At 70.8% G+C, this 42,147-nt stretch carries 34 protein-coding genes; 29 read left to right on the top strand and 5 right to left on the bottom strand.

The window, feature by feature from the left end:
• From OOK07_RS43100 to tpg, 25 genes are all read left to right on the top strand, one after another.
• The coding region (locus tag OOK07_RS43100; protein ID WP_266802751.1) for an amidohydrolase family protein at positions 1-240 on the top strand (240 nt) is incomplete at its 5' end.
• Position 241: 1 nt separating this feature from the next.
• Positions 242-1,270 (top strand): Gfo/Idh/MocA family protein, encoded by a 1,029-nt coding sequence (locus OOK07_RS43095; protein WP_266794556.1) that lies wholly within the window; start codon positions 242-244, stop codon positions 1,268-1,270.
• A gap of 53 nt (positions 1,271-1,323) precedes the next feature.
• Positions 1,324-2,040, top strand: a complete 717-nt coding sequence (locus OOK07_RS43090; RefSeq protein ID WP_266794555.1) for an IolE/MocC family protein — start codon at positions 1,324-1,326, stop codon at positions 2,038-2,040.
• A gap of 119 nt (positions 2,041-2,159) precedes the next feature.
• Entirely contained in the window at positions 2,160-3,032 is an 873-nt protein-coding gene (locus OOK07_RS43085) for a sugar phosphate isomerase/epimerase family protein (RefSeq protein ID WP_266794554.1), read from the top strand.
• Positions 3,029-3,841 carry a sulfotransferase gene (locus tag OOK07_RS43080; RefSeq protein ID WP_266794553.1) on the top strand — a complete coding sequence of 271 codons (813 nt, stop codon included), beginning with the start codon at positions 3,029-3,031 and terminating at the stop codon, positions 3,839-3,841. Before OOK07_RS43085 ends, OOK07_RS43080 begins: the two co-directional genes overlap by 4 nt.
• Positions 3,838-5,154 (top strand): MFS transporter, encoded by a 1,317-nt coding sequence (locus OOK07_RS43075; protein ID WP_266794552.1) that lies wholly within the window; start codon positions 3,838-3,840, stop codon positions 5,152-5,154. Before OOK07_RS43080 ends, OOK07_RS43075 begins: the two co-directional genes overlap by 4 nt.
• A gap of 55 nt (positions 5,155-5,209) precedes the next feature.
• Entirely contained in the window at positions 5,210-6,760 is a 1,551-nt protein-coding gene (locus OOK07_RS43070) for a condensation domain-containing protein (protein ID WP_266794551.1), read from the top strand.
• Positions 6,757-10,332: a non-ribosomal peptide synthetase gene (locus OOK07_RS43065; protein ID WP_266802749.1), complete on the top strand. Its 3,576-nt coding sequence runs from the start codon at positions 6,757-6,759 to the stop codon at positions 10,330-10,332. Before OOK07_RS43070 ends, OOK07_RS43065 begins: the two co-directional genes overlap by 4 nt.
• Positions 10,329-11,108 carry a thioesterase II family protein gene (locus OOK07_RS43060; protein WP_266794548.1) on the top strand — a complete coding sequence of 260 codons (780 nt, stop codon included), beginning with the start codon at positions 10,329-10,331 and terminating at the stop codon, positions 11,106-11,108. The genes OOK07_RS43065 and OOK07_RS43060 overlap by 4 nt, the downstream gene beginning before the upstream one ends.
• Positions 11,101-12,597, top strand: a complete 1,497-nt coding sequence (locus OOK07_RS43055; protein WP_266802747.1) for an Ldh family oxidoreductase — start codon at positions 11,101-11,103, stop codon at positions 12,595-12,597. Before OOK07_RS43060 ends, OOK07_RS43055 begins: the two co-directional genes overlap by 8 nt.
• Positions 12,594-13,340, top strand: coding sequence for a polysaccharide deacetylase family protein (locus OOK07_RS43050; protein ID WP_266802745.1), 747 nt, complete (start codon positions 12,594-12,596; stop codon positions 13,338-13,340). The genes OOK07_RS43055 and OOK07_RS43050 overlap by 4 nt, the downstream gene beginning before the upstream one ends.
• Positions 13,322-14,260, top strand: a complete 939-nt coding sequence (locus tag OOK07_RS43045) for a glycosyltransferase family 2 protein (protein WP_266802743.1) — start codon at positions 13,322-13,324, stop codon at positions 14,258-14,260. Before OOK07_RS43050 ends, OOK07_RS43045 begins: the two co-directional genes overlap by 19 nt.
• Positions 14,257-15,528, top strand: coding sequence for a nucleotide sugar dehydrogenase (locus tag OOK07_RS43040; RefSeq protein ID WP_266802741.1), 1,272 nt, complete (start codon positions 14,257-14,259; stop codon positions 15,526-15,528). The genes OOK07_RS43045 and OOK07_RS43040 overlap by 4 nt, the downstream gene beginning before the upstream one ends.
• Positions 15,525-16,463 carry an LLM class F420-dependent oxidoreductase gene (locus OOK07_RS43035; RefSeq protein WP_266802739.1) on the top strand — a complete coding sequence of 313 codons (939 nt, stop codon included), beginning with the start codon at positions 15,525-15,527 and terminating at the stop codon, positions 16,461-16,463. The genes OOK07_RS43040 and OOK07_RS43035 overlap by 4 nt, the downstream gene beginning before the upstream one ends.
• A gap of 657 nt (positions 16,464-17,120) precedes the next feature.
• Positions 17,121-21,251 (top strand): hypothetical protein, encoded by a 4,131-nt coding sequence (locus tag OOK07_RS43030; protein WP_266802737.1) that lies wholly within the window; start codon positions 17,121-17,123, stop codon positions 21,249-21,251.
• Positions 21,252-21,523: 272 nt separating this feature from the next.
• On the top strand, positions 21,524-22,270 hold the full coding sequence (locus OOK07_RS43025) for an HNH endonuclease (protein ID WP_266802735.1): 747 nt from the start codon (positions 21,524-21,526) through the stop codon (positions 22,268-22,270).
• Positions 22,271-23,768: 1,498 nt separating this feature from the next.
• A complete protein-coding gene (locus tag OOK07_RS43020) occupies positions 23,769-25,334 on the top strand; it encodes a Mu transposase C-terminal domain-containing protein (protein ID WP_266802733.1) in 1,566 nt (521 codons plus the stop codon).
• Entirely contained in the window at positions 25,331-26,158 is an 828-nt protein-coding gene (locus tag OOK07_RS43015; RefSeq protein ID WP_266593260.1) for an AAA family ATPase, read from the top strand. Before OOK07_RS43020 ends, OOK07_RS43015 begins: the two co-directional genes overlap by 4 nt.
• A complete protein-coding gene (locus OOK07_RS43010) occupies positions 26,152-26,970 on the top strand; it encodes an AAA family ATPase (RefSeq protein ID WP_266802731.1) in 819 nt (272 codons plus the stop codon). Before OOK07_RS43015 ends, OOK07_RS43010 begins: the two co-directional genes overlap by 7 nt.
• Entirely contained in the window at positions 26,967-28,397 is a 1,431-nt protein-coding gene (locus tag OOK07_RS43005) for a hypothetical protein (RefSeq protein ID WP_266802729.1), read from the top strand. Before OOK07_RS43010 ends, OOK07_RS43005 begins: the two co-directional genes overlap by 4 nt.
• On the top strand, positions 28,394-29,179 hold the full coding sequence (locus OOK07_RS43000; protein ID WP_266802727.1) for a hypothetical protein: 786 nt from the start codon (positions 28,394-28,396) through the stop codon (positions 29,177-29,179). The genes OOK07_RS43005 and OOK07_RS43000 overlap by 4 nt, the downstream gene beginning before the upstream one ends.
• A 513-nt stretch (positions 29,180-29,692) precedes the next feature.
• A complete protein-coding gene (locus OOK07_RS42995) occupies positions 29,693-30,265 on the top strand; it encodes a hypothetical protein (RefSeq protein WP_266801846.1) in 573 nt (190 codons plus the stop codon).
• Between the two features lie 65 nt (positions 30,266-30,330).
• Positions 30,331-30,717 carry a hypothetical protein gene (locus OOK07_RS42990; RefSeq protein ID WP_266593270.1) on the top strand — a complete coding sequence of 129 codons (387 nt, stop codon included), beginning with the start codon at positions 30,331-30,333 and terminating at the stop codon, positions 30,715-30,717.
• 16 nt (positions 30,718-30,733) lie between these two features.
• A complete protein-coding gene (tap, locus tag OOK07_RS42985) occupies positions 30,734-32,782 on the top strand; it encodes a telomere-associated protein Tap (RefSeq protein ID WP_266801845.1) in 2,049 nt (682 codons plus the stop codon).
• A 6-nt stretch (positions 32,783-32,788) separates the two neighbouring features.
• Positions 32,789-33,343, top strand: coding sequence for a telomere-protecting terminal protein Tpg (gene tpg, locus OOK07_RS42980; RefSeq protein WP_266801844.1), 555 nt, complete (start codon positions 32,789-32,791; stop codon positions 33,341-33,343).
• Between the two features lie 76 nt (positions 33,344-33,419).
• Here tpg and OOK07_RS42975 read toward each other — a convergent pair whose 3' ends face one another.
• The 4 genes from OOK07_RS42975 to OOK07_RS42960 all read right to left on the bottom strand — a co-directional run bounded on the left by OOK07_RS42975 (position 33,420) and on the right by OOK07_RS42960 (position 36,756).
• Positions 33,420-33,809 (bottom strand): hypothetical protein, encoded by a 390-nt coding sequence (locus OOK07_RS42975; protein WP_266801843.1) that lies wholly within the window; start codon positions 33,807-33,809, stop codon positions 33,420-33,422.
• Between the two features lie 205 nt (positions 33,810-34,014).
• The gene (locus OOK07_RS42970; RefSeq protein WP_266802321.1) at positions 34,015-34,875 is read right to left on the bottom strand and encodes a helicase associated domain-containing protein; all 861 of its coding nucleotides are present in this window, start codon (positions 34,873-34,875) and stop codon (positions 34,015-34,017) included.
• 37 nt (positions 34,876-34,912) lie between these two features.
• Positions 34,913-35,569, bottom strand: a complete 657-nt coding sequence (locus tag OOK07_RS42965; protein ID WP_266802319.1) for a zinc-ribbon domain-containing protein — start codon at positions 35,567-35,569, stop codon at positions 34,913-34,915.
• A gap of 122 nt (positions 35,570-35,691) precedes the next feature.
• Positions 35,692-36,756, bottom strand: a complete 1,065-nt coding sequence (locus tag OOK07_RS42960; RefSeq protein WP_266801842.1) for a hypothetical protein — start codon at positions 36,754-36,756, stop codon at positions 35,692-35,694.
• A gap of 179 nt (positions 36,757-36,935) precedes the next feature.
• Between OOK07_RS42960 and OOK07_RS42955 the strand changes: the two genes are divergently transcribed.
• The 4 genes from OOK07_RS42955 to OOK07_RS42940 all read left to right on the top strand — a co-directional run bounded on the left by OOK07_RS42955 (position 36,936) and on the right by OOK07_RS42940 (position 40,168).
• The gene (locus OOK07_RS42955) at positions 36,936-37,199 is read left to right on the top strand and encodes a helix-turn-helix transcriptional regulator (RefSeq protein WP_266801841.1); all 264 of its coding nucleotides are present in this window, start codon (positions 36,936-36,938) and stop codon (positions 37,197-37,199) included.
• 169 nt (positions 37,200-37,368) lie between these two features.
• Positions 37,369-38,232, top strand: coding sequence for a DUF6083 domain-containing protein (locus OOK07_RS42950; protein ID WP_266801840.1), 864 nt, complete (start codon positions 37,369-37,371; stop codon positions 38,230-38,232).
• Positions 38,229-38,711, top strand: a complete 483-nt coding sequence (locus OOK07_RS42945; protein WP_266801839.1) for a hypothetical protein — start codon at positions 38,229-38,231, stop codon at positions 38,709-38,711. Before OOK07_RS42950 ends, OOK07_RS42945 begins: the two co-directional genes overlap by 4 nt.
• Positions 38,708-40,168 carry a UvrD-helicase domain-containing protein gene (locus OOK07_RS42940; RefSeq protein ID WP_266801838.1) on the top strand — a complete coding sequence of 487 codons (1,461 nt, stop codon included), beginning with the start codon at positions 38,708-38,710 and terminating at the stop codon, positions 40,166-40,168. The genes OOK07_RS42945 and OOK07_RS42940 overlap by 4 nt, the downstream gene beginning before the upstream one ends.
• Before the next feature lie 177 nt (positions 40,169-40,345).
• Here OOK07_RS42940 and OOK07_RS42935 read toward each other — a convergent pair whose 3' ends face one another.
• Positions 40,346-41,683 carry a glycosyltransferase family 4 protein gene (locus OOK07_RS42935; RefSeq protein ID WP_266801837.1) on the bottom strand — a complete coding sequence of 446 codons (1,338 nt, stop codon included), beginning with the start codon at positions 41,681-41,683 and terminating at the stop codon, positions 40,346-40,348.
• Positions 41,684-42,147 lie beyond the last annotated feature (464 nt).

Below are 42,147 nucleotides of genomic sequence, written 5' to 3'. Positions count from 1 at the left end.
GCCCTTCGCGAGGCCGGCGTCCCCGGCGCCCTCCTCTCCGAGCTGGGCCGCTGCTTCGGTACGGATCACCTGGTCTGGGGCTCCGACTTCCCCCACACCCACGACCGCGGCTACGCCCAACTCGTCGACTACGCCCGCGATGTGGCCCGGGTGTTCCCGGACGACGGCGCGGCGGACTACCTCGGCCGGACCGCCGCGCGGCTATGGTGTCCCTCCGACGTGATCCCGGCCGGCCGCTGACATGGGCACGAGGCCCGGTGGACCGGACGCGCCGCACCAGGGCGCGCGGCCCCCCGTACAGCCGCGCCGCGCCCAGATCGCCGTCGTCGGCTTCGGCAACGCCGGCCGACAGCACGCCGCCGCCATCGGTGTCCTGGTCGCCCTACGGCCGGCCGCCGTGGTGGAGACCGACCCGGAGGCCGCCCGACGGGCTGTCGAGGCGGGCCTGACCGTGCGCCCGCTGCCGGAGGTGCTGGCCGACCCGGCCGTCGCGGCGCTGGCCGTGTGCCTGCCGCCGGGGCACCGCCCACCGGTCCTCGCGGCGGCCATCGCGGCGGGCAAGCACCTGGTGGTGGAGAAGCTGCCGGCCCGGTCGCCCGCGGAACTACGGGAGATCCTCGACGCCGCCGCCGGCGCGGGGCTGTTCAGCACCGTGATGTTCCAGCACCGTTTCGCGCTGCCCGGGCAGCTGCGGGTCAAGGCACCGGAGCGGTTCGCGGACGGGATCGGCCACCTGCTCATCTCCCGCCCCCGCTCCGACAGCCACTACCGGGAGGGCTGGCGCGCCGAACCGGAGGCGGCCGTCGGCGGGGTGAGCGTCCACCTCGGCGCCCACTACATCGACCTGGCCTGCCAGTTGCTCGGCGAACCCGTCGAGGTGACCGCGCTGTCCAGGACCGAAGCCGTCGCGGGCATCGACACCGAACTGCTCGGCCATGTCACGTTCCGCTCGGGCGCCCGGCTCACCGTCACCGTGACCTGCCGGGCCGCCGCCCGCTTCGAACAGCTCACCGTGCTCGGTCGCCGGGACTGGGTGGAGGTGCGGGCCGGCGCCACCGTCGGCGAACTCGACGGCAGGCCACTCGCCTCGGCCGCCCGCCCGGCGGGCGAGCTGCGCCAGGACGTCTACCGCGAACTCACGGAGGCGCTTCGCGGCGGTCCTGCTCCCGACCTGTCCGCTCTGGCCCGCAGCACCGGTGTCGTCGCGATCCTCGACGGCCTGCTCGGCACCCCCGTGGGCACCACCGCCCCCGTGGCCGCCCCGTGCTGAGGCCGAGTCACCCCGAACGAGCCCGGGGGGAACCAGGAGGAGAGCAGAGCCGCATGACCGCACCCCGCTCCGTACCCGCCCCGCCGCTCGGCTACTCCTCCGGCACACTGCCGCAGGCCGGTCCCGAGGAGCTCGCCCGGGCCGTGCTGCACGCCGGTGGCACAGGCGTCGACCTGCGCATCGGCAAGGGGCACGGCTGGGAACGGGACGGCGCGGGAGCCGGCATCGACCGGATACGGCGCACCGGCGCCGAGGTCTTCTTCGTCGGCGTCGGCTGGCGCCTGGGCGACCCCGCGCACTGGCCCGTCGCCACCGAACCGGTGCCGGAGCCGTACCCCGTCAAGGTGTTCTGCGCGGAACGCCCGGACCCCGCCGTGGTGACCGACCAGCTCGCCGCCGCCGCCGAGGCCGGCGTCGAACCCTGGGTCGAGACCCACGCCGGCGGCCCCGACACGGCCGGACTGATCGACCTCGCCGAACGCGCCGGCGTCGGCGTCCTGGTCGACCTGCTCGGGCTGGCCGAGATCGGCGGCGCCGACCGGGCCCAACTGCGCGCACTGGCCCCGTTCGTACGCGCCGCGCAGGTCAAGGGCGTCCACCGCACCGCGCAGGGCACCCGGCACCGCCCGCTCTCCCCGCACGACCTAGCCGACCTGTCGTACCTCCTGGAGCTCGGCCGGCTGAGAGCGGTGACCGTCGAATCACGCGCCGGCACACCCGACGCCGATCTGGCCGTGCTCGCCACGGCACTGGCCTCACCCGCCCCCTGAGGGGCGGCCGGCACCCCGACCGGCAGCACGGACCTGCGCGCCGTCCGGGCCGGGACACCCACGATGCCGTCTCCTCCGTCTCCATCCCGCCGCATCCGCCAAGCCAGGAGCAGCAATCCATGAAACTCGCCGTCATCGGTGACGAGCTCTCGCAGGACCCCGAACTGGTCGCCGACACCGCAGCCCAGCTCGGATTCGCCGGGGTCGAAGTGCGGTCGTACGACGAAACACCCCCGCACGAGCTGACGGACAACCAGATCTCCCGCATGCGCGGCCTCCTGGACGAGCGCGGACTGGCCGTCGCCGGCTTCGCACCGCCCGTCTTCAAGGGGCCGGTGTCCACCACCGACGAGCAGCTCGCCGAGGCCCGCGAGGTGCTCGTGGAGTCCTGCCGGCGTGCGGTGCGCCTCGGCACGCCCCACGCGCGAATCTTCAGCTTCTTCGCCGAAACCGATCACGCCCCCGAACCGCTGCGCGCGGCACGGGTCGTCGCCGCCCTGCTGGAGGGCGTGGTCCCCGGGGTGCCGCTGATCCTGGAGACCGAGTCGCGCAGCAACACCCCTCACATGCGGGACGTCCTCGATTTCCTCGACGCACTGGGCCGCGACGACGTCGGCGTGCTCTGGGACCCCGCCAACGCCGTACGCGGCGGCTGGGGACAGGTGCGCTACCCCTCCGACTACCTGATGGGCCGCCATCTCATCCAACACGTACACGTCAAGGACCCGGACGGTACCAACGGGTACGTCAGGCTGGGCGACGGGGACCTGGACTGGCCGACGATGCTCACCCGGCTGGCCGAGGACGGCTACACCGGCTACCTGAGCCTGGAGACCCACTGGCGTCACGGGCGGGTCCTGTCGCCCGCCAACCGCGACCGGCCCTGGGGCGAGGACTTCTCCCGGGACGGCTTCGCGGCCAGCGTCGAGTGCATGCAACGGCTACGCGACTGGTGCGACAGGCTTCCCGCGCTCGTGCGGGAGACCTCGTGACTGCCTCGCCCGCACCGGTCGTACTGCTCGGCGCGCAGCGCTCGGGCACCACCGCGCTCGCCGACGTGCTCGACCAGGCCTTCGCCGCCGCCGGCGGCGTCTTCACCGTCAACGGCAAGCTGCCCTACCTCCTGCACCGCTGGTGCACCCAGGCGGACGTGCAGGGTCGGCATCTGCGCACGGATGAGATCCTGCACGCCCTGCACCGCAGGCCGCCCTACGGCCGGCACAGCGAACAGTGGCTGGGGACCGTCGAGAAGGTCCTGCGCGCCGCCGCCGCCGAGGTGGCCGCGGGACGCGTCACCGACGCGTCCGCGCTGCGCGGACGGCTGGTGCGACAGGCGTACGCGGGGACCACCCGCTACGGCGACAAGTACAACGAGTACCTGCTGGAACTCGACCAGCTCGCCGACACCCTGCCAGAAGCCCACTGGGTGCTGCTCATCCGCCACCCGGCCGCCGTCGCCCGCTCCATGCTGCGCTGGACCGGCGACCGCCCCTGGCGGCCCGGCACCCGGCGGGACGCCCTGGAGAAGTGGGCCGCCTGGCACCGGCCGTGGCTCGCGCATCCCACCACGCGCGATCCCGCCCGGCGCACCGTCCTGGAGTACACCCGGGTGTGCGCCGGCGAGGACCTGCACCGGCTGTCCGAGGCGATCGGCCTGGACCTGCTCCCGCACGCCGGGCAGCTCGCCGAACGCACCGGCGCACTGGACGACGAACCGCTGCCCGCACACATCGACCGGCTGTGGCGGACGCTGCTGGACCTGCGCACCCCCCAACCCATGCCGCAGGGGAGGACTCGATGAGCAGAAGTCCGGCTCTGCGCCGTACCGCCCTGCGCCGCCTGGGCGTGCCCGAGGCACCCGCGGCAGGGCGCTGGGCCCTGGTCGCGGTCGTCGACGCCATCGGTACGGGCATGTTCCTGCCGATCTCCGTTCTCTACTTCACCGTCGTGGTCGGCCTGAGCGCCGGCGCCGTCGGCGCGGGCCTCGGCATCGCCGGTCTCGTCGGAAGCGTCGCCACCCCGCTGTCCGGCACACTCATCGACCGGTTCGGCGCCCGCAAGGTGGTGGTCTGCTGCTGGGCGGCCGGTGCCGTGGCCTACGTCGGCTATCTCGGTGTGCGCGACTGGGGCGGTCTCGTCGCCGTGGCGAGCGTCGCGCACGTGGCCGACCGTATGGTCAATCCGGCCCGCAAGGTGTTCCTCACCAGCATCGCCGACGCCGAGGATCGGGTGTCCCTGATGGCCTTCCAACGGGCCGTCCTCAACGTCGGCTTCGGGCTCGGCGGCCTGATCACCGCGGCAGTCCTGGCCATCGGTTCGGACACCGGCTACCACGCGGTGCTCGTCGCCAACGCCGTCTCCTACGCCGGGGCCATCGCCCTCGTGCTCACCGTCCCCGTCATCCGCCCGCTCCGGCCGGACCGGCCCCCGGAGGAGGGCCGCCCCCGGGCCGGCTACCGGCAGGTGCTGGCCGACCGGCGTTACGTGAGCCTCGCCGTGCTCAACATCCTCGTGCTGGTGTACTCGACCGCCTTCACCATCGGCATGCCGCTGTGGGTGTACGAGTACACCAGTGCTCCGGCGGGCCTCGTCGGCCTGCTGTTCACCTTCAACACCGTGCTGGTCGTGCTCCTCCAGATACGCGCGGCCAAGAGCTGCACCTCCCTCGCCCAGGCACCGCGCGTCTACCGCGTCGCCGCCGCGCTGTTCGTCCTGGCCGCGCTGGGCTACTGGGCGGCCCACCGCTCCGGCGGCGCCACCGCCGTGGCGATCGGCCTGCTGGTGCTGGCGGTCCTCGCCCACACCCTGACCGAACTCCTCGGCGCGGTCGGCGAATGGACGGTGTCCATGACGCTCGCGCCGGAGCGGCTGCGCGGCCGCTATCTCTCACTGTTCGGGCTGAGCCTGTCCGCCCAGGAGGCGATCGGCCCGGCCCTGGTCACCGCCCTGATCGCCGCCGACGCGGACCTGGCCTGGTTCGCCCTGGCCGCGCTGCTCGCGCTCGGCTGCCTGCTGTCGGCATGGCTGGTGCGCACGGCTGTCGGGCCGGACGCACCGGACGACCCCGCCGAAGCACCCACCGACGCCAAGAGCGCAGCTCCGTCCACGAGTTGAGTACACCGCCGATTCCGGGCAGGAACCGAGACCGTGATGAAAGGACCCAGTCAACGTGACGGAATCCATCGACCTCGGCCAGGGCGCCCTCGCCGCACTGCTCGCCGACGTGTGGGAAGCGGCCCTGGGCAAGCCGCCCTCGGGCCGGGACGCCGACTTCTTCGCCGCCGGGGGAGACTCGCTGCTGATGGTGCGCAGCGTGACCCAGCTGCGTACAGCAGGCGTCAGCGCCGGACCGGCCGACTTCCTGCACGGCCGCACCTTCGCGGGCATCCTCGCCCGCCTGCACACCGACAACGCCGAGGTGCGGCGGCCGTCCCCCCGGCCGGCCGCCGGCCGTATACCGCTGCTGCCCTGCCAGACGCGCTGGATCTCGCAGGCCTTCACCGACCCCGACCACTTCGGGTTCGTCTGGGTGTTCGAGATACCCGAGACGACCCCGGACGGCGACAAGGTCGACGCCGCCTGGATCGAGGCGGCCCTCCGCCGGCTCACCGACCGGCACGAGGCGCTGCGCACCCGCTACCTGCCGGACGGGCCCGACGGCCCGGTCGCGGAGGTCCTTCCCCAGGCGCCGGACGGCCTGCTCACCGTCGACACCGACGCCGCCGCGCTCGCCGAGGCGTTCGAACGGGCGGTGCGCGGCCACCGGCTCACGGAGGGCCGGGTGTTCAACGCCCTCTGGCTGCCGCGCCGGCACTACCTCCAGATCGCCGTGCACCACCTCACCCTCGACGGCTACTCCCTGACCATGCTGGCCGACGAACTGGAGGACGCGCTGACCGGCCGGGCCCCCGGTGCACCCGCCGCCCAACCCCGCGACCTCGCCACCGACCTCGCCGCATGGCTGGCCTCCCCCCGGGCCGAGGAGGACGCGGCGCGCTGGAGCGCCCTCGGCCTGTCCGACGTCCCCCCGGTGCCCACCGACTCCACGGGCGCAGGCCCGCTGTCCACCGCCACCGCCGCCACGGCCGGTCTCGACGAGGAGCACACCACTGCCCTGCACACCGCCGCCGGGCGGCTCGGCCACCCCGTCGGCCTCCTGGTGCTGGCCGCCGTCGCCCGATCCGTGGCCGAGCGGTTCGGCCTGCCGGCGGTCAGCGTGGACACCTACCACCACGGCCGGGACACCGTCCCCGGCGGACACGACACCACCAGCGCGCTCGGCTACCTCCAGTCGACCTACCCCGTGGTGATCCACACCGGTGCTCCCGGTTCCTGGCCGCAGGACGCCCTCGACGACCTGGCCGCCGTGCCCCGGGCCAAGTTCGGCTTCGACGCCCTGCGGTACTCCGGGCACCCGCTGCTGGCCACCGCCGGGCCGGGCAGCGGGATCCGGCTGAACTTCCGCAGCCGTATGAACCAGGTGAACGACCGGGTGGGCCGCTGGCTGCGCCCCGCCGACGTGGCGGGCGGCAGCCGCCGGTCGGCACGGCAGCGGGAGCCGTGGGTGCTGAACGTCGAGGGCGACGTCGTCGACGACCGGCTGCTGCTGACCATCCGCTTCAGCACCGACCACTACGCCGAGGAGACGGTACGACGGTTGCTGGACCGGGCGATCACACTCCTGCCCGAACTGGCCGCCGGCGGAAGTGCTCCCCGGTGACCGCCCGGCCCGCATCCGCCGGACTCGACGTCCTGCTGCCACTCGCCGCGGACGTCCTGGGGCTGTCCGCCGCCGAGCTGCGAGAGCGCTGCGAGCGGATGTCCTTCGCCGCGCTCGGCGGCTCCTCCCTGCAGGCCGTACGGCTGGCGGGCGAGGCCGCCAGGGCGGGCTCCGACCTGCCCCTGCATCGAATACTCGGCCGGGAACCCGTCGGCACCGTGCTGCGCGCCGCCACCCCGCTGCCGCCCCCCGCGCCCCTGCCCCCGGTGACCGAACCCGCGGCCGTGCGCCCGGTGCTGCCTGGACAGAACGGCATGCTGAGCGTCGAGACCATCGCCCACGGCCCCGCCTACCACCTGCTGTTCACCGCCGAGATCGACGGCGCCCCCGCCGCCGCGGTGGCTCCGGCGCTCACCGCCCTGACCGAGCGGCACGAGGGGCTGCGCACCGCCTTCGTCCCGGCCGACGCCGACACCGGCAGGATCGGCCGCCGGGTCCTCGCACACGCCCGGCCCACCGTCCGGCACCAGACCCTGCGGGCGGCCCACGGCACGGACCCGGTCACCGTCGTGCACACCCAACTGGCCGGCGCGAGCGAGACACTCCTGCGCCCCTACGAGCGCCCTCCGGTTCACTTCACGGTCACCACCGTCACCCGGCCCGACGCCTCCGAGCGCGTCCTCGTGTCCGTCCTGGCCCACCACGTGCTGCTGGACGCCTGGTCGTTCGGCGTGCTCTTCGACGAACTGGCCACCCTCCTCGCCGGCCAGGACCTGCCGGCCCCCGCGCCCAGCCCGGAGAGCGTACTCGCGGCACACCGGGCGCGGACCACCGCCGCGGACCGGCGTGGGACCCTCCGCAGCCGGGCCGACCGGCTGCGGAGCGCCCCCCACGTGCTCGAACTGCCGACCGACGCACGGCGCCCGGCCCGGTGGGAGGCGGCCGGCGGCCGGCTGACCGCGGCGCTCGGCCCGGCCGCGACCCGGGCCTGGCGCAACCTCGGCCGCACGACCGGCACCACCGGTACCGTCGTCCTGCTCGCCGCCTACGCGCTGGCCCTGGGCCGCCGCAGCGGTGCCACCGAACTGCTCGTCGGCGTGCCCGTCGCCGGCCGCCAGGACCCCGCCGTCCGCGACGTCCTCGCCCCCTGCTCCCAACTCGTGCCCGTCCACTGCGTCCTGGACGACACCGCCACCGTCACCGAGTACGTCGTGGCCGTCTCCCGCGCGCTCGGCGAGGCGGTGGCCGCCTCCGACATCCCGGTGGAGGACCTCGTACCGGCCGTCGGTGTCCGGCACGACCGGCGGCGCAACCCGCTCGTCCAGTTCGTCCTCGCCGCCCACGACGAGCTGATACCGCACCGCGTACGACGCGGCGACATCACCCTCTACCCGCACGAAGGCCACTGCCACGGCGCGCCCTTCGACGCCACCCTGTACGTGCAGCGCACGGGCGACGAGCCGCGGCTGGCCCTGGAGTTCGCGCACGGGGCGCTGCTGCCCGAGGAGGCGTCCGACCTCCTGGCCGCCGTCGAGCGGACCGTCGAGGAACTGGCCGACCGGCCCACCGCGCCGCTGGCCGAGGTCAGGACCGTCTCCCCGGCCCACCAGGCCCGCCTGGACGCACTGCGCGAAGGACCGCGGCTGCCGCCGGAGGTCGCCGACAGCGACCTGTGGTCCCTCGTGCTGGCCACCGCCCGGGCACATCCGGGCGCCCCGGCCGTCCGTGACCAGGACACCGCCCTGACCTACGCCGAGCTGGTCCGGGCCGTGACCGCCCAGGCCGCCGCGCTGACCGACGCCGGTGTCGGGGACGGCGACGCGGTGCTGCCGGCGGTGGAGCGCGGGGTGTCCGAGGTGGTTGCCGTACTGGCCGTCCTCGCCGTCGGCGCCCACTACGTCGCCGTCGACCCCGCGACCCCCGACGAGCGGTTACGCGCGCTCCTGGAGGTGCTGCCGCCGGCCGCCGTCCTCTCCACCGCCGACCGCGTGAGCAGCGCCTTCGCCGACCGTGTCGAGACCGTGTGCCCGGGGCCGCCGCGCCGGGTCGCGGCCGTGGCCGCCGACACCGCGTCCCGGACCCCGCGACCGGCCGTCGAACCGCCCGCCCCGCGCGGCGACCGGGTCGCCTACGTCGCCTTCACCTCGGGCTCGACCGGAGTACCCAAGGCGGTGCGGGTGCCGCACCGGGCCGTGGCCCGGCTGGTCTGGCCGTCGCCCAGCCAGGTCGTCTCCTGCGGCCCCGGCCGGCGCATGCTGCGCCTCGCTCCGCTCGCCTTCGACGCCTCCACCCTGGAGCTGTTCGCCCCGCTCGTCGGCGGCGGCTGCGTCGAGGTTCACCCGCCGGGCCTGGTCGCCCCCGCCGAACTGGCCCGGTTCCTGCTGGAGCGGGAGGTCGACGTGTTGTGGCTGACGGCCGGCCTGTTCCGGCTCATGGCCGACTACGCACCGCACGGATTCGCCCGCGCCGCCCACGTCCTCGCGGGCGGGGACGTGGTGCCCCCCGAACAGGTGCGCGCCCTGCTCACCCGCTACCCCGGCCTGCGGGTGACCAACGGCTACGGGCCCACGGAGAACACCACGTTCAGCACCGTGGCGCACTTCGACGACCCCTGTGATGCGACCGGCCCGCTGCCGATCGGCACGCCGATCCCCGGCAGCGGCGCGCTGGTGCTCGACCCGTCGGGGCGGCCCGTACCACCCGGGGGGACGGGGGAGTTGTACGTCACCGGGCTCGGCCTCGCGCTGGACTACGCAGGCGACGCCGAACGTACGGCGGAGGTCTTCCGGGTGCTGGCCGACGGCGAGCGCGCCTACCGCACCGGCGACCTGGTCCGGCTGACCGGCGCCGGAGCGCTGAGCTTCCTCGGCCGCGCCGACCGGCAGGTCAAGATCCGGGGGTTCCGAGTCGAACTGGACGAGATCCGCCAGGCGTTGGCAACACTGCCCGGCGTGCGGGACGCAGCGGTCGTCGCCGTCGGCGCGGACGCCTCCGAGCGCCGGCTGGCAGCGGGGATCGTACCCGACGGCCCGCACCCCCTCCGGCTGACCGACCTGGCCACGCGCCTGACCCGCACCCTGCCCGGCCACTGTGTCCCCGCGCTGTGGTCGGTGCTGGACGAAATACCCCTGACCGCCAACGGAAAGGCGGATGCGGCCGCCGTCGCGGCGGGGGCCCGGCCGCTGGACGAGGGGGACACCGAGCAGCCCTGCGGGGAGCGGGACCCCGAGCCGGGCGCCCCCGTACCCAGCCCCGACCCGTCCGTCGTGCCGGGTCCCGCGTCCGCCCCAGACCCCGCCTCGGCCCCGGGTCCCGCCTCCGCCCCGGACCCCGCGTCCGCTCTGGCCCGCGCCGCCTGGAGCCAGGTTCTCGGCCGGGCGCCCTCCGGGCCGGACGCCGACTTCTTCCGGGCCGGCGGGGACTCCCTGGCCTTCGCCCGCCTGGTCGCCTGGCTCGGCAAGGAGCACGGGGTGCGCCTCAGCCCCCGTGAGCTGTACGCCTCGCCGAGTTTCCGCACGCTGTCCGAACTCATCCGGCCCGAACTGGCCGAGGCTGGAGGCCGCCCGTCATGACACCGCTCGCCTTGCCCGAGGAACACCCGGACCACCCGGCACGGACCGTACTCGTCGTCCCGCACGCCGGCGGCGGCTCCGGGACCGCCAAACCCCTGCGGGCCGCGCTCCCCGACGACTGCCTGGTCGCGGGCGTGGTCTTCGGCGGCCGGGAGTCCCGCTTCCCGGACGAGCCGCCGACCCGGCTCACCGACCTGGTCGAGGACACGGTCACCGCCGCGGAGGAGGCCACCGCGCTCACCGGGAGGACGCCCGTGCTGCTGGGGCAGTGCTCCGGCGCCCTGGTCGCCTGGCTGGCCTCGATCGAGCTGGCCCGGCGCGGCCGGCCCGCCCCCGGCCTCGTCGTGGTGTCCCGGTCGGCCCCCGCCTGGCCCGGTGAGCTGCCCGACGCGACCGGCTCCGACGGCGACTTCCTGCGTCAGGTGACCGACATGGGCGGCGTTCCGGAGGAGGTCGCCGCCATGCCCGAGCTTCTCGACCTGCTGCTCCCGTCGCTCCGGGCCGACTTCACGGCCCTCGCCGACTGGCGGCCCGAGCGTACGGACCCGGCGGCCGCGTCGCCGGTCCCGGCGCTGGCGCTGTACGCCCCGGACGACCCGGGCTGCCCGGTCGAGTCCGTCGAGGCGTGGCGCCCCTGCGTCGGCGGCCTCGACGTCGCACCGGTGAAGGGCGGCCACCTGCTGCTGGCCACGAACGCGGGGGGCGTCGCCGAGCGACTCACCGCCTGGTTGTCACAGACCGCTCCGGAAGGGAACCGCCGTGCTGGAAATGGCTGATGTCGTTCTGACCCTGGGACCGGACGGCGCCGAACGGGTCCTGCTGCGCGGCGCCGACCTGCGCGTCGCCGACGGTGAGACCGTGCTGATCGGCGGACTCGACCGCGAGGCTCGCCGAGGCCTCACCTCACTGCTCACCGGGCGGCTGCGCCCCACGTACGGGACAGTCCGCGCGGCCCGGGTCCGGTCGGGCGCCCTCTGCGGCCGAGGGGGCGACCGGGGCGACCTGCCCCGGGCGAGCGAGGTACTCGTGCTCGACGGCGGTGACCGCCCGGCCACGACGGGCGGCGGCACCCCCCTGCCGCAGCAGCCCGGCGGCGCGGTGCTGGTGCTCGGCGGGCTCGGCTGGACGACCGCGCCCGTCCCTGGAGCCCACCGGGCCCTCGTTCTCCAGGGCGGCCGCTTCCTGGCCGAGCCGCCACGTCTGGCACCGCCGCCGGCCGTGCGCATGACGCCGGAGGAGGTACGACGGCGCACCCGGCGGTCCCTCACCGAGGCGGGCGCCGGCCCGGCGACCGCCGATCTCGTCGCCGGTGTCCTCGTCGACGCCGACCGGCGCGGCCATGCCTCGCACGGCGTCGCCCTGCTGCCGACCTATCTGCGCCGCATGGCCGACGGAGGCATCGTCGTCGACGCCGAACCCCGGCTCACCGAGGTCACCACCACGCTCGCCTCGGTCGATGCGGGCGGCGGGTTCGGGCAGCCGGCCGCGGACCTGGCCGCCCGCTGGTGCGCCGAGACCGCCGCGCGGCACGGCTTGGCCGCGGCCGCCGTCCACACCAACAACCACGTCGGCATGCTCGCCGCCTATCGCCGGCCCTTCCAGGAGCACGGTGCGGTCGGCCTGCTGCTCAACATCTCGGCGCCCTCGGTGGCCGCACCCGGCGCCCGCCGCCCCACCCTGGGCAGCAACGCGGTCTGCCTGGTCACCCCGACGCCGGACGACGAGCCGTTCTGCGTCGACCTCGCCACGGGCGTCGTCGCCGCCGGCAAGATCAGAGCCGCCGGACACCGCGGCGAACCCGTCCCGCCGGGCTGGCTGCTGGACCGCGCCGGCGCCCCCACCACCGACCCGGCCGAACTCGACCAGGGCGGTTCCATCCCGTTGTTCGGCGACTACAAGGGGCTGTGCATCACCCTGATCGCCGAGATCCTGGCCGGCGGGCTGGGCGGCGGCCTGGTCAGCCCGGACGTGGCCCGGCAGGTCACCCACACCGGCGAGGTCATGCGCTGCGCCCAGCTGTTCGTCGGGTTCTCCGTCCGCCACTTCACCGACCCCGCCCTGCGCACCGACGCGCCCGCGCCGCCCGCCGGCCTCGCGGACCTCGTCGGCCAACTGCGCCGCGCCGTCGAGGAGGGTCACGACGAGCCCCCGCAACGCCCTTATTTTCCCGACCAGTTGGAGGAGGCGAAGGCCGAATGGGCGGAGCGGGAAGGCATGGAGCTGCCCGCGTCGATCGTCGCGGCCCTGGGCTGGGACGCCTCATGAGGCGGCAACTGGCCGATCCGGCCCTCGGCAGTGCTCCGGGCTGGCCGCTCGTGCTCTACTTCCACCACGTCAACCCTCTTGTACGGCACTACACCGCGCTCCGCCCCGACGATTTCCGGCGCGGCCTGGCAACCGTCCTGGAGCAGGTGGGCCCCGCACTTGACCCCAGTACGGTGGCACCCGGGTTCCGGCCGCCCGACGCACCGAGCGTGCTCCTCACCTTCGACGACGGCTACCGGGACACACTCACCCTGGCCGCGCCCGTGCTCGCCGAGTTCGACGTCCGTGTCCTGCTGTTCTGTACGACCGGGCGCCTCGACCGGGCGAGTACCACATCGCGGCCCGAGCGCGCGGCCCTCCCCCCCAGGGAGTCCTACCTGGACTGGACGGAGGCCGCCCGGCTGGCCGCCGCCGGACATGTCCTGTCCGCGCACACCCGCACCCACCCCAAGCTCACCGAACTGGATCCGCCCGAGGCCGAACGGGAAGTGCGCGACGCCCTGCGCGACGTGGCCGAACGGACCGGCCGGCCGGGGGCCACCTTCGCCTACCCCTATGGCCTGATCCCCGCCATGAATCCGGTACCGCCCACCGTGCTGGGCTTCGGCACCGTCAAGTCCTTCCCCGAGCCGTGGTCGGACAGTCCGCTCGACATCAGGCGCACCTACCTACCGGTCGGCGAGACGGACCGCTGGTCCACGCTGGCCACGGAATGGAGAGAACAGTGGTACGGATCTCAGTGATCATCCCGACCCGGAACAGGGCCGCCGACCTGCGCCGATGTCTGGACGGCCTGGCCGAGTGCGCCCATCGGCTGCCAGTCGGCGTGGCCCTCGCCCAGGTCGTCGTGGTGGACGACGCCTCCACCGACCCCGAGGCCACGGCACCGGCCCGGGACACCGGCCTTCCCTTGGTGCTGCTGCGCAACCCGGTCCGCCTCGGCGCGGGAGCCAGCAGGCGCCGGGCGGTGGAGGTCGCGGACGGCGACGTCCTGGCGTTCCTGGACGACGACGCCGTACCGCGCGGTGACTGGCTGGCGGTGGCGGCAGGCGTCGACGCCGACCGGCCCGGCATCACCGGCCGGGTCCTGGGCTTCGACGCCGGCCTGGTCTCCCGGGCCCGGCAGGCGCGGTACGATGCCCGCTACCGGGACCTCGGCCAGGGCACCCCGGTGAACTTCTTCGCCTGCGGCAACGGCGCCGTACTCGCCTCGGCCTTCCACCGGGTGGGCGGATTCAGCAACGAGGGCGTCGGCGGCGACAACAGCCTGGCCCGCTCCCTCGACCAGGCCGGCACTCCGGTCCGCTTCCATCCCGACCTGGTGATCGCCCACCGCAACGGCAAGGGCTGGACCGCCGCCGTGCACAACGCCTGGTCCGCGGGGACCAACCACCCCCAGCGCATGACCGTCACCGACCTGCTCGACACCGGCCGAAGCAGCGCGGTCGGTGACAACCTCGCGGTACGCGAACTGAACCGGGCACTCGGCGTCCTGCACGCCCTGGGGCGCCTGCTGCCCCGCGCCGGCGACGGGACCACGCAACCGACGGCTCCGCCGCACGACACCGAAGGCCGCGGGAAACCGGCGGCCGGCCACCACGCATCCGACGGCCGCCCGAAGTCGGCGACCGCGCCCACCTCCACCCGGAGCGGCGCGCGATGACCGAACTCCAGCTGCCGGCAAGGGACTACACCTCCATGGACACCCGCTGCCGGGTCGCCGTGATCGGCCTCGGCTACGCCGGGCTGCCCCAGGCCGTCGCCTTCGCCGAATCGGGCCACCTGGTGACCGGCCTCGACGAACGACCCGAGGTGACCGCGACGCTGCGCGCCGGCCGCAGCCCGGTCGACACCGTCCCCGACGACCGGGTGCGCCGCCTCGGTGCCGCGCTGACGGCGGTGGACGGCGCCGAGGCGCTCGGCGACTGCTCCGCCGTTGTGGTGTGCGTGCCCACCCCGCTGGACGCGGCGGGCGAACCCGATCTGACCGCCCTGCGCGCCGCCTGCGGCACGGTCGCCGCCCGGCTGCGCCCGGGCCAGCTGGTCGTGATCGAGTCGACCGTGCATCCCGGGGTGACGGACGGCGTGGTCCGGCCCCTCCTGGAGGCCTCCGGCCTCACCGCCGGACTGCACTTCAGCCTGGCGCACGCACCGGAACGCGTGGACCCGGGCAACCCCGTGTTCGACTCGGCCACCACCTCCCGCGTGATCGGCGGTCTTACTCCCGTGTGCGCCCTGCGCGCCGCCGAGCTCTACCGGGGTGTCGTCTCCTCGGTGCACATCGCCGGCAGGCTGCGCGAGGCCGAGGCCACCAAGGTCCTGGAGAACACCTACCGCCAGGTCAACCTCGGCCTGATCCACGAGTTCGCCGTGTACTGCGACGTGTTGGGCATCGACGCGACCGCGGTGATCGAGGCGGCGGCGACCAAGCCCTTCGGGTTCCAGCCCTTCTACCCGGGCGCCGGTGTCGGCGGCCACTGCATCCCGGTGGACCCGATGTATCTCGCGCACTCGGCACGCGCGGCCGGGACCCCGCTGCGCCTGGTGGAACTGGCCCAGCGCATCAACGACGAGCGCCCGGCCCGGGTGGCCGACCGCTGCGCGGCACTGCTGCGCGCAGCCGGCAAGGCGGTGGCCGACGCCGAGGTGCTGATCCTCGGTGTCAGCTACAAACCCGATGTCGCGGACGTCCGCAACACCCCGGTGGTGCCCCTGATCCGGGACCTGGCCGCGCGTGGCGTCCAGATCCGCGTGCACGACCCCGCCGTACCCGAGCTGATCGTGGACGGCGTGTGCCACAAGTCCGTACCCCGCCTCGCCGCCGCGATCACGGCGGCCGACCTGGTGCTGGTCGCCCAGCCACACACGGTCTACGACGCTCGGCTCCTCGACGGAGCGCGACTCCTGTACGAACCCCGGAGGCCCATATGAATCCGAAATTGAGAATCTACGCGGCGGCGCAACAGGGCACCGACTACGCCGGTCTGCTGCGGGTCGCCCACACGGCCGAGGACTGCGGCTATGACGCCTTCTTCACCTCCGACCACTATCTGAGACTGGGCGATGTCCCGGGTCTGCCGGGCCCGATCGACGCCTGGATCACCATGGCGGGCCTGGCCAGGGACACCCGGACGATCCGCCTGGGCACTTTGATGAGTTCGGCGACCTTCCGACTCCCGGGTCCCCTGGCGATCGCGGTGGCCCAGATCGACCGGATGAGCGGCGGCCGGGTCGAGTTCGGCCTGGGCACGGGCTGGTATGCCGAGGAGCACACCGCGTACGGGATTCCGTTCCCCTCGCTCGGCGAGCGCTTCGACCGGTTCGAGGAACAACTGGCCGTCATCACGGGCCTGTGGGACACCCCCGAGGGGAAGACCTTCTCCTACGAGGGAACGCACTACCGGCTCATCGACTCGCCCGCGCTCCCCAAACCGGTCCAGCAGCCCAGGCCGCCCCTCCTGATCGGCGGCGACGGCCCGGTCCGCACCCCCCGTCTGGTCGCCGCGTACGCCGACGAGTTCAACGTTCCCTTCCTGTCCCTGGAAACGACGGCCCCCCTCTTCGACCGGGTTCGCCAGGCCTGCCGCAGCGCCGGGCGGGATCCGGACACCCTTCACCTGTCCGCCGCCCAGGTGCTGTGCTGCGGCCGCACCCCCGAGGAACTCAGCCGCCGGACCGAGGCTCTGGGGCCCGAGGGCGGGCCCTTCGCCAAGAGCCGCGTCTCCGGCAGTCCGGCCGAGGTCGTCGACAAGATCGGCCGGTTCACCGAGGCGGGTGCCACCTGTCTCTACCTGCAGCCCTTCGACCTGGGCGACCTCGATCACCTTGAACTGGTTGCCGCGGAGGTTGTGCCTCAGCTTGTCTGAAGGCGGGCGACGCGGTCGTCATCTGGAACTCCTCGGTCAACCGAGACGAAACGGTCTTCCCCGCCCCCGACCGGTTCGACCTCTCCCGCACCGGCAACCGCCACCTCACCTTCGGTATCGGTGCACCGCTGGCCCGGGTCGAGTTGAAGATGCTGCTGCAGGTGCTGGCTGAGAAGGTGACGGAGATGAAGATCGTGGGCGAGGCGGAACGGCTGCGGTCGGGGGGATCGAGAGGTTGCCGGTGGCGCTTCGCTGGCCGTGGGCTTTCGGTCGCTGTGAGGTTCGGGGAAGCCGTCACTGAGAGGTTCGGGTTCGCGTGTCACTGGTGAGAAGCTGCCTTTGTGCTGATCAGCAGCTATCTGCCGAGCCGATCACGATGGCAGTGGTCCGAATCATGTGGTGACGTAAAGCCGTATCGGCCGGTGTCACCTTCACCGAACCTCCTTCGTGGCGAGCGTGCCATGGTCCGTCCTTTCGAGCCCACCGTTGGTGCAATGACCAATGCCTATGCGGTCCCGAGTGCCGTGTCGTCAGCACGCTTCCCGCGAGATCGGCAGGATGCCCGATACCCGACCACCAGCCTCCGGCTACACCGGAGTGCTCAAGGCTGACCGTCCGTGATCCGCTTTCGGTGCTACGGGCGGTGAGAATGGACTGATGCGATACGCGTGGCGACGGTCGTTGCGACCCCTGCAGGCCGAGAGCAGTGCCCGGGCCGATGCCTTCGATGGCGGGTGGGATGTCGGCAGTCCGGTGCGGCTGGACGAGATGCGGGATGTGCCGGTCGTTGTGGTGTTGGGGGAGCGCGGTGCGGGCAAGTCCGTGGCTCTGGAACAGGAGCACGGCCTGCTCAGGGACCAGGGTGCAGAGGCGGCGCCTTGGCTGCATCTGGGCCGGGACGTCGCCGATACGGCCTCGGCGGGCAGCACACTGCAGCAGCACCTGCATGGGCAAGGAGACGGGCCGCGGTATGTGCTACTGGACGGGCTGGATGAGGGCCTGAGCGACATCCCTGGTCTCGACAGAGTCCTCCTGCTGCAACTGCGGGCGTTGTCGGAGCCACAGCGCGAAAGGCTGCGCTTGCGGATCACCTGCCGTACCACCCGATGGCCCGAGGCGCTGGAAAGCGGGTTGCGGGGGCTGTGGCCGGATGCGGACCAGGTGACGTTGATGACGCTGGAGCCTCTGACTCGGCACGACGTGGAGAGCGCGGCCTGGCAGCGCGGCCTGGACGGGGCAGCGTTCGCCGAGGAGGTGAGCGGCCGGGGCCTTGCGGCCCTGGCAGAGCAGCCTGTCACGCTGATCCCGCTGCTGGATGCTCAGGCCGAAGGAGAAGCTCTCCCCAAGACGGTGGCCGAGGCCTACAACCAGGCCTGCCGCAGGCTGTGCACGGAGAGCTGGCCGCAGGGGTTTGTACAGCGCCAGGAACGGCCAGCGGTGGATCACCTGCTGGAAGTGGCCCGCTGGGCGGCAGCCGCTCTGCAGTTCAGCCGCATCCCGGCCCTCGCCGACCGGGAGCCGGCGCGAGAGGGCGAACTACATCTCGACAGCCTTGTCGACCCCGCCCTTCCCGGACTCGTTCCGCAACTGGAGTGCCGCCGCCATGAACTGCTGCACCTGACCGAGTCCTCCTTGCTGACACCGGTGGGGCAGCGGCGCTGGGTGTTTGCCCACCGCAGCTACCAGGAACACCTGGCGGCGCAGTACCTGCGTGAGCACATCGCCCCGGCGGTGCGAAGCGAGCTTTTGTGGGCAGGCAGCGGCTCAGCGCGCCACATCGTGCCAGAGCAGGAGGAGATCGCCGCCCGCCTCGCGGCCGACGACCTGGAGCTATTCGAGGATCTACTCGTCCACGACCCGCGGGTCCTTCTCCTGGCCGACCTGCCCTCGCTGTCGGCCGACTACCGGCAGCAGGCCGCCCAGGCACTCCTGGATGAAGCCCCCGACGAGGGCTTCGACCGCATCGACTTCGCACTCCTCAAACGGCTGACCCACCCCTCTCTGTTCGCACAGCTGACCCCGTTCCTGGTCCGCGACGCCGACCCGGATCAGACGTACTTGGCTTTGTGGATCGCTGCACAGTGCCAGCCAGCCCAACTAACGCCCGCCCTACTGTCCTTCGCGGAGGACATCACGCTGCCGACGCGGCTTCGCTCCTTCGCTCTGCACGCGATCGCCGAGGGAACCGTGCACGGCGACGAGGTCGTCGCCAGAATGCGCGCCCTGGCCGCGGACGCGAAGACCGGCGTTGCCGAAGCAGCGCTGGACCATCTGTGGCCGCAGCACCTGCCACTGACCGAGTACTTCGACCTGCTCCCTGCCCAACGGTCGTTCATCTACCGGCCGGAGCTGGAGAAGGCCATGGACCTGATTTCGGCAGAGCATGCCGACGAGGCTCTGGCCTGGTGCCGCACAGCCCTTGAGGACCAAACCCCCAAGTCCCTGATCGCCACTGCACTGCTGGCGAGGTGCATCCACATCATCAGCCACCCTGGCCTCGGCAGCCCGGTGTTCCGCGAGGAGCAGGCCGGCCGGGCGCTCGTCGCCCTGGCGGCCTACCCGGAGCTGTCCCACACCAGCGACGCACGCACCCCACTCGAATACCTGCACGACTCCTTGAATGCCGTGCCCGCTCTGCGCCGCCGTCTTGCCGACTACGTCCTGCGCCACAGCAGCCAGGAGCATGTACTGGAACTCACCTTCACCACCCCGGAAGTGGGGCTGTTCCCGGACGAAGACCTGTTGTACTGGGCCGAGCGCTGGCCGGACCTGCCACAAGAGATGCGGCGTACGGCGCAGCCGCTCTTCAGCCGCAGACAGCGGCCGGATGACGCGCGGCTGCACGAGGCCATCGAACAGGCCCAGCAGGCCGATGACGAACTTAGGAACGCCACCGCCTGGTGGGACGCTCCGCCCCCCGAGTGGCAGCTCCGTAGGCAGAAGGGCGAGCAAGAGCAGCGGCGCCGCAACACCTTCGACGAGGACCAGTTCACCGCAGCGCTGGAGGCGGTCCACACTGCCGCCCCGGACCAGGTCCGCGCTGCCTGGCGCACGGTCTTCGGCCACCTCTACCGCACCCACGACGGTCGGCCCTCCGACGGATCCTTCCACCTCACCGCAGTGGCCGCAGCACCGTCATGCCCGCCCATGGACGGCGCTCTGCACGCGAAGCTGTTCCACGCCGCCCTGCACGTCCTGGCCACCGCCCCCGCATGGAAGCCGCACGACGTCTCAGCCTGGGGCACCGAATGGACCGACGTACCAGAGTTGACCGCGGCAGGATTCGTGTCGGCCGACGCATGGCAAGCCACAGTGCCCGCAACAGACATCGAGCGGTGGACCGGGTGGGCGCTCGCGCTGGCCACGATGACACCCCCCGCGCAGGAGGCGGACCTGCACCACAGCCTCTTCAAGCGGTGCGCTCGCCACGCCGGCCACGCGTTCGAGGCCGCGCTTGCGACATGCCTGGACCGCCTCGAGTCCTACCGGCTCACCGACCTGGTCCGGTTCCTGCACACACTGGACGCGATGGACGCCCTCGCCGTCGTGCGGGCCTGGGCTGCTGCATGCGACCGCAGTGACACAGCCTGGGCTGCCGTGACGGTCACCCTGTCCGGCCTCGGTGACACCTCTGCCCTCGCCCAGGTCAAAGACACCGTGGCAGCTGGCCCGCCCCATGAAGGGGCAGAACCAGACCCAGGGCGCTGGATCACCGCGGCCTGCACTCTCATGTCCTACCCCGACCTGCCGGAAAGCTGGCCGCCCATCCGTCAGGCGTTCGAGGATCCCGAGCTGTGCAGGGCCGTGATCGACCGTATGACCATCGGCGGCTCCGATCGCTGGCCCGCAGGCGTGGCAGAACTCGACGTAGACGATCTTGCCGACCTCTACACACGCCTGTGCGAACGGGAGGAACTTCACCGGCCCCGAACCGAGCACGAGCCCGGTGTCGCCTACAGGATCACCCGGGAAGACACCCTCCACGACCTCGCCGACGCCCTGCCCCAGCTGATCGCCAGCAAAGGCACACCGCAAGCGGCCGACCACCTCGGCCAACTGGCCGCCTCCACATCCCGCCACACGTCCTGGCTGCGGCGCCTGGCCCGCCGCACCGCCCGCCAGGCGGCCCAGCAGCAGAGCCGGCCGCTGCCCGCGCACCAGTTGAAGAAACTGGCGGCCGACCACAGCCTGCGCGTGATCACCGACGAAGCCCAACTCCTGGACGTTGTCATGGAGGCCGTCGACCGAGTCCAGGAAACACTCTCGGGCCCCAACGGGATGGCCATCCTGCTGTGGAACCGCGCCGCCGCAGCCGATTACAACGCGATGTGGCCGACATGGGAAGAAGACTTCAGCGACCTCGTCATGGGCCTGCTCAAGATCCACCTCGGCGGAAGGCGCATCATCCTCAATCGCGAGGTCCAAGTCGACCGCCCAGGTGCCGGAGGAGGCCGCACAGACATTCACATCCAGGCGGCCGACCCCTCCCACGACACCGAGCCGTTCACCGTGGTCATCGAAGCAAAAGGCTGCTGGAACCGAAGCCTACCCACAGCGCTCGCCGAGCAGTTGGTCGCCCGCTACCTGCGCCGCCCCCGCACCGCTGGCGTCTTCCTCGTCGGCCTCTTCGACTGCGACCAGTGGCACTCCGAGCGGCGGCAGCACTGCTCGCCCGGCCACACCCCGCAGCAGATCGAGCACGAGCAGCAGGAACTGGCCGCACAGCAAGATGCCCTGGTCCGCGCACGGGTCCTCGACTGCCGGCCTCCCGGAGCCCAGACCGACTGACCCCCTTCGTCCGCCCCAACCGAGGCAGGACCAGACTGGCGCCCCCTTTGGAGTGGCGGCTGCCGGAATCCGCCTGCGCAGAGGCGTCCGGACCACTGTCCGGGTCCGCGGTGCGATGCCGTGCTCCGGGTCTGTCCAGTGTGTGGCGCGCTGGGGCCCCGATGGCGCGGCAGGTGAGGAAGAGGGGGCGGCTCACGCTCGGGGGCCTGGGCATGGCCCGGCCGCCGTGGCCGGATTGCACGTCCACACAGCCCCGGCGGCCCTCCTATGGTGTGGACCTTGGATTCCTCACCGGGGTGGCGATGGCGAGCCGTTACTACAGCAACGCTGTGATCATGGCGCTGATGGATCTGTCCCGCGGGTACTGCTACTGGCCTGACCCTCCGTGCCCCACACCGGTGATCCGTGAGGTCAACGGGGTGCCGATGACGAATGTGCAGATCGCCCACATCCGCGCATTCGAAGCCAATGGGCCCCGGGCCGATCCGGCCTGGCCGGGAGACGTGAACAGCTTCGCCAACCTGCTGCTGCTCTGCGAACCTCACCACAAGCTGATCGACGGGAAGTACCGCGACCGCTACACGGTGTGGGAGCTGGAGAGCTGGAAGCAGCGCCGGGAGGGCGAAAGCCTCCAGCGGTTCAAGGACACCCGCGTCCTGAGTGAGGAGGCGCTGTCCGACGCGATCGCGAAGGCGCAGGCTGACCTCCTTGACCAAGTGGGGCCAGCCCTGGAGGAGTTCCGGCGGTTCGCGCCCCAGATGGCCGAGTTGCTCGGCATGCTCACCACTTCACTGGCTGACCCTCGAGTGCACGGGTTCGGTCTCTCGCCCGACACCGTTGAGCTGCTGAACACAGCCGCTTTCCGGCTTCGGGAACTTCCGGACACCGCCCCGACGCTCGCCCACGCCGCACGAGACCTCGTCGCCGCGCTGGAAAAGGCCCCGCAGGTTGAGCGCGCGACGGCTGCCCTCAAGATTCAGATTGACCGTCTTGAAGATCTCGGAGGTCGTCGTCGGTAAGCCTTCTGCTCGCTCGTGACCTGCGTGGTGCTGACCTGCTGGCCGGTGACAAAGGCTGGTCGCCGACGTTCGGGACCACGCGGTCTATAGAGGAAGCCCAATATCGCGGGCGGCGTTCTGAAGCATTTTCTCGCGCTTCTTGGCGTAACCGAATGGGTGTTCGTAGTACGTGAGGCATTTGAGTCGACCTGCTCTGAGGACTGGCTGGGCCCATCGCGGCATCATATGCAGTGCGCACTGCCCGTGAAAGTCGTAGCCTACGCCTCCATGTGTCTTGAGCAAGTCGCCGACTACGGATACGTCGCAAGTTCGTGTGTTGGAGAGTGCGCGTAGACCAAGGCCGGTGACCGTTGCGGTCGTCAAGATCGCGGCAATTGCGGGGTCGGCGATCTGTAGCAGGCCAGCGATAACCTCTGGGCTGGGGTGCATCCGCAGGCCGTTCGGGCGTGACGGAGAATACTGGATCGTGTCGGCGCCTGGACACAACGGCTCATCCATGCGGCCACTTAGCGCTGTGTGTCCTGGAAGGGCGTCGGAGAATACAGGCTCTGGCAAAGGTCGGCTTACCGCTGTCACCTTCAGTGATGTTCCACTCTCTGTCGGACAGAGAGGTTGTGGCGTATTCAGCAAGGCCGCCCGCGCGGCGGACCGGGCCCTGACCACCCGGTGTGGCACGCGGGCCAGATGTGGGGTGCCGGTCCAAGGCCGGTGCCACAGCGCGGTAAGACGCAAGTTCGCGGATTGGCGCAGCGCGAGCAGGACTTCCCAGACTCGGTCCCACCGACTGTTGTGGGCGCGACAGAAGATGACATGCCTGATCCCCAATGCGGTGATCCAAATAAAAACCTGTCCCCTCAGCGTGTCAGCGGCCTCGGTATTGGATCTCCCATACGGATTCTTGCCCAGTTGGGTAAGCATCTCTTGAAAGAGCATGCGTGAGGGATACCGTGAGGGCGCAAGGTGAACGGTTATCCGCCCCTCTTCTGGAGCATGGGCCAGCAGAGCCGCACGCATGAGCGCGGGGTCGTCCACGGGGTCGACGATGACCTGGACCGGTGGAGGACCAGGGGGCGTAGGTGTCCCATATGGCATCGACGGCTGTAGGCAGGGCCACGGGCTACGGACAGCCATGGGCGTTCCCGCTTCCCTGTTGGCGAGTTCGGTGCACGTACGTGCAGAGCGGCACTCCATACAGAGCAGTACAGGCTACGGGGAAGAACTCCGGAAGGGCGCCCTTGGGGGGCCGGGCCTGCACCGGCCTGGCCATATCGCAGGCATCAAGTAGCGCATGTTCTCGCTGAGTGAAGGCGAAACGGCCCAGAGCCCACTCGTTCCAGTGACAGCCTCCTCCGATTCGGTCACGCCGCATTTAGCCTCAATCCACGCTGTGCGGCACCCGACCGTGCCGCCTCTGTTACCTCTGCCGGGGGAGGCTGTACTTGAGCGCTGCGCCGCTATTCGCTTGCTGGTCTTACAGGTTCTGCCGACGGTGATCACCGTGGACGATGAGTCGGAGACGGGTCTGGAACGGCCCCGCGACGAGCTGAGGCCTGCTGCCGTCCGTCAGATGCTCAGGCTGCGGGAGTCGGGGGAGCTGACCACCGCGCACATGAGGCTCATTGCCGAGTCGGTGGACGTGAGTCTGCGGCAGGCGTGGCGCTGGCTGGCCGAGGCGGAAGGGTCCGGCTCACCGGAGAAGCCCGAACGCAGGCGTTTCCGGATCACCGAAGAGATCATCGATGTCCTCGCCGACTACCGGGGCAACGTCAAGCGTGCCCACGAGCATCTGGTGCGTGAGGCCAAGAGGGCGGGGGAGAGGCCGATCGGCCTGACCACGCTGCACGACGCCATCGCCCGTGACCTTGACCCCGGTTTCATGGCCGGGCTGCGGGAAGGCATCCCAGCTGCCCGCGGTTTCGATCCCGCCTTCCAGCGCCCGGCGGTCGCCCGCAACCAGGTGTGGGAAGGGGATCATAAGCAGGCCCCGACCGTCGTGATGATGCCCGACAAGAAGCTGTCGAACGTGTGGGTGACGTGGTTCGAGGACCGTGGCACCAGCAACGTGATGGGCTGGGCGGTCACCGCCGGCTCTGCGCACCGCGGATCGGTCCTGGCGGCCGTGCGGGCCTCTGTGCTGCGTGAACCCCCGTACGGGCCCGCCGGCGGGCTGCCGCACCTGGTGAGGGTCGACGGTGGCTCCGACTTCATGTCCAAGACCGTCCGGCGGACCTTCGGTCTGCTCGGTGTGCCGATGCACAAGGTGCGCAGCGCCCGCCACAAGGGCGGGATCGAGCGGCTGAACGGCACCGGTGTGACCCGGTTCTTCGCTGACCTGCCCCGCTACACCAAGGCGCCCCTGCTTGACCACCGTCGCCGCGTCGGCGACCAGGACCCGCCCCTGACCTTCGAGGCGTTCGTCGACAAGCTGCGCCAGTGGGTTGAGGAGCACAACACCCAGCACGTCCTTGAACGGACCGGGATGACACCGCTTGAAGCGTGGCTGAGCGATCCCACCGAGATCCGGCCCGAGCCCAGCCCGGAAGAACTGCGCGCGTTCATGCTGGAGAGCGACAACAAGATCCACAAGGTCACCAGTCACGGAGTGGAGTTCCGTAACCGCTACTACATGCCGGAGAAGGGGGTGGGACGCATCGGTCTGGAACTGCGCGTGCGGTGGATGCCCCACCACGACCACGAGATCGACCTCTATACCTTCCGTGGCAACCGCTATCTCGGCCGGGCCTTCCTCAGCAACGAGGCCAGCGAGGAGATGCGCAAGGCAGTCCTCAGCGACCGTGACGAGCACAGCGAGGTGCTGCGCCAGGCCTTGAAACGCTCCGCCGATCGCAGGCGGGAACGCCACCTGCCCTCCACTCAGCCCGAACTCCCCGTCCGTGCCCTCCGCATGACGGAACAGGAGGCACGCGCCGAACTGGAGGGCACCACCCCATCCACACCGCCGCGACGGAGCGTACAGCCCTACCAGCCCCTGACCCCGCTCCCGCCCACCTGGCGGCGCCCCGGCCAGACCCCTGTTCCTTCAACGGAGGACGACGCCTCATGACCACTGCTCCGAAACGCAAGCACATGCCCAAACGCCGCGCTGCGCCGGACGCGGGTCAGCCCGCCACGGCACCGCGCCGCCGGCCTGACCTGCGTCCGCAGTTCTTCCTCGGCCTCGAGGACTCCACCCTGGTCGCCACCGACACCCTGTTACAGATCAAGGACACCGTCATCGACACCGTCGAGTCGAAGGCCATGTCCGTGATCTACGGCGACGCAGGGCTCGGCAAGAGCTTCAGCACCCGCGCCACGATCCAGGAAATGAACCCGGACCTGATCCTCCCCTTGGACTTCGCACGCTCCCGCCCCGGCCCGAAGGACCTGCGCGAGGAGCTGTTCCACCAGATGAACCTCAGCTGCAAGATGCCCGGTACCCCCACCGCGTTCGACAAACTGCTGCGTGAGACTCTGCCGCGGCGCCCGTACGTGATCGTGTGCGACGAGGCCCAGCAGTACCGGCGGGAGAACTTCGAGTTCCTGCGCAAGCTGTGGGACAACTGCGACCCCAAGCCCGCCATCATGTTCGTCGGTGGCCGGGAGGCCTACGAGACCCTGCAGAGCGACCCGGCGCTCGCCTCCAGGATCTACATCCGCCTGGAGATCCTCGCCATGACCGAGGACGAGGTCCTCAAAGCCGTACCCGACTCCCACCCCGTGTGGCGGGACGTCGACGAGGCACTGCTGAAGCGGATCGACACCCAGTACACCCTGGGCTCCTTCCGCGAGTGGGTCAAGGTGACCAAGCACGTCCTGAAAGGCATGGAGCACTTCGGCGCCGAGCAGGTCGACGACCGCATCGTCGACTGGGCCCTGGCCCGATGCTGACCGAGACTGCTGCGCAAGGGTGTGCGGCCACGCAGCCGTTTCCCCTCGCCGACGAGCCCGCGCCCCGCGAACTGCACTTCCTCAGTCTGGCCGGGGCAGGCACCGTCGCGACTCCCGGCCTCACGGCAGTCCAACGCGCACTCGCCGATGCCCACCGTCAGCAGCGTTTCCTGTGCGTGCTGGGCGACGCCGGCGTAGGCAAGACCTTCGCCGTTCACACCACCGCCCTTACCCGCTTTCCCGAGGCGCACCTCCTGCTGCGCCTGGGCGCCAGGCCAGGACCGGCTGACCTGCGCACTCACTTGCACTACGCCCTCGGGCTGAAAGGCGAACCACCCGGCGACCCGGCGGCCTCCGATTCCCTCATCCGTCGCGCGCTCGACGCCGGGCCGCACATCGTGGTCGTCGACGAAGCTGACCGGATGCCCGACACCTGCTTCGAATACCTCCGCTTCCTGCACGACGACCTTCCCGCCGGACTCTGCGTGGTCCTGATCGCCGGACAGGGCGGTGAACGGGCCCTGCGCGCCCAGCAGATGCTGCACACCCGCACCGCGGCCTGGCTGACCCTTGTGACGATCGCCGGCGACCAGCTCGCCCGCATCATTCCCGCCCTGCACCCGCTGTGGCACACCGTTGCACCGGATCATCTGCGGATGCTGGACGGCCGCTTCGCCCACGGCAGCTTGCGCCGCTGGGCCCTGCTGACCCACCACGTCCAGCGCGCCCTGGCCGCCGCCGGCGCCACCCACCCCGACTCCGGCCTGCTGCGGCAGGTCATCCGCCGCATCGACACCTCACGCCAGCCATGACCGTGACTTCACCCGCCCACCTCGTCACAGGGCCGGCGCCGCCGCCCGTCACGCTACTGCTGGACACCCACGACGACCGCACCATCCACGCCGCCGCCTACCAGCGTGCCCACCCCCACCGCGGCCGCATCACCACCGACCCCACCCCCCACACCAGCAGCCTCGCTTACCTCGCCCTGGACCTGCTGCGTGCCATGGGCCGCGACAGCTTCTCCCGCCCCGATGCCGAGCGGATGTCCACCGATCCGGCCTGGCGCGCGGTGACCTGCTGGACGCTGAACATGGGCCTTGCGGAAGCCATCGTGCTGCGCGCCCACCGCCTCACCCCCGAGCGCCTCAAACGCCTGGCCACTTGGCGCACCGAGACCGGTATCCACCTGATCCTCATCGCCCACACACCCACCCCGGCCGACGAACAGCGCCTCAACGAACGCCTCACCGCCGCCAACCTGACCGACCTCACCGCCGTGCGCGGCACCGACACCATCCTGAACGCCATCGGCCCGGCTGCCACCGGCCGACGCCACGGCCCGCCCCCGTCCGACCACGCCTATCCGCTGCCCAGCCTGCCCCGCAGCGGCGTCGCCGCCTTCCGCGCCGACTGCTGGCGCCGCCAGAACGACCTCGACTTCGCCCACACCGACGGTCAATACCGAGCCGGCTATGCCGCCGCCCGTACCTGGCTGGCCCGCCACCCCCCACCACCGCCACCCCCCGACACGCCTCAGGCCGAGGACGCCGGTCCGGACGGGGCCACCCCCTGGCGGAACATGGAAGGCCTGCGCCTGTTCCTGGCCCGGCTGACCGTCCTCAGCCCCAGTCCCCAGCACACCCTGGCCCGCGTCCGCGGAGCCCAGGCCGCATTCCTCAGCCAAGCCCTCCTGCTCAACGTGCCCGACGACCTCGCCAAGCACGGCGGCCCCGGCATCACCACCGTGCCGATCACCCCGCGTGTGGCGCACATCCTCACCACCCAGCTGCCCAACCCGCTGCGCGGCGCGGCCGTCGCCGCCCTGCTGTTCACCGGCACCAGCCAGTCACTGCTGTCCATGACCCAACTCGCCAGCGTCGGCGAGCACGCCACTCTCCTGGCCATCGACCGCGACTCCCGGATCAACGTCGGCGTGCCACCCGGCCCACGGCACCTGTACGCCATCCCGCCCCGCGCCCGCCCGCTCCTGGCCGCGGCCCTGGAATTCCGCCGCCGCACCCCACGCACCGCCGACCACCTCGGACTGTTCGCCAACTGCTTCGGCACCTCCGAACGCTTCGACCACCTCATCCGCGACGTCAGCCTCCACATCCCCACCGTCCTCCACCCCCACACCACAGAGGACTGGCACACCGTTGCCCGCTGCTGGCACCTCAACACCCCCGCCCCGGCCATTGCGCCCACCATGCCCCCAGCACCCGGAGCACACCCGTGACCCACCCGCTCCCGCACCCACCCGACCTTCTGGATTCGGCAGCCTTCGACCTGCCCTACCTACGGGCGCGGGCATCCCAATGCCGGCTCACCGACGACGAACTGACCGCGCTGACCGGCATCCCCACCGCCGACTGGGAAGCCCGTCTCACCCCGCAGAGCCTCAGCAGCGCGGCGATGATCGCCCTGGCCCACATCCTGAACACCTCACCCGAATCCCTGCTCTGCCAGCCCGGCACCGCCCGCGCGGGCCCTCGCCACAACCCACAACTCACCCCCCAGGCCGCCGTTCTGCACGCCGCCCTCATCGAAACCGGCCCCGTCCACCCCGACGACCTCGCCTCCGCCCTGGAATGGAAACCCACACGCCTGACACGAGCCACCGCAGCTCTCAAGGCCCATCTCGACCAGCCCAACAGCCCGCAGCGCTTGATCTCTACCGAAACGACCATCCATCTGGCCGCCACACCCGGACTGCTGACCTCCCGCCAGCTCGACAACCTGCACCACGCCGGGCACTGCGCCGCAGCACTCAGCCCCACCGAGGCCACCGCCGCAGCACGCCTGCTCCACCACACCGCGCTCGGCCTGCCCGTTAACGCCTCGGCCGCTCAGATCCCGCGCCTGATCAACCGGCGCCTGCTGGCCCCCGTCGGCCCGCCAGCCCCCCACCCCGACCTGCTGTTCGCCCTGGGCCTGACTGCCTCCCCGATGACCGAACACCCGCCGGAATCCGCCATCACGGTGCCCACCGGCGCCCAGGCCGCCCTCGCCACCCAATGACGCCCGCCCCGCGGCCCCCGGCCCTGCCGCCGGCAGCCTGCTCCGATCACCAGGGATCCCTGACATGACTTCTGTACCCGGCCGATTGGAAAGAGGCCAGTACTCCTGGCAGCTGGCCCGACCAAGCCCGCCCTGGTGCCGACCCCCGCACCGAGCACGGCCAAGACCGCGATCGATGACGCCATCAAGGCCGGCGGTATGACGTGCCTTCATGGAGACGCCGACGCCAGCAGGACACTCGCCGCGCTCCGCAGCACCGCACGCGAGCAAGTGATCTGGGCATGGCTCGGTTTCCGCTCGTACGCACCCTGCGCGAAGACCTCTTCCGCGCCCTGAGGATGGACGGGCCCGTGCCCCGCAAGCAGCCGAGGTGCTGATGGAAGTCCGATCGAGCGCGGCATCACGTCACACGACTTACTCCGGGGGCGCCATGAGCGACCTCGTGCCACATGCCGGTGAACAGCGCACATGCTCATTCCGGGCAGCTGTATCACAGCGGCGCTGGCAGATGCCGTGAATCCCATCAACGCTCTGGGAGAGACGAGCGTCGACCTTCTGGTGTGCGGGCCCGGCCTGCACGAGCCACCGTCATGGGATCTGCTGTGTACTCCGCGGCGTCCGCCCGTCAGGGTGGTCGTCGACAGCCGTGATGACGTCGGATTCACGCGTGCTGCCCTGCAGATTTACAACCCGGCGGCAGGTCACCTGGTGGTCCATCCCGCTGAGCCCCACCGTGAGCGACAGGTGTGGGACGAGCTGAGCCAGGCCTTGGGGGAGGGGCCACCGCCTCCCGAGGGGGCCTCACTGGTTCATGGGAAGCGTGAGCACAAGGCTGCCTACGCCGTGGCCCGGACCCGGGCCGCCCGCACGGTGACGTTGCTGCGCACCCATCTCATGCACATGGGCATGTGGACCGACCTGGTCCATCTGCACCGCACCACCCGGGTGGCACTCATCCTGGTCCACCACGCCGAACTCCCCGAGGACCTCAGGCATCTGCTGCAGCACTGCGACCACCAAGTGACCGACACGATCGGGGGCATGAGGACGCTTCACTGCGTCCCGCAGCTCGGTGTATGCCCCTGAACACCACCCATACTCAATGAAACAACAATACGTTGTTTCATTGAGTAATGAGGTAAGCTGGGCACATGGCACATGATGCTCGCGATGAAGCCCGGCGGCGGTTGTCTGCCCTCGCGGAGGGCCCAACCGCTCAGTGGGGTCCGGCGCGCAGCCTGGAACGCGATGCCGTCCTGCTGGGGCGGCTGCTGATGACTGCCGCCAACTACCAGCAAACCGGCGGCCGTGCGGCGGACGTGACCCCGGATGATCTCGGTGCGGCGCTTAGCTTGTTCGAAGACATGCGGCATCAGCTGGACCGGTTGGAGTCCCAGGTGGTCATCGAAGCCAGGCGCCGTGACATGGACTGGCGTCAGATCGCGCAGCATCAGGGGCTGAACTCGCAGCAGGCTGCTTCGCAGCGTTATCAGCGGCTGATGACCCGCCTCGAAGAGATCCGCCAGGGCGTCAGGTAAGAAGGGGAAAGCCCAGATGACGGACCAGCCGCAGGAACTGTTCGCCGCTGTCGACTCGCTGCTTGCCGCCGTCGACGACGGTACCGTGCTGCCTTTGCCGGCCGAGCGGGTAAGACTGCGTGAGGCGGCCGGGCTGACCCGGGCCGCCATCGCCCAGGCGCTCGGTACGCGGGTGCCGAGCATTGAGGCGTGGGAGGCCGGCCGGTCCGAGCCGACGGGGGAGCGCCGCGAGGCATACCGCCATTTGCTCGAGGGGCTTGCTCAGCGCCATCCCGCCCCCTCGCCCTCCAGCCGGCCCGCAGCCCGACCGAAACCGCCTTCTGCGCCCTCGACCCAGAACACACCGGCGCCGACGGCACGTCCTGCTCGATCGAGCGGACCAACGCGTGCTGCCGACGCACGGTTTCCCAACGGGCCGCTGGCGGTGCTGGACGGGGACGGCACCGCCTACTGCCTGGGCGGGGTGCTGCTGGAGTGCCCCGCGGCCACGATCCCGCAGCTGGCTGACTGGGTGGTGCGTCAGTCCGGGCTGGGCGCGGAGAGGCTGCACCGGCACGGCAAGGACTCGGACCCGCTGATCGTCCTCACCGCTCAGGCAACTGCCCGCTTCGGCCTGCCCGCGGAGCTGGAGGACCGCCGGGGCCTGCGCCTGCCCGACGATCATCCCGTGGTGCGTCAACTCGCCCGCGCGAAGTGGAAGCTGACGCGCCGTGGGTTCGGCCTCTGGCCGCGTATCTACCGGCCGGCCCAGGACGGGCGCCGCCAGTGCGTGCAGCTCGCCGTCCTGCCCTGGGGCGCCCTCGACGCCCGTTCCTGGGGGACAGCCGACCAGCTGGAGCCGGCTGAACTCGCCCGCCTGCTCGGCACCTACGCCACCCGCGTGCTCACCCCGTGCGGCTCCACCGCAGTCACCGGACTGGAACTGATGACCGCGCTGCGCCCGCCCACCCGCGCGGTGAAGGACTCCGCCACCGGCAGCTGGGTGTCCGGCCCGATGCCCGGCTCGCTGACGGAAGCGGTGGAGTGCGCCCCGCCCGAGGCCCCCGACGGACATCCGGCCGTCGCCGCCCTGTATCCCCGCTTCCACCAGCGCACCCCCGACCAGATGCTGGACGAAGAGGCCTACCAGTGGGCGAGGCCGCTGACAGACGAGGAATGCATGAAGCCCTACGTCGTCGGCATCGACGTCAACATGGCCTTCGCCGCGGCCGCCAACCGGCTGACCGTCGGCCTGTCCGCCCCCGTCCACGTCCACCGCCCGGCCTTTGACGCGAAACTGCCCGGCTCCTGGCTGGTCGACCTCTCCCACATCCGCCTCGACGAGCGACTGCCCAGCCCGTTCACCCCCCACGGCGAGCCGCCCCAGGGCCCGGCCTGGTACGCCACCCCGACCGTCGCCTACGCCGTCGAGCTCGGCTACCCCGTCGCCCCCCTCGAGGCCTACCTGCGCTACGAACACGGCCCCTACCTGGACGCCTGGTACACCCGGCTACGGGACGCCTACGTCGCCACGATGGCCGGCCTCGGCGTCACCCCGGGCATGCCCGAAGAGCAGTTCCTGGCCGCGATGGCCGGCTACCAGCAGACCGATCCCGTCCTTGCCGCGGTACTCAGCGCCGTCAAGGCCACCGTCAAGGGCGGCATCGGCAAACTGCGCGAGCGGGCCCGCAGCGGCGGCTGGCGGCCGGGCGAGGCGTGGCCCGCCCTCGCCCGCCCGACCTGGCGCCCCGACATCCGCGCCGCCGTCATCGCCAGCGCCCGCACCAACATGCACCGCAAGATGCTCAAGCTCGCCACCCACGCCGGCCTGTACCCGGTCGCGATCCTCTCCGACTGCGCCGTGTACGCTTCCGACGGCCCCAGCCCCCTCGACTTCCTGCCCTACCAGGACGGCAAGCCGCTGCCCGGCGGCTTCCGGCTCGGCGTCTCACCCGGGATGGTCAAGCACGAGGGCACCCAGAGCGTGCTGTGGGCAGAGGGCCTGCTCGAGGAATACGGCCCGGATGTGAACATCGCCCGGCACATCAAGACCGGCATCGTCTCCGGCCAGGACGAAGGGGAGTAGGCACCGATGGGCATCCTCGCCGACAGCCTCGACAAGGCCGACGCCGCGCACTTCACCCGCCCCCTGCCGAAGTCGGCCCAGAAGCAGATGCAGTACCTGGTCAAGCAGACCAAGGGCACCCAGGCCGCAGCCGCCCTGCTCGGCGTCACCCAGCGCACCGTCGAGCGCTACCTCACCGGACAGTTCAAGCAGCCCCGCCGCGACCTCGCGGAACGGCTCGCCGACGAGGTCCGCAAACGGTGGCAGCCCCGGGTGCGCGAGAGGGCAAAAAAGCAGGCCGCCACGACCGGCGGCATCGTCATCGACACCCGGGCACGCTTCGGGTTCACCGCAGCCCCAGGCACCACCGACGACCCGCGGCTGCGGCCCATCACTCAAGGCCTGCCGCCTGCCTACGCCGCACGGCTCTTCGACGCCCACGCCGCCGGAGCCGCCGAGCAACAGCTCCAGGACATCGTGGCCGAAGGACTTCAGGAGATCTACTTCAAGGACCGCGGACGGCGCGCACACGGCCTGCTGGTGGACTTCACCGACATCGACTACCTCGACGTCGACTACTGACCGGGGCGGTGCTCCTTCCGCGCGCTCCGGCATCTTGAGTCAAAGCGCGATGGTTGTCACATAGGCAGGCTTGTTGTCACCTTCGAGGTTGGGCGCCGGAGTCGGGGGTGTCGGCCGGCTCCATGGTGGTGGGTCGGCGTCCGCCGCAGCAGGCCACCACTACTGTCGCCGTGGAGTTCAGGAAGATCGTGAGCCAGGATGATCTGTCCACCGCGTCGATGGATCCGATACGAAGCGGCTCTTCCCCGGCTCGCCGAAGGATGTCGACACTGTCGGCCAGGCCGTCGATCGTGTGGCCACGTTTCAAGGAGTGGTGCATTCGACCCCGGAAGACGCCCGCGTGCCGGTTGGCCGGGACCAGGCCGTCCCAGACGACGAAGCCAGCCCCGGCGATCAAAGCGTCGCGTGCAGGCCCGCATGCCGGAGTCTGTTCGCGGAGCATGGCGATGAGGTCGTCGCGAGTCACACTGCGCGCCGGCGACTGGAAGACCAGTGATCGGCTATGTGAGACAACTCCAGCGCCTCTCTGGTGACAGTCCGACTGCTTCAACCTGGTTTCTTCGCAGGCTATCCGGTGCCGTCGGTGACAATTACCGAGCCTCGGCACACATCTGCGCCTGAGTGCTCAAGCAACTGGGCGTGATAGACGGCCGGTACGCCCCGCTACCGGTTCAGGGGAGTTCCTCCCCGTAGCGGGCGAGTAGCGTGCGCAGTTCGTCGGCCCTGGCATCGTCGCGACCCTGAAGGCGGTTTTTCTGGTTGCGTTTCCACCGGGCGAGCGTCTTCTCCTGCTCGCTGCCGAGGGTCAGGCTTGGCCGTAGGTGGCCGTGGTCTGTGCCGAAGTCCGTGAGCTGCTGGAACATCGCCTCCCACTGATCGCCGCGCTGGTCCCATGTCCATCCCGCCAGCGCCTCCAGATCGACCTTATGCGCATCCGGGAGCCTGCCACGGTTGGTGCGCCAGGAATTCAGCCAGACTCCGATGGGGTGGCCGTTCCACTCTTCGCGTTGCTTGATGGAGGCGACAGGCCGGCCGGTGGTGGTGACGAATTGCTGCATCACCTGAACCTTCGTCGTGTGGCTGTCACCGAAGGGAGTCCAGGACCAACCGGGTATCCCCTCCAGGGCCTTGAGCTGGTCGTCCGGCAGGTCGCGGCCGTGCGCGACCAGATCTTCTCGCCGACTGCGGAGGTTGTTCGCCCACACGGTGGCCTCGCGGCCCGGCATCGCGTTCTCGCGCTCGTCCGGATCCGTGGCCTCGGCACGCTGGAGATAGGCACGGTATCGGGACCAGAAGCCGGCTTCGTGCGCGGTGCCGCTGGACCAGGTGGGGAGGGTGGCCAGCCGCTCGGCCCGATCCGGCCGCAGGCGTCCCTGGCGCTGCAAGCCCCTCTGCTTGCGGCTCCATCTGCCCAGACTCCGGCCGTCGACAGCCACATCATCGGTGGGGTAGCAGTGGCCGGCATCGGCGGCATAGGCCACCAGGGCCTCGAACATGGAGTCCCAGGCATCGTTGTGCGCCGTGTACTCGATCTTCAGCGCCTGCTCGCCGATCCGTTCGCGGATCCATTCACGCGCCGTCGCGGCACCTTGCGGAGCGCCAAGGGCCCGGTAGCGCTCGGCTGCAGCAGCATCGACCAGGCCGAGCTGCGCCAGGTGGGACGTCGGCTGCGGCCTCCTCGGGCTCGGCGACGAAGCCGACCACGACGTCATAGGCGCTGTCGAGGAGGCTGAGAGGGTCCTCACGGATACGCACCACGGTCCAGCCGGCGGAGCGCAGCCGCTGGGACTTCATGCTGTCCTTGCGCCGTGAGTTGGCGGTCCCGTGGAAGTAGGAGCCGTCGAACTCCAGGACGAGACGCAGGCTGTCGGCCTCGACGACCATGTCGACATGCTCGACGCGGGTGGTACGTATGGCGCCACGGCTGGGGTCGATGGGAAGGACAGTGCTGAGTTCCGCCTTCAGGCGCAACTCCTGCGCGGACGTTTTGACCAGGCGGCAGTCCGGGCAGCCAGTGCCATAGCGCTTGCGGAATCCTCCCGTACGGTTGCCCACGACGGCTTCCCACCCGTCGTGATCGTCAGGGAAGTCCGGGCAGCGCCACCAGACCTTCCGGCTGGCTCCTACCGTGAGTTCATCCGCCGTGATTCCCGACTTCTCGGCGTCCAGCGTTGCGGCCAAGTCCGGCTTCACCGTCGACAACCGGTTCTTGTCCGTGATCTGCACGCTGGCCAACGCCCTTTGCCCTCCACGCGAGCGGTCCCTTTGCGGTCCGCACCACGGCCACCATAGGTGCTGCCCCTGACGAGGGGCGGCGCGATCTTCCTGTCCTCTGCCCGGAGCCGGCCTCAACACCGCGGTGCCTGGTGGCGGCGGGGCCGTACCGCAGGGCGGGCTCGTGCACGAGGTTGGGGCAGGTGCCAAAGCACCTCGTCGGTCTCCCGGTTGTGGTGCCAGGCTCCCAGTGTGCGGGTGGTCACCAGCCGGTCGAGAAGCTCTCCGGTCTGCTGCGGGTTGTGCCCGCACAGGCGGGCGAGGACGTCCATATCGGCGCTGTGTTCGGCATCGACGGACGTGTGTGCGGCCAGCACCAGAGCGGTCAGCCGCAGGGCGGGCGGCGCGGCCGGCAAGGCCAAGGGGGCGGGGCGCAGCGCCCAGTGGGCGGCGCGGCAGCGGGCACGGCGACCGGGCGCCTGGTCCAGGACCGCGGCATCGAGCAGCCGCACCTGCACGGGCACCGGCCTGACGGCTGGCGGCTCCAGCCAGCCGGCGTGGGCCAGCTCCTGCCACAGCTCCCGGTGCCCGCCCAGGCGCATGCCGCGCAGCAGACCCGTCGGCAGCCGGACATGCCCGCGGCTGTTGGTGCGCAGGGCACATTGCAGGCCCAGCAGTCGGGCGGCGGGGGAGGTGAACCGGGGCAGCGCGGCGCCGAGGTAGGTGAGCATCTCCCGCACCCGCAGCCGCTGGTCGGACTCCGCCCGGAGCCCGACCAGCGGCTGCGGCGGCGTGCAGGCAGAGGGAAGCGGCCGGGGAGAGTTGACCAGCGTGTCCGGCACCACGGCGGTATGGCTGGTCGCCGCCGCGCAGGCCGCACAGGTGTCGGCCAGTCGCCAGGTGCGGCCGCTGCGGTCGCGGGTGAGGGCCAGTAGCACCGGCCCGCCGCATCCCCGGCGACGCGGATGCCACAAACAGCCCTGTACCCGGCACTGGCAGCTGCGCAGATACGCCGGCAGTGCGTCGGCGCGGGCATGGCAGGCCAGATGTGCCAGGGCGGCGGACCGCGCGGAGGAGGCCGTAAGGGGAGAGGTGTGGGCGGTGCAGGAGGGGCAGACGAGCGTGGGGCCGCCCGCCCGCGGACGCAGCTCCACTGTCCAGATGCGCCGCACTGCGGCATGCGCGCCACCGAGCCTCATGGGCTGGTCGTCCTCCTGTCCGTTCGCGCCGTGGCGGGGGCTCACCGTGACAGGCCCCCGAGACGGACGCACCGTAGTGCAGTTTCCCGCACTGCGAAGCTCGCTTCACCCGCTCCGCCCCGGCGAAAGTGCAGAAACCCGCACTGACGGGGCAGGGGTCTGCACCGTCGGATGGTGGGGTGACGATCTTGCCGCCCGACCCCGACCTCACTGCGCTGCGCGTTGTGCTCGCGCGCCTGCGGGCCGAGCGCGGCTGGACCTTCGACGAACTCGCCGACCACAGCGGTCTGGCCCGGCGCACCCTCATCGACCTCGAACACGGCCGCACCACCGGCAGTGTTACCACCTGGCACGCCCTCGCCCACACCTTCGATGTGCCCATCGAGCACTTCCTGGGCGCCCTGTGCGAGGACCACATTCCGCCCGGCGCGGCCCGTTCCTGAGCCCTCACTCCGTCCCGTCGTGCACCACGTCATGAATCACCCGATCAGGCATCAGGCATAGAACAACCATCCGCAATAGCGCTCATGCGTGCGGGATCGTTGGGCTGGCCGTGGCAAATCCCTCCGACACGCTGCTCGCGCCTGCGTGTCGCCTGGCACGGTCCCTGCCATGTGCCTCACTCCCGCCCCTGCCGGCCGCCACTGGGACGGCAGCCCCCGCGTCACCCGACACCCCCGCTCCTTGCGGGTGACCGCCACCAGCACCAGCCGCCCGCTGCGCGCTGGCCAGCACGGCCGCTGCCGCCACTGCGGCAACCGCATCGACCTCTACCCGCGTACCGACCAGCGGCCCATCGCCCTGCACCCCGCCGAACTGACCGCCGCTCAGGTCCCCGAATCGTGTCGCTGGCACCTGAGCGGCGGTATCGCCCACCCGCACGGCGACGGCGGCGCCTGGTGCCGCATCCCGCACGCCGTGCTCTGCCCGCGCCGCACCCCCACCTGCCGGATGAGCCCCTGCCTCGAGGCGGCCCGCCGCCAACTCGCCGTCCGTACCCGCCGTCTGACCGACACCGGCGCCTTCACCCCTGCCCCACCCCCCGGCGGCAGCGCACCCGGCGCCGACACCGACGGACCTGACCGTCCCGTCGTGCAGTTGCTGCTGTGCCGCTACGTTGCCGAGCGCCCCGTCGAGAGCCTGCGCTGCGTGGCCCAGACCCGCCACCGTCACCGCTGCGCCAATCCGGTCCTTGCCCCCACCGGCCCGGCCGGGACCTGGAGACTGCTGCCCACCGGCCCCCAGCGAGGCCAACTCGCCCTGCCCGACACCCTGATGGCCGTCTACGACCTGGGCCACTTCCCCTACAGCGAGCAACTGCGCTGGCGCGCCCAGCACTGTCCCACACACGCCGCCGCCCCAGGCGTCGCAGACCTCGCCCTGGCCGGATGGCAGCCCTTCGACCCCCTCCTGCACGCGGCGCACATCCACACCCGCCTGCCCCACCCCCGGGCCCGCCGGCACGGCAGGGGATGACGATGCCGCATCACGCCCTGGAAATCGTGCTCACCCGCCCCCTGTCCCCGGCGGCCCTGCTCCGCGCCGCCCGCGTGCTGCCGCTCGCCGCCAACCACGACGCCACCCGTCTGATGACCCTCGTATCCGCCAAGACCCCCCACCGGGCCGCCCGCCGGCTGCGCCACCGGCTCGGCGCACGGCTGCCGATCGACGTGATCACCACGCACTACCCGGACGCAGACCACAAGGTGCTGCTCAATGTCGCCTTCCCGCCCGCCACGCACGCTGTCCTCACAGCCGATGCCCGCCGTGCGCAGCAGACTCCGGAGCGGTACGTGGAACTGGCCCTGCACCGCGTCCTGGCCGAGCACGCCGACCAGGAGATCGACCGCCTCGACCACGCGGTACGCCAGCTGCTGGCCCACACCACCCCCGCCTACCTGCTGTCCGCCGTCGGACACGCGCTCACCCGGCTTTCCGAGAGGCCCACGCCATGAAACCGACCGACGAACAGACGGCAGCAGCCGACGCCTTCCACGCCGGCGACCACCTCGCCCTGCAGGCAGGCGCCGGCACCGGGAAGACCACCACCCTCGCCCTCCTCGCCCGCACCACCACCCGCCGCGGCCGCTACCTCGCCTTCAACCGGGCCATCGCCCAGGACGCACGAACCCGCTTCCCGAACACCGTCCAGTGCAAGACCGCGCACGCCCTTGCCTACGCGGCCATCGGCCACGGCTACACCCGCCGCCTGAACGCACCCCGCCGCCCGGCCTGGCAGACCGGCCAGGCCCTCGGCGTCACCAAGGCCATCCGCATCGCAGAGCACGACATCTCCCAAAGAGCCCTCTGCCACACCCTGCTGCGCACCGTGGCCAGCTTCTGCCACACCGCCGACGAGGCCATCACCCGCCACCACGTACCCCGCCTGCGCGGCCTGGAGAACAACGATCTCCACACCCAACTCGCCGCCCACATCGTGCCCTTCGCCCGCAAAGCCTGGAGCGACCTGCACAACCCCGACGCCGGCGCGGTCCGCTTCGACCACGACCACTACCTGAAAATGTGGGCCCTCACCCAGCCCAGGATCGACGCCGACTTCCTGCTGCTGGACGAGGCCCAGGACACCAACCCCGTCGTCGAACACATCTTCCTCAGCCAGCGCGACCACGCCCAACTCGTCATGGTCGGCGACTCCGCCCAAGCCATCTACCACTGGCGCGGCGCCAAGGACATCATGACCGGCTTCGACGGCACCCAGCTCGCCCTGTCGAAGTCATTCCGCTTCGGCCCCCACCTCGCCGAGGAAGCCAATCGGTGGTTGGCCATCGCCGACGCTCCCCTCCGCCTGACCGGCACCGAGACCGTCCCCACCGAACTCGGCCCCCTCACCCGGCCCGACGCGGTGCTGTGCCGCACCAACGTCGGCGCCATGTCCCACGTCATGGGCCTGATGACCGCCGGATGCCGGGTGGCGCTGGCCGGAGGAGGAGACAGCCTGCGCACCCTGGCACTCGCCGCCCGCGACCTCAAAGAAGGCCGCCACACCACCCACCCCGAACTGCTCCTGTTCCCGTCCTGGGGCGAACTGCAGGACTACGCCGCCCACGACCCGGCCGGCCGCGACCTGCAGCCCCTGGTCGACCTCGTCGACACCCACGGCACCGACGCCATCCTCACCGCCGTCGCTCAACTCGCCCCCGAGCAGCACGCCCAGGTGACCGTCTCGACCGCCCACAAGGCCAAAGGCCGCGAATGGCCCCGCGTGAAAATCGCGGACGACTTCACCCCACCCCAAGATTCCGACCAGCACGACGACGCGGGCCAGGCCGTACCCGGTCCCATCGACGACGGGGAGGCCCGCCTCGCCTACGTCGCCGTCACCCGCACCCGCACCCGCCTCGACCTCGGAGGCCTGTCCTGGATCCACGACCACCCACACGGAACGCCCTGACGTGTCCCCGGCGAAGCCGCCTTTAGCGTCAGGGAAAGGCAAACTGGAAACGAAAGAGTGTTTCGTCCTTCACGTGCTCCCGCAACGCCTGTCGGCCCGCTTCGGCGACCGCGATGTCCTGGTCACCTCATCGACAGATGCCTGCCGAGACCGGACTGTCACTCACCCCCAACGACGTCATGAGTTCAAGCTCAGTAGATGTCCGTTGCGCAGCCACCTGAGGATATCGCTCTCGCTGACGCTGGTGCGTTCCTTCAATGTCTCTACGGTTGTGCTGGCCAGGATAAAGGGAAGGCATTCTTCGAGCCGCTTGTCCATGGCGTATCCGCTGTAGTCGTTGTAGTAGCCGGAATCAAGTGCTGCGGCCCACGGGGGTATGCGCAGTCGTGTGCCCGCTGCCACGGGGACTGACACGCCTGTGAATGGGCCCTCTCTTGCCTCTGCATGGTCGAAAAATGCGTGACTGTAACCGTCCAGCATCCGTTCGAAGCCGAACTTATCGCGAAGGTGATCTTGGAGGGGTGCGCCCGTGCGTTCACGGCGCCCGAGTACCTCGACCAGCTGGTCGGCGGCGGCTTCCACGTCGGTCGGATCCACTTTGCGCGCGAGCTCCTCCGGTACGGTGGTCCTGTATGCGGCGACTCGGGAGGTGATCGCTGGCGTCCCCGAGAGCATAGATTCAACATGTACATGTCCGAATGCCTCAGGGAAGGTCCCGATAGACAGGGTCGCTGCCCCCAGCGCGTAGTAGTTACTCATGTCGTGTCTCGGAACCCACGAGTGCAGGTGCAACTTATCGGCAATGCCGAGTTCGGCGGCCTGCCGAAACACTGTCGGATACGGCTCTCCCAAACCCTCTATCCCCTGTCCAGGTTCGAAGTCCTCCCAGACTGAGACGAGCAGCCGGACCGAGCGGAACTGGTCTGCGTGCAATCGTTTGCGGAGGAGTTGCACGACAGCCAGGCTCTCGAAGATGCCCTTCGTCGGATCCGGGCGATGCGGATAGAGAATCGGCAGTGCGTCCTCCGGTAGTCGCAGCCGGTCACGCATTTGGTTGACGTTGCCTGGCCGAAAGCGTGGCTCCTGAAAGCCGGTGTTCACGACCCGCAAGGCATTATCGCCAAGCGTTCGGAATCTACGGAGAGCCTCTTTGATACAGTTGCCTACATAGTCCGAATTTGCCACGAGTCGGGCATCGCCCGACTGTATGACCCCCGCCAGGGTATGCGGGTAGAACAGGTCAAAAACTCCTCGCACCAATGGTTTTCCGCTTGCGATGAATTCGAAGCGGAGATTGGAGTCGTGGACGTAGACGGCATCACTCTCGTCGGCTCCGCGCCGTAGGATATCGATGATGCGTGCAAGATGGTATATAGGTGCCTGATAAGGATCACCTCCATCCATGTTGAACGGGAGCACGGGTCGGACTGTCACGCCGGGCCAGAGTTCGAACTCGTCGGCGTGGCTACGGTGCTGTCCGCAGTACACCACTGTGCGCACGCCGATGTCACTCATGTGTTTTAGCAGATCCAGTAGGACTGCTTGCGAACCGTCGTTCAGATAGCCGGGGATCAGGGGACGGGTCTGAAATACCATCAGGCGCCGTCCGCGGTAAGGGGAGTCCAAGCTACTCACTGCGGCCTCGGAATCATTCGTCGGTCCATTGCAGACTCTCCGCGAAGGAGACCTCGGGTTCCCGTTCTAGGGCATGCTGAGGCAGGAATATATCGGGTTGATGCCTGCTGGGATGGTCCGTGGGCCTGGGAACGGACTGAAGCGGAGAGGCAGAGCATGCCAGCTCCTTCACTGGTGATCGCGAGGTCCAGCAATCGTCGTCTCATGTGGGTTGTCGATGGCTCTCTCCCTGCTGGCCTGACGGCACGTGGACGCTCAGCGGGCTTGGACGAGCGGAACCGTGGCGTCCATGCGCGGCACAGTTCGCCAGCGTGCGAGAGATTATGTTACCGGATCGCTTCGCC

The organism is Streptomyces sp. NBC_00078 (assembly GCF_026343335.1).
In the GTDB taxonomy this organism is placed as follows: domain Bacteria; phylum Actinomycetota; class Actinomycetes; order Streptomycetales; family Streptomycetaceae; genus Streptomyces.
The sequence above is the reverse complement of the archived record's forward strand: the minus strand, read 5'-3'. Positions and strand labels throughout refer to the sequence as shown.

Excerpts from the sequence above, each read along its gene's own strand:
- OOK07_RS43095 (WP_266794556.1), top strand. The coding sequence starts at position 242 with ATGGGCACGAGGCCCGGTGGACCGGACGCGCCGCACCAGGGCGCGCGG.
- OOK07_RS43090 (WP_266794555.1), top strand. The coding sequence starts at position 1,324 with ATGACCGCACCCCGCTCCGTACCCGCCCCGCCGCTCGGCTACTCCTCC.
- OOK07_RS43085 (WP_266794554.1), top strand. The coding sequence starts at position 2,160 with ATGAAACTCGCCGTCATCGGTGACGAGCTCTCGCAGGACCCCGAACTG.
- OOK07_RS43075 (WP_266794552.1), top strand. The coding sequence starts at position 3,838 with ATGAGCAGAAGTCCGGCTCTGCGCCGTACCGCCCTGCGCCGCCTGGGC.
- OOK07_RS43060 (WP_266794548.1), top strand. The coding sequence starts at position 10,329 with ATGACACCGCTCGCCTTGCCCGAGGAACACCCGGACCACCCGGCACGG.
- OOK07_RS43055 (WP_266802747.1), top strand. The coding sequence starts at position 11,101 with ATGGCTGATGTCGTTCTGACCCTGGGACCGGACGGCGCCGAACGGGTC.
- OOK07_RS43050 (WP_266802745.1), top strand. The coding sequence starts at position 12,594 with ATGAGGCGGCAACTGGCCGATCCGGCCCTCGGCAGTGCTCCGGGCTGG.
- OOK07_RS43040 (WP_266802741.1), top strand. The coding sequence starts at position 14,257 with ATGACCGAACTCCAGCTGCCGGCAAGGGACTACACCTCCATGGACACC.
- OOK07_RS43035 (WP_266802739.1), top strand. The coding sequence starts at position 15,525 with ATGAATCCGAAATTGAGAATCTACGCGGCGGCGCAACAGGGCACCGAC.
- OOK07_RS43030 (WP_266802737.1), top strand. The coding sequence starts at position 17,121 with ATGCGATACGCGTGGCGACGGTCGTTGCGACCCCTGCAGGCCGAGAGC.
- OOK07_RS43015 (WP_266593260.1), top strand. The coding sequence starts at position 25,331 with ATGACCACTGCTCCGAAACGCAAGCACATGCCCAAACGCCGCGCTGCG.
- OOK07_RS43010 (WP_266802731.1), top strand. The coding sequence starts at position 26,152 with ATGCTGACCGAGACTGCTGCGCAAGGGTGTGCGGCCACGCAGCCGTTT.
- OOK07_RS43005 (WP_266802729.1), top strand. The coding sequence starts at position 26,967 with ATGACCGTGACTTCACCCGCCCACCTCGTCACAGGGCCGGCGCCGCCG.
- OOK07_RS42990 (WP_266593270.1), top strand. The coding sequence starts at position 30,331 with ATGGCACATGATGCTCGCGATGAAGCCCGGCGGCGGTTGTCTGCCCTC.
- tap (WP_266801845.1), top strand. The coding sequence starts at position 30,734 with ATGACGGACCAGCCGCAGGAACTGTTCGCCGCTGTCGACTCGCTGCTT.
- tpg (WP_266801844.1), top strand. The coding sequence starts at position 32,789 with ATGGGCATCCTCGCCGACAGCCTCGACAAGGCCGACGCCGCGCACTTC.
- OOK07_RS42960 (WP_266801842.1), bottom strand. The coding sequence starts at position 36,756 with ATGAGGCTCGGTGGCGCGCATGCCGCAGTGCGGCGCATCTGGACAGTG.
- OOK07_RS42950 (WP_266801840.1), top strand. The coding sequence starts at position 37,369 with ATGTGCCTCACTCCCGCCCCTGCCGGCCGCCACTGGGACGGCAGCCCC.
- OOK07_RS42945 (WP_266801839.1), top strand. The coding sequence starts at position 38,229 with ATGACGATGCCGCATCACGCCCTGGAAATCGTGCTCACCCGCCCCCTG.
- OOK07_RS42940 (WP_266801838.1), top strand. The coding sequence starts at position 38,708 with ATGAAACCGACCGACGAACAGACGGCAGCAGCCGACGCCTTCCACGCC.
- OOK07_RS42935 (WP_266801837.1), bottom strand. The coding sequence starts at position 41,683 with ATGAGTGACATCGGCGTGCGCACAGTGGTGTACTGCGGACAGCACCGT.